The sequence below is a fragment of the Maribacter luteocoastalis genome (assembly GCF_048890225.1).
GTDB classification, from domain to species: Bacteria; Bacteroidota; Bacteroidia; order Flavobacteriales; family Flavobacteriaceae; genus Maribacter; species Maribacter luteocoastalis.
The window spans coordinates 1-57,671 of record NZ_JBMFZG010000001.1 but is presented as its reverse complement, the minus strand read 5'-3'; the positions used below and the strand labels follow the sequence as shown (position 1 = coordinate 57,671).

General features: G+C 35.6%; 49 protein-coding genes and 1 tRNA gene (1 of these 50 running past the window's edge). 33 read left to right on the top strand and 17 right to left on the bottom strand.

All coding sequences use genetic code 11. The annotated features are described in order from the left end of the window. A protein-coding gene (gene rho / locus ACOCEA_RS00250) for a transcription termination factor Rho (protein ID WP_420754190.1) crosses the window boundary here: on the bottom strand, positions 1 to 601 show its 5' portion. Its footprint begins 989 nt before the window's first position; the window shows 601 of its 1,590 coding nt (coding positions 1-601); its start codon is at positions 599 to 601; its stop codon lies off the left edge, out of view. A gap of 195 nt (positions 602 to 796) precedes the next feature. On the opposite strand from rho, the gene ACOCEA_RS00245 reads away from it, so the two are divergent. Then, positions 797 to 1,207 carry a DUF4293 domain-containing protein gene (locus ACOCEA_RS00245; protein ID WP_420754189.1) on the top strand — a complete coding sequence of 137 codons (411 nt, stop codon included), beginning with the start codon at positions 797 to 799 and terminating at the stop codon, positions 1,205 to 1,207. A gap of 60 nt (positions 1,208 to 1,267) precedes the next feature. Here the strand turns inward: ACOCEA_RS00245 and ACOCEA_RS00240 are convergent, their stop codons facing one another. Beyond that, positions 1,268 to 1,762, bottom strand: coding sequence for a metallophosphoesterase family protein (locus ACOCEA_RS00240; protein WP_420754188.1), 495 nt, complete (start codon positions 1,760 to 1,762; stop codon positions 1,268 to 1,270). Positions 1,763 to 1,846: 84 nt separating this feature from the next. On the opposite strand from ACOCEA_RS00240, the gene truA reads away from it, so the two are divergent. Both truA and ACOCEA_RS00230 read left to right on the top strand, forming a co-directional pair. After that, a complete protein-coding gene (gene truA, locus ACOCEA_RS00235; RefSeq protein WP_420754187.1) occupies positions 1,847 to 2,596 on the top strand; it encodes a tRNA pseudouridine(38-40) synthase TruA in 750 nt (249 codons plus the stop codon). After that, positions 2,589 to 4,355, top strand: a complete 1,767-nt coding sequence (locus ACOCEA_RS00230) for an ABC transporter ATP-binding protein (RefSeq protein WP_420754186.1) — start codon at positions 2,589 to 2,591, stop codon at positions 4,353 to 4,355. The genes truA and ACOCEA_RS00230 overlap by 8 nt, the downstream gene beginning before the upstream one ends. Before the next feature lie 254 nt (positions 4,356 to 4,609). Here ACOCEA_RS00230 and cdaA read toward each other — a convergent pair whose 3' ends face one another. Together cdaA and folP are read right to left on the bottom strand one after the other, a co-directional pair. Next, positions 4,610 to 5,395, bottom strand: a complete 786-nt coding sequence (gene cdaA, locus ACOCEA_RS00225) for a diadenylate cyclase CdaA (protein WP_420754185.1) — start codon at positions 5,393 to 5,395, stop codon at positions 4,610 to 4,612. A 54-nt stretch (positions 5,396 to 5,449) separates the two neighbouring features. Continuing rightward, positions 5,450 to 6,274 (bottom strand): dihydropteroate synthase, encoded by an 825-nt coding sequence (gene folP, locus ACOCEA_RS00220; RefSeq protein WP_420754184.1) that lies wholly within the window; start codon positions 6,272 to 6,274, stop codon positions 5,450 to 5,452. 94 nt (positions 6,275 to 6,368) lie between these two features. On the opposite strand from folP, the gene ACOCEA_RS00215 reads away from it, so the two are divergent. From ACOCEA_RS00215 to ACOCEA_RS00195, 5 genes are all read left to right on the top strand, one after another. Continuing rightward, positions 6,369 to 6,908: a DUF1599 domain-containing protein gene (locus tag ACOCEA_RS00215; protein ID WP_420754183.1), complete on the top strand. Its 540-nt coding sequence runs from the start codon at positions 6,369 to 6,371 to the stop codon at positions 6,906 to 6,908. Between the two features lie 15 nt (positions 6,909 to 6,923). Next, the gene (locus ACOCEA_RS00210; RefSeq protein WP_420754182.1) at positions 6,924 to 8,021 is read left to right on the top strand and encodes a BT_3928 family protein; all 1,098 of its coding nucleotides are present in this window, start codon (positions 6,924 to 6,926) and stop codon (positions 8,019 to 8,021) included. Positions 8,022 to 8,066: 45 nt separating this feature from the next. Next, the gene (tpiA, locus tag ACOCEA_RS00205) at positions 8,067 to 8,816 is read left to right on the top strand and encodes a triose-phosphate isomerase (protein ID WP_420754181.1); all 750 of its coding nucleotides are present in this window, start codon (positions 8,067 to 8,069) and stop codon (positions 8,814 to 8,816) included. Positions 8,817 to 8,889: 73 nt separating this feature from the next. Continuing rightward, complete coding sequence (prmA, locus tag ACOCEA_RS00200) at positions 8,890 to 9,726, top strand: 50S ribosomal protein L11 methyltransferase (RefSeq protein ID WP_420754180.1); 837 nt, start codon at positions 8,890 to 8,892, stop codon at positions 9,724 to 9,726. A gap of 20 nt (positions 9,727 to 9,746) precedes the next feature. Continuing rightward, on the top strand, positions 9,747 to 10,022 hold the full coding sequence (locus ACOCEA_RS00195; RefSeq protein ID WP_420754179.1) for an ATP-dependent Clp protease adaptor ClpS: 276 nt from the start codon (positions 9,747 to 9,749) through the stop codon (positions 10,020 to 10,022). A gap of 451 nt (positions 10,023 to 10,473) precedes the next feature. Here the strand turns inward: ACOCEA_RS00195 and ACOCEA_RS00190 are convergent, their stop codons facing one another. After that, positions 10,474 to 10,695 carry a hypothetical protein gene (locus ACOCEA_RS00190; RefSeq protein WP_420754178.1) on the bottom strand — a complete coding sequence of 74 codons (222 nt, stop codon included), beginning with the start codon at positions 10,693 to 10,695 and terminating at the stop codon, positions 10,474 to 10,476. 208 nt (positions 10,696 to 10,903) lie between these two features. Then, complete coding sequence (locus tag ACOCEA_RS00185; protein ID WP_420754177.1) at positions 10,904 to 11,596, bottom strand: NUDIX hydrolase; 693 nt, start codon at positions 11,594 to 11,596, stop codon at positions 10,904 to 10,906. Between the two features lie 188 nt (positions 11,597 to 11,784). Between ACOCEA_RS00185 and ACOCEA_RS00180 the strand changes: the two genes are divergently transcribed. Genes ACOCEA_RS00180 through ACOCEA_RS00155 form a run of 6 tightly spaced genes read left to right on the top strand, consistent with a single transcriptional unit; the run spans position 11,785 to position 20,120 of the window. Then, positions 11,785 to 13,341 (top strand): alpha-N-arabinofuranosidase, encoded by a 1,557-nt coding sequence (locus ACOCEA_RS00180; protein WP_420754176.1) that lies wholly within the window; start codon positions 11,785 to 11,787, stop codon positions 13,339 to 13,341. Between the two features lie 57 nt (positions 13,342 to 13,398). Next, positions 13,399 to 15,075: a ribulokinase gene (locus ACOCEA_RS00175; RefSeq protein WP_420754175.1), complete on the top strand. Its 1,677-nt coding sequence runs from the start codon at positions 13,399 to 13,401 to the stop codon at positions 15,073 to 15,075. A 4-nt stretch (positions 15,076 to 15,079) separates the two neighbouring features. Then, a complete protein-coding gene (locus ACOCEA_RS00170) occupies positions 15,080 to 15,781 on the top strand; it encodes an L-ribulose-5-phosphate 4-epimerase (protein ID WP_420754174.1) in 702 nt (233 codons plus the stop codon). Between the two features lie 28 nt (positions 15,782 to 15,809). Then, positions 15,810 to 17,309 carry an L-arabinose isomerase gene (gene araA, locus ACOCEA_RS00165; protein ID WP_420754173.1) on the top strand — a complete coding sequence of 500 codons (1,500 nt, stop codon included), beginning with the start codon at positions 15,810 to 15,812 and terminating at the stop codon, positions 17,307 to 17,309. Between the two features lie 12 nt (positions 17,310 to 17,321). Beyond that, complete coding sequence (locus ACOCEA_RS00160) at positions 17,322 to 18,491, top strand: aldose epimerase family protein (RefSeq protein WP_420754172.1); 1,170 nt, start codon at positions 17,322 to 17,324, stop codon at positions 18,489 to 18,491. Positions 18,492 to 18,500: 9 nt separating this feature from the next. Next, positions 18,501 to 20,120 (top strand): sodium:solute symporter, encoded by a 1,620-nt coding sequence (locus ACOCEA_RS00155; RefSeq protein WP_420754171.1) that lies wholly within the window; start codon positions 18,501 to 18,503, stop codon positions 20,118 to 20,120. 230 nt (positions 20,121 to 20,350) lie between these two features. Here the strand turns inward: ACOCEA_RS00155 and ACOCEA_RS00150 are convergent, their stop codons facing one another. Beyond that, positions 20,351 to 21,271 (bottom strand): ThuA domain-containing protein, encoded by a 921-nt coding sequence (locus ACOCEA_RS00150; RefSeq protein WP_420754170.1) that lies wholly within the window; start codon positions 21,269 to 21,271, stop codon positions 20,351 to 20,353. Between the two features lie 299 nt (positions 21,272 to 21,570). On the opposite strand from ACOCEA_RS00150, the gene ACOCEA_RS00145 reads away from it, so the two are divergent. From ACOCEA_RS00145 to ACOCEA_RS00120, 6 genes are all read left to right on the top strand, one after another. Further along, a complete protein-coding gene (locus ACOCEA_RS00145) occupies positions 21,571 to 22,788 on the top strand; it encodes a DUF6807 domain-containing protein (protein ID WP_420754169.1) in 1,218 nt (405 codons plus the stop codon). A gap of 13 nt (positions 22,789 to 22,801) precedes the next feature. Further along, positions 22,802 to 24,178 carry a Gfo/Idh/MocA family oxidoreductase gene (locus ACOCEA_RS00140; protein WP_420754168.1) on the top strand — a complete coding sequence of 459 codons (1,377 nt, stop codon included), beginning with the start codon at positions 22,802 to 22,804 and terminating at the stop codon, positions 24,176 to 24,178. Positions 24,179 to 24,313: 135 nt separating this feature from the next. Beyond that, a complete protein-coding gene (locus tag ACOCEA_RS00135; RefSeq protein WP_420754167.1) occupies positions 24,314 to 25,696 on the top strand; it encodes a putative oxidoreductase C-terminal domain-containing protein in 1,383 nt (460 codons plus the stop codon). 58 nt (positions 25,697 to 25,754) lie between these two features. Beyond that, complete coding sequence (locus ACOCEA_RS00130; protein ID WP_420754166.1) at positions 25,755 to 27,992, top strand: DUF7133 domain-containing protein; 2,238 nt, start codon at positions 25,755 to 25,757, stop codon at positions 27,990 to 27,992. A 191-nt stretch (positions 27,993 to 28,183) separates the two neighbouring features. After that, a complete protein-coding gene (locus ACOCEA_RS00125; RefSeq protein WP_420754165.1) occupies positions 28,184 to 28,624 on the top strand; it encodes a DsrE family protein in 441 nt (146 codons plus the stop codon). A 201-nt stretch (positions 28,625 to 28,825) separates the two neighbouring features. Next, complete coding sequence (locus ACOCEA_RS00120) at positions 28,826 to 30,481, top strand: sulfatase family protein (RefSeq protein ID WP_420754164.1); 1,656 nt, start codon at positions 28,826 to 28,828, stop codon at positions 30,479 to 30,481. A 199-nt stretch (positions 30,482 to 30,680) separates the two neighbouring features. Here ACOCEA_RS00120 and ACOCEA_RS00115 read toward each other — a convergent pair. Next, positions 30,681 to 30,754: transfer RNA gene (locus ACOCEA_RS00115), tRNA-Arg, on the bottom strand. Between the two features lie 78 nt (positions 30,755 to 30,832). Here ACOCEA_RS00115 and ACOCEA_RS00110 point away from each other — a divergent pair. Beyond that, a complete protein-coding gene (locus tag ACOCEA_RS00110; RefSeq protein WP_420754163.1) occupies positions 30,833 to 31,345 on the top strand; it encodes an adenine phosphoribosyltransferase in 513 nt (170 codons plus the stop codon). On the opposite strand, the gene ACOCEA_RS00105 is transcribed toward ACOCEA_RS00110, so the two are convergent. Beyond that, positions 31,342 to 31,494, bottom strand: coding sequence for an SsrA-binding protein (locus ACOCEA_RS00105; protein ID WP_420754162.1), 153 nt, complete (start codon positions 31,492 to 31,494; stop codon positions 31,342 to 31,344). The two genes, ACOCEA_RS00110 and ACOCEA_RS00105, sit on opposite strands and share 4 nt — an antisense overlap. Before the next feature lie 818 nt (positions 31,495 to 32,312). Here ACOCEA_RS00105 and ACOCEA_RS00100 point away from each other — a divergent pair. The 5 genes from ACOCEA_RS00100 (at position 32,313) to ACOCEA_RS00080 (ending at position 38,085) form a co-directional block, all read left to right on the top strand. Next, positions 32,313 to 33,251: a calcium/sodium antiporter gene (locus ACOCEA_RS00100; protein WP_420754161.1), complete on the top strand. Its 939-nt coding sequence runs from the start codon at positions 32,313 to 32,315 to the stop codon at positions 33,249 to 33,251. 15 nt (positions 33,252 to 33,266) lie between these two features. Continuing rightward, positions 33,267 to 34,865, top strand: coding sequence for a carboxypeptidase-like regulatory domain-containing protein (locus tag ACOCEA_RS00095; RefSeq protein WP_420754160.1), 1,599 nt, complete (start codon positions 33,267 to 33,269; stop codon positions 34,863 to 34,865). A 2-nt stretch (positions 34,866 to 34,867) separates the two neighbouring features. Then, positions 34,868 to 35,593, top strand: coding sequence for a carboxypeptidase-like regulatory domain-containing protein (locus tag ACOCEA_RS00090; RefSeq protein WP_420754159.1), 726 nt, complete (start codon positions 34,868 to 34,870; stop codon positions 35,591 to 35,593). 208 nt (positions 35,594 to 35,801) lie between these two features. Then, the gene (locus ACOCEA_RS00085; RefSeq protein ID WP_420754158.1) at positions 35,802 to 36,467 is read left to right on the top strand and encodes a hypothetical protein; all 666 of its coding nucleotides are present in this window, start codon (positions 35,802 to 35,804) and stop codon (positions 36,465 to 36,467) included. Positions 36,468 to 36,477: 10 nt separating this feature from the next. After that, positions 36,478 to 38,085 carry a carboxypeptidase-like regulatory domain-containing protein gene (locus tag ACOCEA_RS00080; RefSeq protein WP_420754157.1) on the top strand — a complete coding sequence of 536 codons (1,608 nt, stop codon included), beginning with the start codon at positions 36,478 to 36,480 and terminating at the stop codon, positions 38,083 to 38,085. Between the two features lie 51 nt (positions 38,086 to 38,136). Here the strand turns inward: ACOCEA_RS00080 and ACOCEA_RS00075 are convergent, their stop codons facing one another. Then, entirely contained in the window at positions 38,137 to 39,153 is a 1,017-nt protein-coding gene (locus tag ACOCEA_RS00075; protein WP_420754156.1) for a glutamine synthetase beta-grasp domain-containing protein, read from the bottom strand. A gap of 191 nt (positions 39,154 to 39,344) precedes the next feature. Here ACOCEA_RS00075 and ACOCEA_RS00070 point away from each other — a divergent pair, with 191 nt between their 5' ends. The 6 genes from ACOCEA_RS00070 to pyrF all read left to right on the top strand — a co-directional run bounded on the left by ACOCEA_RS00070 (position 39,345) and on the right by pyrF (position 46,556). After that, entirely contained in the window at positions 39,345 to 41,531 is a 2,187-nt protein-coding gene (locus ACOCEA_RS00070) for a glutamine synthetase III family protein (protein ID WP_420754155.1), read from the top strand. Between the two features lie 72 nt (positions 41,532 to 41,603). Beyond that, complete coding sequence (locus ACOCEA_RS00065; protein ID WP_420754154.1) at positions 41,604 to 42,782, top strand: AIR synthase related protein; 1,179 nt, start codon at positions 41,604 to 41,606, stop codon at positions 42,780 to 42,782. A 49-nt stretch (positions 42,783 to 42,831) separates the two neighbouring features. Continuing rightward, entirely contained in the window at positions 42,832 to 43,275 is a 444-nt protein-coding gene (locus ACOCEA_RS00060; RefSeq protein ID WP_420754153.1) for a QcrA and Rieske domain-containing protein, read from the top strand. Positions 43,276 to 43,417: 142 nt separating this feature from the next. Beyond that, a complete protein-coding gene (locus ACOCEA_RS00055; protein ID WP_420754152.1) occupies positions 43,418 to 44,410 on the top strand; it encodes an FAD:protein FMN transferase in 993 nt (330 codons plus the stop codon). A gap of 136 nt (positions 44,411 to 44,546) precedes the next feature. Then, the gene (prfA, locus tag ACOCEA_RS00050; protein WP_420754151.1) at positions 44,547 to 45,623 is read left to right on the top strand and encodes a peptide chain release factor 1; all 1,077 of its coding nucleotides are present in this window, start codon (positions 44,547 to 44,549) and stop codon (positions 45,621 to 45,623) included. 99 nt (positions 45,624 to 45,722) lie between these two features. Next, on the top strand, positions 45,723 to 46,556 hold the full coding sequence (gene pyrF / locus ACOCEA_RS00045; protein ID WP_420754150.1) for an orotidine-5'-phosphate decarboxylase: 834 nt from the start codon (positions 45,723 to 45,725) through the stop codon (positions 46,554 to 46,556). Here pyrF and ACOCEA_RS00040 read toward each other — a convergent pair. Further along, a complete protein-coding gene (locus tag ACOCEA_RS00040) occupies positions 46,548 to 46,742 on the bottom strand; it encodes a hypothetical protein (protein ID WP_420754149.1) in 195 nt (64 codons plus the stop codon). The two genes, pyrF and ACOCEA_RS00040, sit on opposite strands and share 9 nt — an antisense overlap. 225 nt (positions 46,743 to 46,967) lie before the next feature. Here ACOCEA_RS00040 and ACOCEA_RS00035 point away from each other — a divergent pair, with 225 nt between their 5' ends. Then, positions 46,968 to 47,819 (top strand): alpha/beta fold hydrolase, encoded by an 852-nt coding sequence (locus tag ACOCEA_RS00035; RefSeq protein WP_420754148.1) that lies wholly within the window; start codon positions 46,968 to 46,970, stop codon positions 47,817 to 47,819. Positions 47,820 to 48,221: 402 nt separating this feature from the next. Here the strand turns inward: ACOCEA_RS00035 and ACOCEA_RS00030 are convergent, their stop codons facing one another. From ACOCEA_RS00030 to ACOCEA_RS00005, 6 genes are all read right to left on the bottom strand, one after another. Further along, on the bottom strand, positions 48,222 to 49,022 hold the full coding sequence (locus ACOCEA_RS00030) for a hypothetical protein (protein ID WP_420754147.1): 801 nt from the start codon (positions 49,020 to 49,022) through the stop codon (positions 48,222 to 48,224). Between the two features lie 24 nt (positions 49,023 to 49,046). Continuing rightward, positions 49,047 to 50,768 carry a SusD/RagB family nutrient-binding outer membrane lipoprotein gene (locus tag ACOCEA_RS00025; protein ID WP_420754146.1) on the bottom strand — a complete coding sequence of 574 codons (1,722 nt, stop codon included), beginning with the start codon at positions 50,766 to 50,768 and terminating at the stop codon, positions 49,047 to 49,049. 26 nt (positions 50,769 to 50,794) lie between these two features. Beyond that, a complete protein-coding gene (locus ACOCEA_RS00020; RefSeq protein WP_420754145.1) occupies positions 50,795 to 54,034 on the bottom strand; it encodes a SusC/RagA family TonB-linked outer membrane protein in 3,240 nt (1,079 codons plus the stop codon). A 595-nt stretch (positions 54,035 to 54,629) separates the two neighbouring features. After that, a complete protein-coding gene (locus ACOCEA_RS00015; protein WP_420754144.1) occupies positions 54,630 to 56,153 on the bottom strand; it encodes a helix-turn-helix domain-containing protein in 1,524 nt (507 codons plus the stop codon). A 328-nt stretch (positions 56,154 to 56,481) separates the two neighbouring features. After that, positions 56,482 to 57,183: a DUF4197 domain-containing protein gene (locus ACOCEA_RS00010; RefSeq protein WP_420754143.1), complete on the bottom strand. Its 702-nt coding sequence runs from the start codon at positions 57,181 to 57,183 to the stop codon at positions 56,482 to 56,484. Positions 57,184 to 57,477: 294 nt separating this feature from the next. Further along, a partial coding sequence (locus ACOCEA_RS00005) for an integrase core domain-containing protein (protein WP_420754142.1) occupies positions 57,478 to 57,671 on the bottom strand: 194 nt, incomplete at its 5' end.

Sequence of the window (57,671 nt, the reverse complement as noted above, 5' to 3'; positions counted from 1 at the left end):
GTATTTGTGATTGCGACACATAAATATCATCAGGTGAGGACAGATAGTTGTAATCAGATGAACGCAAGAAACCATAGCCATCTTGCATAATGTCCAACACACCTTCGCTGGCAATAATACTGTCAAATTCGTATTCTGGTTCCTTATATCTGTTTTTAAGGTCCTTGTCAAAATTACTTTTATCGTGACTAGGTCTTGTTTGGTTTTTATTTCTATTCTGGTTTTTGTTCTGAGGCGCGTTTTTTTGAAAATCTTTTTTAGTGTCAGAATCTACTGGCCTTGGTCTTGGTCTAGGTTTTCTTGCCTCTTTTGTCTCCGTTTTAGTAGCCTCCGTTTCAACTGCAGGTACTTCTTTGGTAATATCTTCCTGTTTGGTCTCAACTTTTTGCGCTACCCTAGGTTTTGGTTTGCGTGTTGGCTCCTTATTTTCAGGCGCAACCGCTACTGCTGCTGCAGCTTTAGGATTGGCAGCTTGGAGGTCTAAAATTTGGTAGACCAAATCTAATTTTTTCAGGGTTTTGTATTTTGGAACATTTAGTCCATTAGCAATTTCCTGAAGCTCAGGAAGCTTTTTTGATTTTAAATCGGAAATCTCAAACATTAATTATAGAATAAATTATACGTGTTTTGTATTGAAAGAAGTATGTAATGTCAATTTTGGATATGCTTCGGGAAAGATTTGCCCGTGGTAAGTATTAACAGTGTTAATAGGACAATATTACAAATTATTTTCAATATTTAACCTATAATTTTTAAAAAGACCTGTATTTTTGTTGTTCAAAAGTGGAAAAATAAGATGATTCAAAGAATACAAACAATATATTTAGTTGTTGTTGCCATAATTGCAGGTATACTTCCATTTTTTGTTAACCTATGGTATGATCAAAAGGGAATTGAAATTTATGCAGCCAATGAAGTTCTGGTTTCTATTGTGTTTTACGTAATAGGTGCCTTGGCACTTTGGACTATCTTTTTATATAAGAATAGAAAAAACCAGTTTGTTGTGAACAGGTTAAATATGATATTAAATCTTTTTTTACTAGGACTTTTCGTTTATCGATCTCTAAATTTATCCGGAGAAACTAACGTTTCTGAGAAGGGTATTGGGATGTTGATTCCTGTATTTTCTATCGTTTTTTTAGCACTTGCCAATAGGGCTATAAAAAAGGATGAAGATCTTGTAAAATCTGTTGATCGTTTGCGTTAAACCTAACATCTTAGTAGTATTAGTGCGTAAAACCCAGGGTAGTTCCTGGGTTTTTTACATTTATCGCTTTCCTAACTCTATTATTTCCAGGTCTTTTATTTCTTGACCTTCAATAACAAAACGTAACATGGTCCTTACCTGATGAAAACCATGTTTGCCGCAAGCACCTGGGTTCATATGCAAAATACCCATTTTTTTGTCCCACATTACTTTTAGGATATGGGAATGTCCTGCAATAAATAATTTTGGTGGATTTATTTTTATCCCTTCTCGGGTTCTTACATTGTATTTAGGTGGATATCCCCCAATATGGGTAATCCATACATCCACACCTTCACACATAAATCTATTATCCAAAGGAAATTCCTTTTGGATTATATGGTCATCTATATTACCATGAACACCTTTAATAGGTTTAAGTTTTGCTAAGGCATCGGTTACTTTTAAGGAACCAATATCGCCAGCATGCCATATTTCGTCTACTTGTTTGGCATATTTTAAAATGGCATCATCTATATGTGAATGGGTATCTGAAAGTAAAAGTATTCTGGTCATGCCGTAATTGTGAAATAGTAGTATTGCCTATACTTCTATAGTATCTTTTAATATCTTTGTGCTCCACAAAATTAACGTATCCCATTGAGATATTTCATTCGGTTTTCTTACTTCGGCAAATCTTATCATGGTTGGCAAAACCAGCCAAATGCAATTACGGTACAAGAAGTTTTGGAAGATGCTGTTTCAAAATTGCTTAGACAAAAAATAGATTTGGTTGGTGCGGGTAGAACTGATGCCGGTGTACATGCCAAGGAAATGTATGCACATTTTGATTTTGGGTCAATACTGGATAGTGTTGATTTTATTTATCGCCTAAATGCATTTCTACCCGAAGATATAGCCGTACAGGATGTCTCACCAACCCGTTTAGAGTCACATGCTCGGTTTGATGCTTTAGAGCGTACCTATGAATATTGGATAAGCACTGAAAAGAATCCATTTCTAATGGATGCTGCACATTATGTAAAATATCCATTGGATATTGAGGCGATGAATGAAGCTGCTTCCTTTCTAATTGGTAAAAAAGATTTTGAGTGTTTTTCTAAATCTAAAACAGATGTAAAAACTTATATCTGTGATGTGAAATATGCCCATTGGACCAATGATGGGGATAAATTAATATTCAAAATCACTGCAGACCGGTTTTTAAGAAATATGGTTCGAGCAGTTGTGGGAACCCTTTTAAATGTTGGATTTGGCAAAAGTTCACCAGACTATGTTAAGGAGGTCTTAAAAAGTAAGGATCGCTCCCAAGCTGGTGTTTCTGTACCTGCAAAAGGATTATATTTGATCTCTATTAGCTACCCCAAAACAATTTTTATAAATGAATAAAGATTCCGGTAAGGCATTTGATACCAGACTTTTTAAAAGATTAATGGCACACACGCAGCCATATAAAGTTACATTCTATGGTGTTGCCTTGGCTGCGATATTGTTATCTGCCTTTGCTGTACTCACCCCAATTATACTTAAGCAGATTGTTGATGATGCTATTAAGGGTAGTGATGCACAAAAATTATTGTATTTGACCATTGCTATGCTAGCGGTCCTTATAGGGCAGGTAATTAGCCAATTAGGATTTAATTATTATGCTAACTGGCTTGGGGAATCTGTTATACGCGATGTACGAATAAATCTTTTTGAAAAAATGCTGGGCTTTAGAATGAAGTATTTTGATAATTCTTCATTAGGGGTTTTGGTTACTAGGGCAGTAGCGGACATGCAGCGTATTGGAGAAATTTTTAGTCAAGGTTTTTTTGTAATCGTGGCGGATTTGTTAAAGATGCTGGTTGCTGCTGGAGTTATGGTTTATATAAATTGGAAATTGGCGTTGATCGTTTTCGCTGTATTGCCAATTATACTGTATGCTACCCGTTTATTCCAAAAGGCAATGAAAATTGCATTTACCGAGGTTCGGGCAGAGGTATCCAATCTTAATTCTTTTGTTCAAGAGCGTATCACTGGAATGAAAATTGTACAGCTTTTTACGCGTGAAAAAATAGAAAGCGAAAATTTTAGGGAGATTAACGAAAAGCACAAGAATGCTTGGTTAAAAACCGTGTGGTACAACTCCATATTCTTTCCTATTGCAGAAATTGTATCTTCAATAACTGTTGGTTTGGTTGTATGGTATGGGGGTTTGCAGAATGTAGCCAATATATCAAATGATGTGGCTGGGACTGTTTTTGCTTTTATTATGTTGATCGATTTGCTTTTTAGGCCTTTACGTCAAATAGCGGATAAGTTCAATACCTTACAAATGGGTATGGTGGCGGCCAATAGGGTTTTCAAGATTCTGGATACAGATAGTGCTATTGAAGATGTAGGTTCTATAGATAAGAAGAAGGTAAAGGGTAACATTGAATTTAAGGAAGTACGATTTGGGTATCTCGAAGATGAGGAAGTCTTACATGGAATTTCTTTTGATGTAGAAGCAGGGGAGACCGTTGCCATTGTAGGTGCAACTGGAGCAGGGAAATCGACCATTATTAATCTCTTAAATCGTTTTTACGAGATAAATTCAGGAACTATTTGTATTGATGGTGTGGATATTAAAGATTATAAATTAGCATGCTTACGATCACATATTGCCATTGTTTTGCAGGATGTTTTTCTTTTTGCTGATACCATATCCAATAATATCTCTCTTAAAAATCCAAATATAACAGTTGCCGAAATTGAGAAAGCTGCCAAGGCTATTGGTGTAGATGAATTTATAGCTAGTCTTCCTGGTAGTTATGGCTATAATGTAAAGGAAAGAGGCACAATGCTTTCTAGTGGACAACGGCAATTGATAGCCTTCTTGCGTGCCTATGTTAGCAATCCTAGCATATTGGTATTGGATGAGGCTACATCATCGGTAGATACCTATTCCGAAAAACTCATTCAAAAAGCAACTGAAAAAATAACGGAAGGTAGAACATCCATCATAATTGCCCATCGTTTGGCAACTATTAAAAAAGCCGATAAAATTATTGTTATGGATGCCGGTAAAATTGTTGAAATGGGCACTCACAAACAACTTTTAAAACGAGGTGGCTATTATAGTAATTTATATGAGGCACAGTTTATGGCCGAGAAAGTTGCTTAATTAATCTGAAGTAAAAACGCTGATTTCCACTAATATAATCATGATACCTGTAATCGATATCCTTTATAGGTTTGCTGAAGTAGTGGATAAATGTTTTTAGAAATCTTATGTCCAGATTATAATAGCGCGCTATAATATGGTAAGTTAGATTTATAAAGGTGAGTCCATTTCGAATCACGAATCACATTAGCCCCGAAATCAGGCCAAAAACTATACTATATACGGTAGGTTGTTACTGCTGTTTTTACACTCCATTAGACAAGGTCACGTTTTATCATAGCACTTAATTGTGGGAGCGAATCATAAAGCACAAACTCACCATTTTTTATATAGGAAATTAATCCAGTTTCTTCACTCACAACTATGCTAAGGGCATCCGTTTTTTCGGTAATACCTACAGCCGCCCTGTGGCGCAAACCAAAACGTAAAGGAATGTTCCGTTCGTTAGAAACAGGTAAGATTACACGTGTTGCCACAATAAAATTGTCCACAATAACAGCAGCGCCATCGTGCAGTGGGCTGTTCTTATAAAAGATACTTTCTATAATAGGTTGTGTAATTTCTATGTTCATTCGGTCTCCGGTATTTTTAATAAAATCCAAAGAGTTGCCCCTTTCAATTACCAATATGGCACCAGTCTTGGTACTTGCCATTTTTTCACATGCCTTAATAATGGCATCCACATCTATTTTGGTGCCATCACCTTCCTGTTGCAAGAATTTAAAATGTTTTATAAAGTTTCTTTTGTTAGCAAAATTGGTAGAGCCTATCATCAAAAGAAACTTTCGTATTTCTTGTTGAAACACAATAATCAAAGCAATTAAACCAACTTGCATAAAGGCCCCTACCATACTGCTTATCATTTCCATGCCAAGAAGTTCGGTAAGTTTCCAAAACGCCCAAACAATTACAATTCCTATAAAAATGTTGATTGCCACTGAGCCACGCACCAACTTATATACATAATAAAGAAGAACCGCCACTAAAATGATATCAAGGATATCTGTAATCTTAAAATCGATAAAATCTAAAAAATCCAAGTAGTGCGTTTTTGTAAAATTAACAAAATTTAATCAACAAAAATCGCATAAATTCTAGCTTATAAGTTGATTGTGAATTTTGATGCATTCCATTGCTTCTTTTACATCGTGTACGCGTAAGATATTGGCGCCTTTGTATAATCCGAGCATATGTAAGGCAGAGGTTCCATTTAAGGCGTATTCTGCTGTAGTATCTAAAAGTTTATAAATCATAGATTTTCTACTTATCCCCAATAATATTGGAAGTTCTATTGTTTTTAACTGTTCAATCTTACTAAACAACACATAATTTTGCTCTAAGTTTTTTGCAAACCCAAAACCAGGATCAATAATTATATCTCTAATGCCCTTACTTTGGGCTATTCCAACCTTTTCTGAAAAAAAATGCAATAGATTTTGGACGATGTCATCATATTCTGTTTTGGATAGCATAGTTTTTGGGGTGCCCCGCATATGCATAAGAATGTACGGGACATTAAGTCTAGCAATGGTATCCATCATTTTATCATCTAATTGTCCTGAACTTATGTCATTTATGATAGCGGCACCTTCTTGAACACAAGCTGATGCTACTTCACTTCTAAAAGTATCTATGGAGAGTATGGTTTCGGGAAATTTATTTATAATTAATTTTACAATCGGAAGAATTCGCAGAAGTTCCATGTTTTCCGTTACTTCAGATGCGCCAGGTCTAGAACTGTAGGCACCAACATCAATAAATGTAGCACCATCAACTAGGCATTTTTCAACGTGGTCTAAAATATTTTTTTCATTTGAATATTTACCACCATCAAAAAATGAGTCTGGAGTAACATTTAAAATGGCCATTATTTTAGGTTTGCTCAAATCTATAAGTTGACCTTTACAGTTTATAGTCATTGTGGGCTTATGTGTAGGATTATCCAAGTTTAAACCATCTATTTTGATGGTTACAAAATTTTAAGCGAAATTTACACAAATTAGAAAGAAGTACATGCAAGAGACATCGAAGCAGTATGATGCTGTCATAAAAATTTGTCAGGATCTGTTCGAAAAAAAGATGCAAGATTACGGCTGTGCTTGGCGCATTTTAAGATTGCCATCCCTTACAGACCAAATATTCATAAAGGCCCAACGAATAAGGGGATTGCAAGAAAATGATGTTAGAAAGGTTGATGAGGATGAAATTCCGGAATTTATTGGCATTATAAATTACGCGATAATGGCTTTGATACAATTGGAGTTGGGCATAGCTGACCAGCCAGATTTACAACCAGAAAAGGCCAAGGAATTGTACGAAAAGCATATCGCCATTACTAAAAACTTGATGATGGATAAAAATCATGACTATGGTGAGGCCTGGAGAGACATGCGTGTTAGTTCTTTGACCGATTTGATTCTGCAAAAACTACTCCGTGTAAAACAAATTGAAGATAATAAAGGCAAAACTTTGGTTAGTGAAGGTATTGATGCCAATTATCAAGACATGATCAATTATGCCGTCTTTGCATTAATACATCTTAAATTAGGATAAAATCATAAATCAAATATGAGATACATTATAGGGATAGTTAGAATATTTGTTGGCATCCTCTTTATAATCAGTGGATTTATTAAGCTTAATGATCCAGTAGGGTTTTCTTTTAAATTAGAGGAATATTTTAGTCAAGGTGTGTTAGACTTACCTGTTCTAATACCATATGCATTGGCTATTTCCATTGTTGTGGTAATATTGGAGGTACTTTTAGGAGTAATGCTAATTATAGGCTTTAAGGTGAAATTAACACTTTGGAGCTTGTTGGGAATGATTATTTTTTTCACGTTCCTAACCTTTTATTCGGCATATTATAATAAAGTGACAGATTGTGGTTGTTTTGGTGATGCCGTCAAATTAACACCATGGGAGTCCTTTACTAAAGATGTAGTTCTATTAGTTCTTATTGTTTTGCTAGTCTATGGTAGAAAATACATCACCCCATTCTTCAGGTCATTTATGACCAAAGCGATTATGCTAATATCATTTTTTGCATGTGGACTATATACCTATCAAGTGTTAAATCATTTACCAGTCATAGATTTTAGACCTTATGAAATTGGTAAGAATATAGAAGAGGGAATGGGTATTCCAGAAAATGCCCCAAAGGCGATTTTTGAATATGCTTGGAAATTTAATGTAAATGGGCAGGAGCAAATAATAGTGACTAATGGGGACTATCCATCTGTTGATGGTGAGTTTGTAGGCGTGGAGACTGACGAGATACAAAAAGGATATGAACCACCAGTTCATGATTTTACGATAGAACAGAAAGGAGAGGATTTTGCAATGTCACTATTACAGGAACCAAAACTACTAATGGTTATTGCCTATGATCTTAGAAAATCTAATCTTGAAATTTTTTCTAAAATAGGGGAACTAGCTAACAATGGAAAAGAAAAAGGTTACAAGGTTATAGGAATGTCTGCATCTGGACCGGAGCAAACCGAAAGCTTAATCAAGGATTATGGTTTAAATTTTGAGTTTTATTTTACAGATGAAACTACCCTGAAAACTATTGTGAGGTCTAACCCTGGGGTATTGATCCTTGAAAAGGGGACCATAAAGGATAAAGTTCACTATAATGATATTGAAGATTTGAGATTGAACTAAATGTAATTAAGAAACTTATATAACTCGCGTAAAAACCAATAAATAATGAGAAGTAAAATAGTAGCAGGAAACTGGAAAATGAATAATAATTTGGAGCAAACAGAAGCATTGTTGAGCGAATTGTCCGCAAAACTACCTGATACGGATGCTGAGGTTATGGTGGCTCCAACATATGTTAATTTAGCTGGGGCTGTTGCAAGTTTGCAAGGTTCTAAAATTGAGGTTATTGCACAAAACATGCATTTTGCTGAAAACGGTGCCTATACTGGTGAAATTTCAGGAGACATGCTTTTGAATATAGGTGTAGACACATGTATCATAGGTCACTCAGAAAGAAGGGCTTATTTTGGGGAAACAGATGAAATTTTGGCTAAAAAAGTGGCATCCGCATTAGATCAAGGCATAAGGGTTATGTTTTGTTTTGGTGAAGAATTGGAAGATCGTAAATCGGATAATCACTTTAAAGTCGTAGAGCGTCAATTAAAAAATGCTTTATTTTCTTTAGATGCATCTGTATGGAGTAAGATTATATTGGCATATGAGCCTGTTTGGGCTATTGGTACAGGAGAAACTGCATCCCCAGAACAGGCACAGGAAATGCACGCATTTATTCGTAACACTATTGCAGAGGCCTATAATAGCTCTATTGCTGACAAAGTTTCAATTTTATATGGTGGTAGTGTTAAACCTGGCAATGCAAAAGAAATATTTTCAAAACCAGATGTAGACGGTGGACTTATTGGAGGTGCTTCTTTAGTAGCAGATGATTTTGTTGATATTATTAAGGCTATTTAAATTTCCAGTAGTTTAATCTATTTTAGATACGATAAAAGGGTATTTTTTAATACCCTTTTTTAATTTTAGAAATATGGGGAATATAATTTATGTTGAATATAGCTTTAAGGTGCAACCCTTACAGCCTGCGTCAGATATCTTAATTGCGGAATTAGGTGCTGTAGGTTTTGAAAGTTTTGTTGAAGAGGAAGATGGTGTCTTGGCCTATATTCAAAAAGAGGAATGGAACAATAAAATCTTGGAAGAAATTTCTATACTTAAAAACACAAAATTTAAAATAGATTATAAAAGTAAGGAAATAGAACAAGAAAATTGGAATGCTACTTGGGAAGCAAATTTCACGCCAATACTAGTAGATGATGTTTGTATGATAAGGGCACCATTTCACGAGAAAAAGGATGTGGAGTACGATATTATTATAGAGCCAAAGATGAGTTTTGGAACAGGGCATCATGAAACCACGCACATGATGCTCCAACATTTACTTGCCCTAGATGTGAAGGATAAAGTAGTTTTGGATATGGGAAGTGGTACTGGTGTTTTGGCAATTTTAGCAGCCATGAGGGGGGCATCAATAATAGATGCCATTGATATTGACAATTGGTGTTATCTAAATGCCCTTGAAAATATTGAACGTAATAAGGTGACACACATAAACGTATACGAGGGAGATGCATCATTGTTAAAAAATAAAATGTATGACCTGATTATAGCTAATATAAATCGTAATATTCTGCTGAATGACATACCTAAATATGTGAATTGTTTAGCCAATAATGGGGTATTGTTGTTAAGTGGTTTTTATAATGATGATTTGGGTTTACTAAACGAAGCATGCCAAAAAGCTGGACTTAAATTTGAAAAAAACCTTGAAAAAAATAATTGGGTTGCAGCAAAATATGTAATTTAGAGTATACTAATATGATTATGATGGGCACTAAAGAAAAGATTTCCGAAGAGCTCCTCTTAGAGGAAGAAACGGTAAAGCAGAATGAAATAGTCCTTTTTAATGATGATGTGAATACATTTGACCATGTCATTGAAACACTCATGGATATTTGTGATCACACCCCTGAACAAGCGGAACAATGTTCGCTTATTGTCCATTACAAGGGTAAATGCACGGTAAAGACTGGAGAATATAAAGATTTAGTGCCGCGTTGTTCTGGGTTGTTGAATGCTGGATTAAGCGCGGAAATAGTTTGATTTTAAAAATCTAAGTTAACATTAAAGTACTTTGGAAGTAACTGTCATGATTTACCTTACCCATTATATTTAGGTGGTAGCTAACTTTTTATCAAAGCACGTAGAGGTACATTATAATAAATGCCATTGCAAAACAAAAGAAGACAAAAAGGATAGGAAGTATTTCGCAAGAAAATTATATAGCCAATTAATTTTGGCTAAAATCTTTTCGGTAGGTTTTATGGTATTCTTCACTTTTAGTAAAATTTGGAATTCAAAGATCTATTTTTATTCCAACTAAAAGTAAATTAATGGTTCAATTGAAAGTTTTTGTGGTTGTTATACAGTTGTTTAAGGTGATTATCGATTAAAGTTTTGTTTAGTAGGACAAAAAATCCCCTTATTCAATAAGGGGATTATCTTTTAAAATAAATACGTTAAGACTTAGATTAACTTAAAGAAATTAAATTTGTTATACCAAAGGTACCCCATTTAAGCGTTTTTCAATTTTCTTCTTTTTTTCGGTAAGACGCTTCATAACGTCCATTAATTCCGGATCTTTTGTCTCTTTATAAACCTCATTAATACTTAATATAAGTGCTTTTGCTTCTCTGGAAGCCTCCACTCTATCACTAGTGGACATATTGCTCATCTTTCTGTTTTCAAATTCCTGAGCCTTTTCGAGTAACTCCATTGATGTTTTTTTTCAAAGTTAACATAAAATTCAAATTACGCAATTCTTTCTTAATTGTAAGTACTTATAGCTCTATCGTAATAACATATTTGTGATTAATTTAACTTATAGTATAGCGAACCAGTTGTGTTTTGAAAATTCCAAAGGTGTGATTTAGAAGATTTATTAAACCAAGAAGTTACTTTGTGGGAGTAAAAAGGAAGTAAAGTTAAATTTTAAAATTAAAACCTTCCTCAACTTTTCTTTTGTATTTGTTTTCATCAAACTTGAATAAAAATGCACCTTTTTTGGAGGAAGTCATATCTTTTTCTTCTAGCTTAATCAAAATATCTAATGAATTAAATTTATTGATGAAGTTGCGCTTGTCCAGTTTCTTGTCCATTATTACTTCATACAATTTTTGAAGTTGGCGCATGGTGAATTTTTCTGGTAATAGTTCAAAGCCTATAGGTTTGCTTAAAGCCCTACGTCTAAGTCTCGCAATTGCTTTTTCTACCATTTTATCGTGGTCAAAAATAAGCTTAGGAGTGTTTTTTAAGTTAAACCATTGACAGGAGTCTGGTTTTATAATTTCTTGATCGTGATTTGCAATATCAATTAATGCATAATATGCAGTGGATAAGGTTCTTTCTGCAGGATCTCTATCTACCTTACTAAAGGTATATAATTGCTCCATATAAATATTATGTAACCCTGTTAAGTGATGCAAAATTCTAATAGCAGCTTCATCAAGGTTTTCTTCCTTTTTGAGGAAACCACCTATAAGTGACCATTTTCCTTTTTCGGGTTCAAAATCTCTTTTAATCAGCAAAATTTTTAAGTCTTCCTTATCAAAACCAAATATGATACAATCTACAGCAAGTAATACTTTGTCTTCATTGGTGTAAGTGCTTAATGTCATTCTTTATCAAAATAAATAAGGATAACAATCTACACATATTATGGTAAATTTTATACTTTGAATGGAATAATTCTTTTTAAGTGTCGAATAAACACTTTTTTTATTTATACTTGCTTGTCAATTATTTCTTTGATGATTTAATGTTACTTTACCAAACATATTTTCACCAACTATAAACACATTTTATTATGTACAAACGTATTTTTTTCAATTTTCTAATGCTAATTGTAGCAGTTAGCACACAAACAGGTCTTGGTCAGACTGTAACCAATGTCAATATTTCTGCATCAGAAGATGCACCTATTATTAGCAAGCATATTTATGGTCATTTTGCCGAACACTTAGGTAGATGCATCTATGAAGGATTTTACGTTGGGGAAAATAGTACTATCCCAAATTCTGAAGGTGTGAGACTGGATATTATAAATGCTTTGAAAGAATTACAAATCCCCAATCTTAGATGGCCTGGTGGTTGTTTTGCAGACACTTACCATTGGATGGATGGAATTGGTGATTTGAATAAAAGGCCCACTATCGTAAATACTTGGTGGGGTGGGATAACAGAAGATAATAGTTTTGGAACCCATAATTTCTTGAATTTATGCAAGGAGCTCGGTGCAGAACCATATTTATCAGGTAATGTTGGTAGCGGGGGTGTTCAGGAATTGGCAGATTGGGTACAGTACACTAATTTCAAAGGTAAAAGTCCCATGTCGGACTTACGACGTGAAAATGGTAAAGAAGAACCATGGGGAGTGAAATATTGGGGAATAGGTAACGAAGCTTGGGGTTGTGGCGGAAATATGCGTCCAGAGTACTATGTGGATATTTATAAAAAATATGTTACGTTTATGTCCGATGCCGATGTAGAAGGAGGTATCTACAAAATTGCTTCTGGTGCAAGTAATGATGATTATAATTGGACAGAGGTTTTAATGAAAAACATACCAAAGAATATGTTGCAGGGGGTTGCACTTCACCATTATTCTGTAATTGATTGGGATGCTAAAGGTTCTGATGTTGATTTTGATGAAGAAGCCTATTTTAAGTCTATGAAAGAATCTTGGCTAATGGAAGAACTTATTGTTAAACATACAGCCATAATGGATAAGTACGATGAAGATAAGAAGGTTGATTTGATAGTTGATGAATGGGGTGGATGGTATGAAGTATCAGAAGGTACAAATCCCGGATTTCTTTACCAGCAAAATACGATGCGAGATGCTATGATTGCTGGTATGAACCTTAATATTTTCAATAATCATGCTGACCGTGTCAAGATGGCCAATTTGGCGCAAGCTGTGAACGTATTACAGGCTGTGATTTTAACGGATAAGGAAAAAATGATACTTACGCCTACTTATCATGTCATGAACATGTATAAAGTGCATCAAGATGCCACCTTGATTCCAGTAGACTTTGAGTCTCCTAAATATACTTTCAAAGAAGAGTCATTACCGGCATTAACAGTATCTGCTTCTAAAGATGATAAACAAAAAGTGCATATTTCATTTACGAACATAGATGCCAACTATAATAATAAAGTATCCATAGATTTAAATAAACTTGGATTAAAAAAGATAAATGGCTCTATTTTAAACACAGGTAATTTGCAGGATCATAACACTTTCGAGGACCCAAACAAAATAGCGCCTAAAAATTTTAAGGATTTCGAATTTAAGAAGGGGATTTTAGAAGTGACTATACCACCTTTCTCGGTCATAGTTATTGAAGGGTCTAAGTAAACTAAAGGGTAAAGTATTTTTTATTCAGGATAAAAGAAATTAAAGCTATTTAAAGTTTTGAAAAATGAATATGTAATTGGTTTGGATTATGGTTCGGATTCTGTAAGAGCCGTCCTAGTAAATTCAGAAAGTGGGGGTGAGGTTGCTTCAGAAGTACATTGGTATAAAAGATGGATGGAAAAGAAATATTGTAATCCTTCCATAAATCAGTTTAGGCAGCATCCTTTAGACCATATTGAGGGTTTAGAGTTTACCATAAAAGCTGTTATGGAAAAGAGCAATGTACGGCCTGAAGATGTAAAAGGTATTTGCATAGATACAACAGGGTCTTCCCCTGTTCCTGTTGCCAAAGATGGAACCCCTTTAGCTTTGGTAGACGGATTTATGGAAAACCCGAACGCTATGATGGTATTATGGAAAGACCACACTGCCATAAAAGAGGCCGAACAAATAAATGAATTGGGAGCCACTTGGGGTGGGGAGAATTTTACCAAGTATGTTGGAGGTATCTATTCTTCAGAGTGGTTTTGGGCAAAAATAGCCCATGTAGTAAAGGAGGATGAAAAGGTAATGAACAATGCTTTCACATGGATGGAGCACTGCGACTTAATGACCTATCTACTTATAGAGGATAAGGACTTGAGAACTTTTAAACGAAGTAGATGTGCTGCTGGTCATAAAGCGATGTGGCACGAAAGCTGGGGTGGCTTGCCACCAAAGGAATTTTTAAAAAAATTACATCCCTACTTGGCAGATTTACGTGAAAACCTATACGAGGAGACATTTACCTCTAATGAAATTGCAGGTAAGCTAAGTAAAATTTGGGCAGATAAACTTGGTCTAACAACAGATACCGTTATTGCAGTAGGAACGTTTGATGCACATTCCGGTGCCGTAGGGGCCAAAATTGATGAGCATGCCTTAGTAAGGGTAATGGGTACCTCAACCTGTGATATAATGGTGGCTGCCAATAAAGAAATAGAAGGAAAGACCATAAAAGGAATCTGCGGACAAGTAGATGGTTCTGTAATTCCTGGATTGATAGGTTTAGAAGCCGGGCAATCGGCTTTTGGTGATTTGTTGGCATGGTTCAAAGATGTACTCTCATGGCCTATAGATAATCTGGTTCTTAAAAGTGATATTTTATCCGAACAACAAAAAATAGATTTAAGGAAAGAAATTGAAGACAATTTCATCAAAGAACTTTCTGAAGCTGCAGAGTCGATTCCCTTATCGGAAAGTATTCCAACAGCTTTGGATTGGATAAATGGTAGAAGAACGCCAGATGCGGATCAAAACTTAAAAAGTGCTATCTCAAGCCTTTCCTTGGGGACCAAGGCACCGCATATTTTCAAGGCACTGGTCAATGCCATTTGTTTTGGTTCCAAAAAAATAGCGGACCGTTTTCAAGAAGAGGGAGTGCAAATTAATTCCGTTATTGGAATCGGCGGCGTTGCCAGAAAATCGCCTTTTATCATGCAGACCTTAGCCAACGTTATGAATATGCCCATAAAAGTAGCCGCGTCAGATCAAGCGCCGGCATTGGGTGCGGCTATTTATGCTGCGGTGGCTTCAGGAATTTATTCCAATGTGGTAGAGGCTAGTCAGTATATGGGAAGTGAGTTTGAAGCAGAATATCATCCCCAACATGAAGCCGTTTCGGTTTACCAACAATTGATGGAATCCTATAGTGAACTAGGGGGTTTTATAGAAAATTCGATAAAAAATAAATAGAAGAATGAGTTCTAAATACAAAGCACTTAAACAGGAATGTTTTGAGGCAAACATTGAACTAAACAATTTAGGCCTGGTTATTTATACTTTTGGCAACGTTAGCGCTGTTGATAGGCTAAATGGTGTGTTTGCAATAAAGCCAAGTGGTGTTCCGTATGAGAAGCTTAAACCAGAGGATATCGTAATCTTGGACTATGATAATACAATTGTGGAAGGTACCATGAGACCCTCATCGGACACCAAAACACATGCATTTTTATATAAAAACTGGGCGCATATTGGTGGTATTGCACATACCCACGCTACATATTCTGTTGCTTGGGCCCAGGCGCAAAAAGATATTCCCGTTTTTGGAACTACCCATGCAGATCATTTGACCGCTGATATTCCTTGTGCAGCACCTATGAGGGACGACCTTATTGAAGGAAATTATGAGCACAATACCGGAATTCAGATTGTTGATTGTTTTAATGAGCGCGGCCTGTCTTCTGAAGAAGTAGAAATGGTCTTGCTAGGTAATCATGGTCCTTTCGCTTGGGGTAAAACAGCTGCTAAAGCGGTATATAATAGTAAAGTCCTGGAAACGGTAGCACAAATGGCTTATTTGACACTTCAAATTAATCCGGCAGCACCAAGGCTAAAAGAGGCGCTTATAAAAAAGCATTACGAACGTAAGCATGGTAAAAATGCGTATTACGGTCAATAATAAATAGAATAATTTAATCATTAAAAATATGGCAGATAAGGAAATATGGTTTGTAACTGGCAGCCAACATTTATATGGACCTGAAACTCTTAAACAGGTAGCGGATAATTCTCAGGAGATAGTTAGAGGGCTTAATGCCTCTAAGCATATACCAGTAAATATCGTATATAAACCTACGGTAAAGACACCCAACGAAATTACCGACGTTTGTCTCCAGGCGAGTTCCAATAAAAATTGTATTGGTATTATTACTTGGATGCATACTTTTTCTCCTGCAAAAATGTGGATCAAAGGATTAAGTGTTTTGAACAAGCCTTTATGCCATCTTCATACACAGTTCAACGCAGAAGTTCCATGGGAAACCATTGATATGGATTTTATGAATTTGAATCAATCGGCGCATGGCGATAGGGAATTTGGTCACATGATGACCAGAATGAGGAAAAATAGAAAGATTGTTGTAGGACATTGGCAGACCGACAGCGTGCAGCAAAAATTGGGAAACTGGTCGCGTGTTGCAATGGGATGGGACGAGTTCCAAAATCTTAAGGTTGCACGTATCGGTGATAACATGAGGGAAGTAGCCGTTACTTGCGGTGATAAGGTTGAAGCTCAATTGCGCTTTGGTTTTTCTGTGAACGGATATGATTCTTCCGATGTTGTTGCCCATATGGAAAAGTTAAGCCAGAAAGATATTGATGCCTTAGTGGCAGAATATGAAGATTCTTATGAATTAAGTGATAAACTTAAAGTAGGAGGGGAGAAGCGACAGTCTTTGTTAGATGCTGCCAAAATTGAATTGGGTCTTCGTGCATTTTTGGAGGAAGGAGATTTCAAGGCTTTTACAGATACCTTTGAAAATCTTGGTGAACTTAAACAGTTGCCCGGTATTGCTAGCCAAAGATTAATGGCAGATGGTTATGGATTTGGTGGTGAGGGAGATTGGAAAACATCGGCTCTATTAAGAGCGTTAAAAGTTATGGCTACCGGTCTAGAAGGTGGAACATCTTTTATGGAAGATTATACCTATCATTTTACACCGGAAAGATCTTATGTAATGGGATCCCATATGCTTGAAATCTGTCCGTCCATTGCCGATGGTAAACCATCTTGTGAGGTACATCCTTTGGGAATTGGAGGTAAGGAAGATCCAGTTCGTTTGGTTTTTAACTCACCCGCGGGTCCCGCTCTTAATGTTTCGTTGGTAGATTTAGGAAATCGGTTTCGATTAATTGTAAATGAGGTTGATGCTGTAAAACCTATGGGGGAATTACCTAAATTACCTGTAGCTAGGGTACTATGGGATGCAAAACCTAATTTAGAGGTAGCGGCTACAGCGTGGATATTGGCTGGTGGTGCTCATCATACTGTATATACGCAAGCATTGACGACTGAATTTATTGAAGATTTTGCAGAAATGGCCGGTATTGAACTTGTCGTAATTGATAAAAACACTAATATTAGAAGTTTCAAGGACCAACTCAACGCCAATGAAGCGTACTTTCATCTGTTTAAAAATAATTTGTAACACACTATAATTATGAAACAACTGACCAACTTAAGCTATTCATTAACCTTATTGATCACATTGGTTTTAAATGTGAACTGCAAGGAAAAAACAGAGAAAAAAATGAAAGAAGAACCCATTAAAACTGCGACTATAGAAAGGAGTGAATATGGTACTACAACTGATGGTAAAAAAGTAGCATTGTTTACACTGAAGAATAAAGGTGGTATTGAAGTGGAAATCATTACCTACGGTGGTCGTATTACATCATTAAAGTCTCCTGATAAAGAAGGGAATCTAAAAAATGTGGTGTTGGGGTTTGATAACCTTGCTCAATATGAGGAAGATAACCCATATTTTGGAGCACTCATTGGTAGGTACGGGAATAGAATAGCTAAAGGGAAGTTTACAATTGGTGATAAGGAATATCAATTAGCTCAAAATAATGGTGATAATAACCTTCATGGCGGGTTAAAAGGTTTTGATAAGCAAGTTTGGGATGCGGAAATATCGGAAGGAGAGACATCAGTATCTCTGATTTTATCCTATACAAGTCAGGATATGGAAGAAGGTTTCCCGGGTACTTTAGAAACTAAAGTAACCTATACCCTAAATGATCATGATTCCTTGGATGTGCTGTACGAAGCAACTACTGACAAAGCTACTGTTGTAAACCTTACCCAACATGCTTACTTTAATTTATCTGGAGATTTTTCTAAACCCATATTAGACCATATTGTAGAAATTGATGCAGATCACTATTTGCCGGTTGATTCAGGTTTAATACCCACAGGAGAATTGGCTTCAGTGGAAGGGACACCTTTTGATTTTAGACAACCTAAAATGGTTGGACAAGATATATCTGTAGAAAACGAGCAGTTGAAATTGGGAGGAGGATTTGATCACTGCTGGGTCTTGAACAATCAAAGTAAAGGCTACCGAGAGGTGGCTAGTGCCTATGAACCAGCGTCAGGAAGATACTTGGAAGTTTTTACAGATGAGCCGGGGATACAATTTTATACCGGCAATTTTTTGGATGGTACATTACCCGCACCAACTGGAAACTATGAACAACGTAGCGGTTTATGTTTGGAAACACAACATTATCCAGATTCGCCAAACCAATCAGATTTCCCTTCGGTACTATTGGAACCTGGAGAAAAATATATGACAAAAACAAGCTTTAAGCTATCAACCAAATAACCAACTTTTATGCAACAATTAGACAATTTTGACTGGATCAGTATATCCTTATATTTTCTGTTATTAATAGGAGTAGCGATTTGGGTTATCCGAAAAAAAGAAAACAACACAGAAGATTATTTTTTAGCAGGTAGGAATGTAGGTTGGTTCGTGGTAGGTGCTTCTATTTTTGCGTCCAACATTGGTTCAGAACACGTGGTTGGTTTGGCCGGTACAGGAGCAAGTAATAAGTTGCCCTTGCTAATATATGAAATCCACGCTTGGGTCGTTTTAATGTTAGGTTGGGTGTTCTTACCTTTTTATGCACGTAGTGGTGTATTCACGATGCCGGAATTTTTGGAGAAACGTTTTGATGCTAGATCTAGGTGGGTTTTGTCTATTTTTTCTATAGTAGCTTATGTACTTACAAAGATATCGGTTACCATTTATGCCGGTGGTGTTGTTGTTTCTGCATTATTAGGAATAGATTTCTGGACAGGAGCCATTGCAACAGTGGTGTTGACAGGTATATATACAGTACTTGGTGGAATGCGTGCGGTGGTATATACTGAGACCTTACAGGCAATTCTATTGGTTGTTGGTGCCGCAGTTTTAACCTTTATAGGTTTGGATAAAGTTGGTGGATGGGGTAGTATGGTAGATACTTTGGGTCCGGAATATTTTAATATGTGGCGACCGGCGACCGATCCAGATTTTCCATGGCCATCCTTATTTATAACAAGTACTATAGTAGGTATTTGGTATTGGTGTACCGATCAATATATTGTACAAAGAACATTAACAGCAAAAAACATAAAAGAGGGTAGGAGAGGTACCATTTTCGGAGCCCTATTAAAATTGTTGCCTGTTTTTCTGTTTTTGATACCTGGGGTTATAGCTCTTACTTTAAAGATGAGAGGCGAGTTAGAATGGGAAAGTGCAGATGAAGCATTTCCTGTGTTAATGAGTAACCTATTGCCCTCCGGATTAAGAGGATTGGTAGCAGCTGGTTTGTTAGCGGCATTAATGAGTTCTTTGGCATCCGTATTTAATTCTTGCTCAACATTATTTACGGTGGATGTTTATAAGAAGTTAAAACCAAATGCGCCAGAGAAAAAATTAGTCCGTACAGGTCAAATAGCGACGGTTTTTGTAGTAATCATTGGAATTATATGGATCCCTATCATGGCAAATATTTCTGGAGTATTGTATGAATACTTACAGAGTGTACAGTCATACATTGCTCCTCCTATAACAGCTGTATTTTTATTGGGAATTTTTTATAAACGAATAAATGCCACAGGTGCTTTTGCAACTCTGGTTATGGGTATTATAGTGGCGTTTTTACGAATAGCACTAGAGTTGGTGAAAGACATTTTGGACTCAGATAGTATTTTATATTATTTAGGTGATATGAATTTTTTAACCTTTGGTGCTTGGTTCTTTTTATTCTGTTTAATCTTTATGGTGGTAGTAAGCTTAATGACAAAAGAACCAGACGAAGAAAAAGTGCTTAATTTAACTTTTGGAACTATTACTGACGAAGAAAAGAAGAAGAATAAAAGTAGCTATAATTGGGTAGATATAGCGGTGTCAGTATTTATAGTATTAATTGTAATTGGTATAATGATATTTTTTAATGGAAAATAAATAATAATATTTGAGTTAGTTGTGCCCTATTTGGGCTATTTAAGCCAGGTTCGTAGCCTGGCTTTCTATTAATGTATCCTCTGCGTATTGTCTTAGAATAAGGGCTGAATTCTTTCTGTTTTTATACTTGGACCAATATAGAAAATGATGAAAAACATTTTAGAAGTATTGTACTCTTTACGGTGATTTTCACTATTTGTACCAATATATAGTATACAGCCAAACCATAGTTATGGCTTTTTTATGGGGCTATCGTCAACCTTTAGATCGTTTGTTACGTACTGCAATCCGTCCATTAAAAATTGTAGTAATTCAGGCTTGTATAAACTTTGTGCATTATGTGAAGGCGAGCTATAGAACACCCTTCCTTTACCATGTTTTTTTATCCAAGCAACATAATTTATATCGTTTTTAGCCTCGTGTTTCAGACCTTCTATTTCATGAACGTTAAAATATAACAGGGGTCTAAAATTATAATTGAAATAAGCATTTTTAAAGAAGTAGGGTTCATCTATATGGGTAAATCCTTTTCCATTAAATGCCTGTATTAAAGGGTGGTTTTTATCTACTTCCTTAATATGAATTTCTTGTTGTTTGGGGTGATAGTCAAAACTACCACCTGTCATCTCACTAAATCGCTGTGAATTATTTTGAACGACAATTGCACCATGTAAAATCATAAGTCCGCCACCTTTTTCAACATAATCCATTAAATTGGTTTCATAGGTAGCAGCTTGATCAATGATCTCTTGTTCAGAAAGTGAACTGTAGTTTTTTAAAAGATCATAAAACAAATTTCGTTTAGGTCCTATAGGATTTGAATTATTTAATACTACTGCATCATATTTCCTTAGATTTTTCTTGCTAAAATTCGCAATGTCAAACCCTACATGTATTTCAAAAGCATTTGTTTTTTTTCCAAAGCTTTTTAGAATTTCAATATTGTGTGGTATAGTCCAATGATCGAAACCAGTTGCTTTAGAGAAGACCAGTATTTTTCTTTTTACAGAGGATTTTACCCTAGGCTCACTAGGAATTAGTTGTTCCATTTTGGCTACCCATTCGTCTGTAATGGGTATAGCTTCTAGGTTTTGGGCATGTAGATTGAATAATGATAACAATAGAAGGCCAAGCACTAGGCTAATTTTCATTTTATTTCTATACATAAGTTAGCACTAAGATTAATGTGTAAAAACGATTTATATAAAGTGTTCTATTTAAAACCTAAATTTCTTTGATTCTCAATTACAAGTCGTAGCTAAATTAAAACTATCCCTTAATTGGTTATTTAATTTTAACAATCAATGACCTTGAATTTGATATACTGTTTGCAAATAATATTAAAATATTATGAATAAATTTATTTTTTAACAATATGATTGCGTAATCTATTGTTTAGTTCAATCTTTATAAATAGATTTGTCCATCTTATGAATACGCCCATACCTTAATGAAAAATCTAATTGCAGTAGTAATTTTAATGATTTTAATTTCTTGTAATGAGAAAAAAGAAACTTTTATATATCAACTAAAAGAGGGTAGTGGTTTTTTGATGAACGGACCTGTTTCTATGGATTTAGGTGAATTTAAAGGGGATGAGGCCACATTAATGAACGGTGATGAAATTGTTCCATTTGAAATGGATACAACGGCTAATAAAATTTGGTTTGTGCATAGTGCTGAACGCAAAGCGGATTATAGTTTAACTATAAAAACGGAATCTAATAATCAGACTAACATAGTATCTGCTATTAAAAAGGATGGTGATTTACTGTTGGGTAAAAACAATACATCGTTGGTAGGCTATCGTTATGAAATGCACTATCCACCAAAGGGTGCTGATTCTATTTTTAAAAAATCAGGATACATTCATCCTATCATAACTCCAAAAGGAGATACGCTTACAAGAATTAATCCACCTGATCATTGGCATCATTATGGAGTTTGGGGGCCTTGGACCCATACACGAATCGACACGACGCGGGTCGATTTTTGGAATTTAGTAGAAGGGCAAGGTACCGTTCTATTTAAAGATTTTAATAGTATTGAAAGTGGAACTGTTTCTGCCAGTTTTAGTGCTGCCCAAGAACATATAGCTTTCAAAATACAACCACAACCGCTCGTGGCCCTGAACGAAAATCTTCAGGTTAAGTTGTGGGGCTTAAACAGGGATGACCGTTATATGTTAGATTACACATCCAGTTTTAATACACCATTGCAAAACGGTATTCTATTTGAAGCTTACCGATATGGTGGCGGATTGGGAATGCGTTTTACCGAGCGTTGGCATAAAGACAATTGTCATGTGCTTACATCAGAAGGTGAGGATCGTTTAACAGCTGATGGCACCAATGCAAAGTGGGCCATTGTAAGTGGTGTATCTGCAGACGGTACTGGAACCAACGGAATCCTATTTTTGAGTTATCCAGAGAACAGAATGCATCCAGAGCCCATGCGTGTTTGGCCAATAGATGGTAATGATGGACGTGGAGATATGTTTTTTGAGTTTTGTCCTATCCGTCATGAAGAATGGCAAATTGAACCTAATAAAAATTACGAATTAAGATATAGAATGGTGGTGTTTGAAGGTGAGTTGACCAAAGAAGAAGCGGAGGGCTATTGGCAGTCATTCGCGAATCCGCCTCAATTAGAGCAAATTGCAAATTAAACCATAGATTCAGATGCAGAGAAGAAATTTTATTAAAAAATCATCGCTTGGGACCGCAGCGGCAGTAGCTTTTCCAACAATTGTACCATCAAGTGTTTTTGGTAAGAATGCACCTAGTAATAAAATAAATATTGGCCAGATAGGATGTGGACGTATTGCTCGTGGCCATGATATACGTGATACAATCCGTTTTGATACTGCAAGATATGTGGCTGTCTGTGATTTGGATACTAAGAGAATGAACGATGCGAAGGTTTTAGTTGATGCATATTACAAAGAAAAAACTGGCAAGTCCAATTACATGGATACTAAAATGTATGGGGATTATCGTGAAATGTTATTGAACAAGGATATTGATGCCGTTGTGATAAGTACACCAGACCATTGGCATTCCCAGCCTGCTATGGAAGCGGCAATTGCAGGTAAGGATATCTACCTACAGAAGCCTACATCACTAACTATAAAAGAAGGGCAGCAATTGCGTAAGGCTGTTCAAGACCACAATGTGATTTTACAAGTGGGTACCCAACAACGCGCAATGCCTCAATTTAGAATTGCAGCTGAACTGGTCAGAAACGGCAGAATTGGGAAATTACATACAGTGAAAATTGGATTGCCAGGAGACCCTGCAGGTCCAGAAGCACCAGAAATGCCAGTTCCGCCTAACTTGAATTTTGATATGTGGTTGGGTTCTACGCCAGAGGTTCCGTATACTGAAATTGGTGTACATCCACAAAATGATTACAGCAGACCGGGCTGGCTAAGAATTCGTGATTATGGGGCAGGTATGATTACCGGTTGGGGACAACACCATTATGATTCCGCGGCATGGGGAATGAATACAGAATTAACAGGACCAATATCTGTAGAGGCTTTAGCAGAATTTCCAAAATCTGGATTGTGGAACGTACATGGAGATTTCTTGGTAAAACATGAATATGAAAATGGGATTACTGCTTATACCAGTGGGGGGTATACTAACGGAATCCGGTATATAGGTGATGACGGTTGGATATTTGTTTCTAGGGGCGATTATATGGCTTCAGCATCGGATCCGGTGAATAAGGAAAAAAGTTCAAAAGCTTTAAATGCCTCAGATCCTAAACTATTGGAATCGGTAATTGGTGAAAATGAAATCCATTTGGAAAAAATTGATGATCAACATGGTAATTGGTTAGCATGTGTTAAGAGTAGAAAAGCACCAATTTCACCAATTGAGAAAGGCCATAAGGCATGCACAGTTTGTTTGATCAGTGATATTGCGATGCAGTTCTCCCGTAAATTGAACTGGGATCCAGAAAATGAATGGTTTATTAATGATCCAGAAGCAAATGCCATGTTGGAACGTGCACAACGAAAACCATATGGGACCAATTATGTAAAAGTATAAATCCAAATAAAAAGCACTTTCTTTTAGAAATGATGAAGGTGTTATACTTAAAGACTTATCGATTCAAGAATTACTTTGTAAATAAAAAAATATGGCCACTACTTGAGGTCATATTTTTTTAGTAAAATCAAGAAAATGAAAATCACATTTAGTTATATCAAATTAATGATGCCAATTCTATTGCTAATGGTTTCTTGCGGCCAAGAAAAGGGAAAGGAGCATATGGAAAAGGAAAAAGTGAAGTTAATGACTTTGGATCCAGGTCATTTTCACGCGGCATTAGTACAAAAAACGATGTATCCACAAGTGGATTCCACTATTCATGTGTTTGCTCCCGAAGGACCAGAAGTACAGGATTTTCTAAGCAAAATAGAGCAGTACAACGCTAGACCCGATAACCCTACCGCATGGGAGGTCAAAACATATTTCGGTGATGATTACCTCAGTAAAATGATTTCGCAAAAACCGGGTAACGTGATGGTTGTTGCCGGTAAAAACTCTAAAAAAATAGATTATATTTTAGAGGCTGTAAAGGCTGGTTTGAATGTATATGCAGATAAACCTTTGGTAATCAATCCTGAAGGGTTCGAGAAATTAAAGAAAGCTTTTAAAATTGCTAATGAAAATGATGTCCTGATCTATGATATCATGACCGAGCGTTTTGAGTCCACTACTATGATGCAAAAACAATTTTCTTTGTTAACCAATGTATTTGGGGAATTAGTAGTTGGGACAGCTGACAAACCAGCCATAAGTAAAGAGAGTGTTCATCACTTTTTTAAATATGTTTCTGGTAAACCATTAGTAAGGCCATCTTGGTTTTTTGATGTTAACGAGGAAGGGGAAGGGATTGTGGATGTGACGACCCATTTGGTAGATTTGGTTCAGTGGGAGGCTTTTCCAGGGCAAGTAATAGACTCGTCTCAAGTAGAAATGATAGCTGCGCGTAGATGGCCAACAGAACTTAATTTAGAAGAATTTCAAAAAGTAACCGGCATGGAAAGTTATCCTGAATATCTTCGAAATAATGTTACAGACCAAAAATTAAATATCTATTGCAATGGTGAAATGACTTATAAGATCAAAGGTAAACATGCGAAGGTTTCCGTAATCTGGAATTATGTCGCGCCAGAGGGCACAGGAGATACACATTATAGCATAATGCGAGGCACCAAAGCAGATTTGATCATAAGGCAGGGAGCCGCTGAAAATTATAAGCCTATGTTGTATATCGAATCTGCATTAGGTGAAGATTTTGAGAAAACTCTAAACTTGGCTGTCCAAAATGAAATAGCAGCACAATTTCCCGGTACTTCAATAGTAAAAGTTGATGAAGGAAAATGGAGAATTGAAATTCCGCAAGAATTCAAAATAGGGCATGAGGCACATTTTGGCCAAGTCACAGAAAATTATTTGAAATATTTGGAGTTGGGGGAATTGCCATCTTGGGAAGTTCCCAATATGATAACCAAATATTATACAACTATCGAGGCATACAAAATGGCGAAAGCGGAATAATGGCCTAATGCAGCAGTAGTTCAATGTTCTTATATTTGCCTCAAACTGATTTTATTTTATGCATATTAGGTTAGTTCCCATTTCTATTTTACTTTGTTTATTTTATTCTTGCCAGACTTCTTTTGAAGAAACTACCGTCTCATTGGACCCTTATACAATAGAGGAAGGGTTTGAAATTCAAGTATTGGCCGCAGAGCCCCTTCTAAAAGCTCCTGTAGCGATAGATTTTGATGCTAAAGGTAGAGTTTGGGTCGCGCAAATGCCTGGCTATATGAACGATATTAGGGGTACTGGTGAGGAAGACCCAACTGGTAGTATTGTTATTCTAGAGGATCTGGATATGGACGGTGTCGCCGATCATTCAAAAGTTTTTTTAGATAGTCTAGTTATGCCAAGAGCTTTGGCTCATGTGTATGGCGGTCTGCTTTATGCCGAACCCCCAAATTTATGGTTTGTAGAAATTGAAGATGATAAGCCTGTCAACAAAATTTTGGTAGATTCTATTTATGCGGTGGAAGGTAACCCAGAACACCAACCTAACGGATTGGAAATGAATATCGATAACTGGATATACAATGCAAAATCTAATTATAGGTATAGGAGAGTTAATGGGGTTTGGCAAAAAGAACCTACCACATTTAGAGGGCAATGGGGCATTACGCACGATAACTTCGGAAGGTTATATTACAATGACAATTCAAGAATTTTACTGGGGGATTATGTATTGCCCAATACTCTGATAGAAAATAAATTTTTCACCCCAAGAGCCAGTGTGGATAAACTGCTAACGAACGACCAACGTGTATATCCACTGCATGCCACAACGGTTAATAGGGGGTATGCCAAGGGTGTGCTAGATGCGGATAGTATTTTGGTAAATGCAACCGCTGCTTGTAGTCCTTTGGTATATCGAGGGGGGTCATTTTCGACCGCATATGAGGAAAATGTATTTGTTTGCTTGCCAGAGGGCAATTTGGTAAAACGAACATTGCTAACTTTTACCGGAGATTCTACCAAGGCAAAACAGGCTTGGGAGGGGAAAGAGTTTTTAGCTTCTACCGATGAAGGATTTCGCCCGGTAAGTTTAAAAAACGGTCCCGATGGGAGTATGTTTATCGTTGATATGCATAGGGGAATGATAGGGCATTATGCCTATTTAAGCCCTTACTTAAAGGAAAAAACGGAAATTACTAGGTTGGATACACTTGTGAATTTTGGACGTGTTTTGAAAGTGAAACATATTGATGGGGAAGCTGATTTTGCTCCTGATTTTGATGCCTTGAATGGCGCCGAGCTGGTGTCATTATTATCTAATAAAAACGGTTGGGTGCGCGATCGTGCTCAACACTATTTGATTTTCAAGGAATATACTGAAGTTATCGATGATGTAAAAGACCTGACACTCAATTCAACCAATGATTGGAGCCAAATTCAAGGGCTTTATGTATTAGAGGGATGGAATGCTCTTACATTTGATCTTTTAACAGACTTGATGAAAAAGGGGAAACCTAATTTGGCAGCCCATGCACTGGTACTTTCAAAACGGTTTACATCTGAAGAAAATAAAGAAAAAGCTTTTAATGTTTTTAACGATATTCTAGATAGAAATGAGCTTGGTCTTGATGTTTATCTTGGAAATATTTTAGGTGGTTGGATGTTGATTGACGAACAAAAATTCACGCCATTGTTTGGTAAAGTTCTTATTAGAAATAAAAAAAATAGTACGGTTATCGAAGCAGTATTAAGTGGATTGGCAGGTGGTGAATCAAGAATTGCCAAGAATAAAATCATTATGGAATCGCTTATGGAATCCGAGTTTGAAGATAAATTGGTTAGGACCATAAGCAATATAAAGGAAGACAAATTAAATACGATTTTTACTAGAAAATCTATTAATGAGGATAATAGAACTAGCGGAGCGAAAATGTTCTATCAAATTTGTGCTTCTTGCCATGGCGCTAATGGAGAAGGTATTGATGGACTTGCGCCTCCATTAAAAAACTCCGAACATGTGAACAATACAGAACGATTGGGGTTAATAATTCTTCACGGTCTTGAAGGGCCAGTTCATGTAAATGGAGTAAAATATAACATCAATTTGGCCATGCCCGGTTTAATTAGGAATGAATCTATTTCAGATAAGGATATAGCCGATATTATATCTTACGTAACAAACGCATTTTCTGATGAACCTAAAACCCTAAAAAGGGAGCGAATTAACGAATTGAGAAGTGTGAAATCTTCATCTGGAGCGGAATATAACGAGGAAGAGCTGTTATCCCTGAAAACCAATTAAAATAGAGGGTTTATTAATATGCTATAAGTTGAGATAGATGCAATTTCCCTGAGATTGTTGGCTTATTACGCTACAAAAGACATTAGAATTTTCTATACAAGCAGTATCAAGACATATAGGTTTTGATTTAGTTATATTTGTTTTTCAAATGATGCATCCAGGTTGAACCGTTAATTTAATTCTATACAGATATGAAATTTTCTTTGCAAGCAATTTTGTTTCTTCTGCTCTTAACAGGGACAGTTAATACCGTAACGGGACAAAAGAAGTTAGATGGGCAAACAGTTGCGGATCTACAAAAAACACCTAAATATGCATTTGTATTAACTACCGAACGTCATTTTAAGGGAGTCTTAAGTATGTATGACTTGCTAATAAGTAATGGAGTTGAAGTCCAGGACTTTGAAATAGTGGTAAAAGGAAAAGTGGTCACCCAACTAACCAAAGGATCAGAACTAGATAAATTTTTTGAAAAATACAAAGATAAGGTACGTGTTAGTGTTTGTAGTGTGGCTATGGAAAAATTAGGTGTTGCCGAAGAACAATTGTTTCTAGGATTGGACGTAACCCCAACAGCATCGGTTCGTATGCTGCAATTACAAGCCTTGGGATATAATACGCTGACTTATTAATATAGATATTTAATTAAGATTGTCTTTGAACTAATATAGAATAGGAGAAACTGTTTACATTTCAAGATTATAAATTGAAATTGAGAGGAGGGTTTGTGAAATAATATTAATTCGTCTTTCAAAAATAAAAGTATGGCTGCTAATGGCTATTATTAGTATAGCAAGAAACAAGTAATACATAATTCAAATTATATGATCATTATGAAGAAGTTGATTTATACTTTTTTTGGGTTTATTCTGTTAATCTCTTGTGGAGGGAAAAAGGATAAAATAGAAGAAAGTTCAGAGCCAAAAAAAAGGCCCAATATAGTCTTCATCATCAGTGATGACCATGCCTATCAGGCAATTAGTGCTTATGGGGGCAGGCTAGAGGAGATAGCACCTACTCCTAATATAGATCGTATTGCGGATGAAGGTATGTTGTTTAATAGATGCCTTGTAACAAATTCAATTTGTGGACCTTCTAGAGCCGCAATCCTGAGCGGAAAATACAGCCATCAAAACGGTTTTATAGATAACACAATAGGTTCCAAATTCGATTTCGACCAGCAGACTTTCGGGGAACTCTTGCAGCAGGCAGGATATAAGACAGGGGTTCTGGGGAAATTACATTTAGGACAAACACCTACTAAAGGTTTTGACTATATTGACATTCTTCCGGGTCAGGGTTCTTATTATAACCCCACATTTGTCAATCAAGAGGGGCAATACCAATTGGAAGGTTATACGACCGATATCATCACCGAAAAGGCTATTGATTGGATAGATTTTGTAAAGACCAAAGAACAGCCTTTTATGTTGTTTTTGGGCCATAAGTCCCCACATAGACAATGGCAGCCAGGACCGGACGAACTTGGTATGTATGAAGGGGTTGAAATTCCTGAACCTAAAACCTTGTTCGATGATTACTCTGGGAACAGAGAGGTAGCAGGGATGAATTATATGTCCATTTCCGATGCCATGAAAATGGCGCAGGATTTAAAGATTACGGATGGCCCCCAAGCTGGTTTTACCGAGGAACAGCAAAGGAAATGGGATTCCATCTACAAGCCTATCAACGAGGAATTTAAAAAAGCCAATCTAAAAGGTGACGACCTTACCAGATTTAAATACCAGCGTTATATGCGAGATTACCTTGCATGTGTTGCCGGTGTAGATAAAGGGGTAGGTAATGTGTTGGATTATTTAAAGGAAGCTGGACTTGATGCGAACACCATTGTAATTTATACTTCCGACCAAGGATTTTACTTGGGAGAGCACGGTTGGTTCGATAAAAGATGGATGTACAAGGAGTCCTTACGTACGCCTTTATTAGTTAAATGGCAAGGAGAAGTAAAACCGGGTACGGTCAATAACGATTTGGTTTCTAACCTAGATTTTGCCGAAACCTTTTTAGATATTGCCCAAACCGATATTCCAGATGATATGCAGGGTAAAAGTTTGGTGCCAATATTAAAAGGAAATACGCCAAAGGATTGGAGAAAGGCACACTATTATCATTATTATGAACATCCCTCGGAACATGATGTTAGAAGACACTATGGGATAACCACGGATAAATACAAACTCATCCACTTTTATTATGACCTGGATAAATGGGAATTGTATGATTTGGAGAAGGATCCTAGTGAAATGAACAATATCTATGGAAATCCAGAGTATGCTCAAATTCAGGAAAAATTGCACAAGGAGTTAGAGGAATTACGGATTAAATATGGGGATAACGATTCACTGAACCAGCAGTTCATTGAGGATTATAATGAGCGCGTCAAGGAAAATCCGATTATCGAGTATTGGAAGCTATCTCCCGATGAGATGAGAAAGTTATATCAAGATTATCAAAAAAGTCAGAAATAGATTGATTATATAATTGACCTCGTCAGGATTACCTTCGGTTTTCCTTTAAGCTCAAAGTTGCAATTAAGAAACTTATGTGCTGCTGAAACGCAGCCCAAGTTTTGTATTTTCCATATACTTACAAAAGCCAAGTCGCTTTTGACACTTTTAGAAAACACAAAACCATGCTCTAAAAAGAGCATGGTTTCTTGAGTGTTTGTGACCTCGACAGGATTCAAACCTGTAACCTTCTGAGCCGTAATCAGATGCGCTATTCAGTTGCGCCACGAGGCCATTTCGTTAATTTTCCCCTCAAGGGGCTGCAAATATATTTCTTTTTACATTTACCACAAAATTAAGCCCCCTATAAATATGGATTTTAAAAGCTTTATTAGAGATGTACCCAATTTCCCTAAGGAAGGAATTGTTTTTAAGGATATTTCACCATTATTACAAAACCCTAAAGTCCTTAAAAGCGCGGTTCTAGAATTGACCAATTTTTTGGGGAAGCAAAAAATAGATAAAGTGGTAGGTATGGAGAGTAGAGGCTTTTTGTTTGGACCCATGTTGGCGGAAAGATTAAATGCCGGCTTTGTTCCTATTAGAAAACCGGGAAAACTACCTTATCGTACATTGAGTGAGTCTTACGAATTGGAATATGGTACCGATATGTTGGAAATTCATATAGACGGTATTGTAAAAGGGGATAGGGTGCTTATCCATGATGATGTTCTGGCAACCGGTGGCACGGCAAATGCAGCCTGTAACTTGGTAGAACAATTAGGGGGCACTATTATTCAATGTAATTTTTTAATAGAACTTTCTTTTTTAGGCGGTAGGGCGAAAATAAACCCACATGAAGTAAAAGCATTAATGTCCTATTAGTCCAAAGCTTTTGTGGTTACAAAATAACGCCAACCAATAATGGCTAATTGCAATTTACTTGCTTTGGATAAATCTAGTTGTTTTTTGGAAAAGGAGGGAAGGAGTGCTTTATTGACCCTTGCCAGAAACTTATAGAACGATTTTTTCAAAATGAGGATTTTTTCAAAAATACAAAATGAGTACGGTTTGCACTATGTACATTTTTGAAATAAGAAAATCAATATATTTTTTTACCATTAATCATTTCTTTTATAGATTTTAATTATACTATGGGCTAGCGAATGTTTTTATCAAAGTATAAACTTTAAAATATCGATTAAAAAATACACCCAAACCCAAATACGTAATATCATATCTTGTATGTCAAGGTTGATACTTATCCTCGCAAGTAACATGGATTGTTTTAGTGGAGGTTTGTCCAAAAAACTTAAAGGTTAACTAGCAAAATTAGACTTCAGTTAGAGAATATAATATGGCTATTTTACACTAAAGAAAATATAGTACAAAAGTGATGAAGAAATATAATATTGTTTTAATAAGGGTTATCATTTTAATATAGTTATTGGTTATACAAATACTGTTTATAATCGAATATTCAAAGAAGATATATGATGTTCAACATCATTTCCAAAGAATTTTAGTTAATTCAATATAATTGAATACAGTATTGTAAGTAAAAAAATACTTTATGTTTAGTATTTTTTTTTGTTGTCTAGGTTTAAATTTAAATATGTTATTTAAAAATAGAATTATTGTTTAAATATGTAATAATTGTAGGACCATTTTTGCAAGTGTATCTGTTTTGTAGAGGTGATTTGAAGCTTTTTATTCGTTTTTTTTGAATTTCATTTTTTTTGAAAAATAAAAATGTTGAATTTTTTTGTTTCTACTTGGTATATCAAGTGCCATAATGAAATGTGCTTTAAACAGATAATGTTCCTTTATATTTGCTGTTAAATACTATTGGATGTTAAACTTGTTATTTGTTTTGGCTGGACTCCTTTTGTTGATTGCTGGAGGAAATTGGCTTTTAAAGTCTGCCGTGGATCTATCATTAAAATTGAGTATACCCAAAATAGTAATTGGTATGACAGTGGTTTCTTTTGCTACTTCAGCACCTGAATTAATTGTGAGTATTAATGCCGCTTTGGATGGTTTTCCTGATTTGGCTTTGGGTAATGTGGTAGGTTCCAATATTGCAAATCTTGGCCTTGTACTAGCCATAACCGTTTTGTTGAGTAGTATAGATGTAAGACGTAGTTTTTATACAACAGATTGGCCTGTAATGATGCTGGCTTCCATTCTTTTCTTTGTGTTTATTTATTATGATGGTGTATTGGAACAATGGGAGGGTATTGTTATGGTTGTATGTCTTTTTTTGTTTCTAATATATTTACTTCGTTTTCAAAAACAGGCAGTTGTAGAAGAGGTTGATGAAAAAACTGTGATGTTGCCACTTTATAAGACCACCTTGTTTCTAGGTTTGGGAGGTGTTGCCTTATGGGGAGGCTCTGAGTTATTGATAGAAGGTGCTGTTGGTTTGGCAAATGCCTTTGGTGTAAGTGAACGTGTGATTGCAATAACTGTTGTATCGGTTGGGACAAGTATTCCAGAGTTGGCGGCTTCGGTCATTGCTATAATGAAAAAAGAGAAAGCGATATCCTTAGGTAACCTATTGGGTTCCAATATATTTAATTTATTGGCCGTATTGGGAATTACATCCATAATCACTCCCATACAAGTTGTAGATCAGGGATTGTTAAACAATGATATTTTTTGGATGCTGGGAATCTCATTTATTGTCCTTCCTTTGGTCTTTATTCCTAAAGGGTTGCGATTAGGATGGCGAGATGGCATGATTCTTGTAGGAATTTACGCAGCCTTTGTATATGTTACCATTGGCTAAACCAACTGGTGCCGTATGCGTAAAATAACCTTTTGTATTACCATATTACTTTTTTCTTGCCATTTATTAACTTCTCTTTATGGACAAGAAAGTAATTTTCTAAGAGGTAAGGTCTTAGATCAAAAAACAGCGGAGCCCGTGGTTTTTGCCACCGTGCGTATCAAAGGTATGGCCAAAGGTGTCATTACCAATATGGACGGTAGTTTTCGTCTTCCGTTGCAATTTAGGGAGGATGGGAAGTCTATAGTGGTTTCCTCAATGGGGTATGAAAAAAAAGAGTATGCATTACAAAGGTTATCCCCTAAAGATATCAATGTCATCTACTTGGTACCGAGTACGATTAGTTTAACTGAAGCAATTGTGAGTGCAAAAAAGAAAAGAGATCCCTCTGCACGTCAAATTATAAAAAGGGCCATTGAAAATATCCCCAATAATTATCCAAATACGAATTATACTTTAAAGGGGTATTATAGAGATTATCAATTAGATACACTTGGTTACGTAAACCTAAACGAAGCACTTTTAGCTGTTTTTGATAAAGGTTTCGATGAAATTGATACAGCTACGACCCGAACCCAGATGTATGAATATCGTCAAAACTTTAATTTTAGAAGGGATACTTTGGCAGATGATGCCTATGATTACAGGAAATGGCGAAAGATTATAGACAATGCTTACCTATCCGCCCATGGTGGTAATGAGTTTCAGATACTTCGAGTTCATGATGCCATTAGGAATTACAGGATTGGAAGCTATGATTTTGTAGGAACCTTAAATCAAGATCTTATTAAAAATCATTCATTCAAAAGACTTTCAGATACAAATTTAGATAACGAACAGTTCTACACAATTCAAATAAAAAAGGTGTTTCCGGATTTTGAGGCCAGGGGCAAAATATTTATATCTAAAGATGATTATGCCATAAACAAACTAGCGTATGCCGTATTTGACGACAATAAACGCAATAATGATTCGATTTTACGAAATAAAGGAATTAAGGGTGAACCAATTTTTGAGGTGACTACTGAATATCAAAGGGCATTGGATGATAAATTGTATTTAAACTATATTTCCTTACACAATACCTTTCAACTGGCCAAACCACCAAAATTTATAGTATCATATCTTATGGTCTTCGCAGAAGAAGGAACATTCAATATTCACTTTAATAATAGATTGGCCCTGGGCCAAGATGTGAAAAATAGCAAAAGGTATAGTTTTCAGTATAAGGGTGAGAAGATTAGATTTAAGAACATAACAAAAGAAAATGACACGCTTATAAAACTTTATCCCGATATGAAGCAAGAAGCACTGGACAATATGATGCGTGAAATTGATGTCATGAACAGAAAGAACATCAATTTGACCGGTGTTTTGGAATTTTCAGTTAATGGGTTAATTGATGTAGAAGGTAATTTGTTAAACACTTGGACTTACAAAAATTATAATCAATTTAGGGAGTTCTTTGTACAGGAACATGATAAGCGCAACATAAAGGCATTAGATAGCCTGTTTATGGATAAGCGAAAACCTATATTCGATAATCAACCCATAGTTAAACCGGATAATGTTAATGAGTATTGGATGAATACGCCGTTAAAAAAAGTCAACTAAATATGAGTACAGTAAACCACAAGAGAATCATTTTAGTTTTGATCTTCTTTATGTCTTTTGGACTTTATGCCCAGCAACAGGACTATATAGTAGGGAAATTATTAGATGCTAATACCAACGAACCTGTGGTTTTTGCCAATATCCGGATTAAGGACAGGGCGGTAGGTATTATTACCAATGTTGATGGTGGCTTTAGAATACCGGTGAAATATAAAGAATATGGTGACATTATAGAAATATCATCGATGGGGTATGAAACCAAAGAACTGCCCATTTCTAGTTTTGAGTTAGAAGAACTTAATATACTGTCCATAAACCCTGGTGCTCTTGCACTACAAGAAGCGGTGGTAAAAGGGAAAGGAAAACGTAACCGAAATTTAAATGCCAAACAAATTGTACAAAAAGCTTTGGATGCAATTCCTTATAATTTTCCTTCAACTTCCTTTTCTACTATTGGATATTACAGAGATTATCAGCTAAAGGATGGGCAGTATCTCAATCTGAATGAGGCTATTCTTGAAGTTTTCGACCAAGGTTTTGATCAGTTAGATGATAGAACTTCCGAAACACTTTTGTATCAGTATGGAAAGAACAAAGATTTTGAACAAGACTCTTTAGCGCGAGAAGCATATGATTATCATTCATTAAGGAAAATCATTAAAAAAGCTTATTTGGACGCATATGGAGGGAATGAATTTAGAATTCTAAGAATCCATGATGCCGTATGAAATTACAACGTAAGTACATACGATTTCATAGGCACCATGAAAACCGATTTGATCAAGAATTATTTTTTTCATAAGGGGTAGCGATACCAGCATTGATAACGAAGAATTATATTCGATAAAGTTTTGGGTATTTTTTCCTAACTATCGAGCAAACGGAACCATCTATATTTCCAAGTTTAATTTTGCCATACATAAATTGGAGTACACCATGTATGATGAAAAAAAGCGTAACGATACTGGTCAAAAAAATAAGCATGGACATAGGCAAAGGGTGATTTTTGATATTTCTACGGACTATAGAAAAGTAAATAATAAAATGTATTTAAATTATATATCCTTTCATAACAGTTTTACATTGAATATTCCGCCAGTATTTAATGTGGAATATATTACCGTTAATACGGATAGAAGATGTTTTGTAGTAGAGTACAATAATATCCCTGAATCAAAGCCCGCTATGCACTTGCCTAACTACAAGGTTGAGTTTAAAAAGAAACGGGTGAAATTAAAAACGGCGCAAAGGTTAAAAAACAAAATATTCTTATACCCTGAAATGGAAGATGAAAAAATTGATCAAGTGATGAAAACAATTGCAACTGCGCAAAGAGCAGGTGAAGATTTACATAATTTAATAGAGGTTCAAGTTTCTAATGTACGGGATACTATAGGTAATTTAGTTAATCAGTGGTCACAAATGGAGTACAATCAATTCAGGGAGTTCTTTACTCAACGGGTCAAACCTGATACTAAATCGCCGTTTGAAGGTGTTTTCATGGATATGCAAAAACCAATATTCCATGATCAGCCGGTGTCCCGCCCTAAAAATTATGACGACTACTGGATGAACACTCCGTTACAAAATAAAATAGATTAACTAAAAAGGTATGAGGAATAGGTTTGTCTTTTTGCTGTTTTTATTGGTTACTTTAATTTGTGTTTCACAAGAAGAGGACTATATTTTTGGTCAATTGGTAGATGGCTCTAAAAATGAACCCGTAGTCTTTGCAAGTATTAGGCTCAAGGGAGCAGCATTAGGTGTAATTTCTAATATTGATGGAACGTTTAGGATACCTATGTACTATAAATCCATAGGCGAGGTTTTAGAAATTTCCTGCATAGGATATGGTACAAAATTAGTTGCGGTTAATGATTTAAAGGATACAGAGGCCAATATTATTATACTTCAACCTTCGGCCTTTGAACTAAATGAAGCTGTGGTATCAGCAAACATTAAAAAGCTAAGTGCTAAACAAATTATAAAAATTGCGGTAAATAGCATAAGTCAAAACTATCCACTCAAAGAATTTGGACTAATTGGGTATTATCGTGACTACCAAGTTAAGAATGGAAATTATGCAAACTTGGGTGAGGCAATAATAGGGGTTGAAGATACCGGTTTTAAAGAGAAAAATATTTTAAATAATAAATATTTACTCTATTCATATAATATAAATCAAGATTTTGAAATAGATGAATTTGCTAGGCAACCTTATGATTATGAAGGGTATAACAAAGTGGTTCCCAATGCAAAATTAAAAAATGAAGGCGGTAATGAATTCATTACCTTGAGAATGCATGACGCCATTAGAAATTATGGTTTAGAATCTTTTTCTTTTGTCGATGATATCTCAACGGATTTCATAGAGAATCATAAGTTTAGTCTTAAAGGAAAAACCAACTTTAATAAAGAGTCTGTTTATGAGATTGATATGGTTTTTAGGGATGATACGTTTTCCGCAAACGGGACGATTTATGTAAACACTAAAGACTTTGCTATCCATAAATTAGAATACGCAGTTTACAAGCGCAAAAAACCAAAGGATATTAGTAAGGCTATAAATGATAAGGAACGTTTTTCAAATGGTTTTATAAAATTGAACCGAGAAATGCTGTACCACATTCAAACGGAATACGCACGTGGTGCCAACAAAAAAATGTTCTTGAACTATATTTCTTTCTACAATAAAGTTTTGGTTCAAAGGCCTGCACCGTTTAAGTCTAGGTTCAGTATTTATTTGGAAGATAAATCATTTCGGATTCGGGTAAATAAAAAACCAGGTAATTTAGAAAAGATAAAAAATAGGGATTTTATGATTACCTATAGGAACGATTTTGTACCAATAAGGGAATTCTGGTTTCAAGAAGATGAACTTGCCTTTGTGGTTTGTCCACATTTAAAGTATAAGAAGGCTGAAGATATTTTTGATGTTTTGTTCACTGAAAAAGAAGATTTAGAGGTTGCTGATGTAAAATATACTTATGGTAATATTAAGGATAGCTTAGGCAATAAACTAGATGAAAGAAAATGGGAATACTTGCACCAATACCGAGAATTTTTTGTTCAGGAAATCATTTTAGATAATAATGTAAAAAATAGTAATCGTTTAATGAGGAAAGATTTGTCATTGGACAGCGACTTGCAACTAAAGCATTCAGTAGATATTAAAAAAGAGTATTGGAAAAACACCCCATTACCAACTATAAAAAAATAAAACGCCCTGAAATTATTCAAGGCGTTTTAAAAGTCAATAATAAATTTCTTATTATATTTTTGCAGACTTAACCGTTTTTACGATTCTACCTGCAATCTTGTATGGATCACCATTAGAAGCTGGTCTACGATCTTCCAACCATCCTTTCCAACCACTTTCCACAGTTGCGATAGGAATACGTATAGAAGCACCACGATCAGAAATACCGTAAGAGAAGTCATTTATAGAAGCAGTCTCGTGAAGACCTGTTAAACGTTGATCATTAAATTCACCATAAACAGCAATATGCTCTTTAACCACTGGTCTAAATGCTTCACAGATTTTCTCATATGTAGCACGGTCACCACAAGTTCTAAGCGTTGTATTAGAGAAGTTGGCATGCATACCAGAACCGTTCCAGTCCATATCTTTTCCTAATGGTTTTGGGTGGTATTCGATGTAGTAACCATAGGACTCAGTAAGTCTATCTAACAAATATCTAGCTACCCAAATTTCATCACCTGCTTTTTTGGCACCTTTTGCGAACAATTGAAATTCCCATTGTCCAGAAGCCACCTCTTGATTGATGCCTTCAAAATTGATTCCGGCAGCAATACATAAATCGGCATGTTCTTCAACAATATCCCTACCATGAGTATTTTTACCACCTACAGAACAGTAGTACATTCCTTGTGGTGCAGGATATCCACCAATTGGGAAACCTAATGGCAATTGTGTAGCCGTATCCATGATGAAATATTCCTGCTCAAAACCGAACCAGAAATCATTATCATCATCATCAATTGTTGCCCTACCATTAGATACGTGTGGAGTACCATCTGCATTTAAAACCTCGGTCATTACCAAATAGGCATCTTTTCTGGCTGGATCTGGAAAAATTGCAATAGGTTTTAATAAACAATCAGAAGAACCACCTTCTGCTTGTCTCGTGGAACTACCATCAAAAGACCACATAGGGCAATCTTCAAGTTTACCACTAAATTCGTTTACTACTTTGGTTTTACTACGCATATTTTGCGTTGGGAAATATCCATCTAACCAAATGTATTCTAATTTTGTTTTACTCATAATAATTGGTCGTTATGTTACTGATTTAAAAGACATCCAAAAATAGATTATTTATAGGATTCTATGAATTTTTTAGGGGGTAATTCTTGTAATTTTCAACTAATTGTAAGATGCCCCTGTTTTTTAATGGGTATTTTGTTAAATATCTATTTTTAGGGTGTAATTTTGTGGAATTAATAAAATGTAATAGTATGTCATCATCTAGATTTCTGGCAATAGCGGAGAGCCGTAGTAGAAATAGAATAGCAATTGAGGAAAAAGGTAGGCGTTCAGATCTTTTTGGGTGTAATGTTTTTAATGAACATAAAATGTTACAATTTTTGACAAAAGAGGCATTGGAAAGCGTAAAGGGCGCTATTGTTTCGGGTTCAAAAATTGATCGAAGAATTGCGGATCAGGTTGCGGAAGCCATTAAGGGATGGGCCATATCCATGGGAGCTACGCATTATACCCATTGGTTTCAACCCTTAACAGGGGCAACAGCCGAAAAGCATGACGCCTTTTTTGATCTTTTATCAGATGGTACTGCTTTAGAAAAGTTTGGTGGAAGTCAATTAGTACAACAAGAGCCAGATGCTTCCAGTTTTCCAAGTGGAGGTATTAGAAATACTTTTGAGGCTCGCGGTTATACCGCTTGGGATCCAACATCTCCTGCATTTATTTATGGTACAACGTTATGTATCCCCACAATTTTTGTTAGTTATACTGGAGAGGCATTGGATAATAAAGCACCATTATTAAGGGCTTTAGGTGCTATTGATGACGCTGCTACCGGTGTAGCAAAGTATTTTGACAAAAATGTATCTAAAGTGAATGCGACACTTGGTTGGGAACAAGAATATTTTTTGATTGATAAAGCATTGGCACATTCAAGAATAGATTTAATGCTTACGGGAAGAACGCTTGTTGGCAATGTAGCCGCTAAGGGCCAGCAGCTTGATGATCATTATTTTGGTGTTATACCCAATAGGGCCTTGAGTTTTATGAGCGACTTGGAACAGGAGTGCATCAAATTAGGTATACCAGTTAAAACAAGGCATAATGAAGTGGCACCTAACCAATTTGAACTGGCACCTGTTTTTGAAGAGGCGAATTTGGCAGTGGACCATAACCTATTGTTGATGGATGTTATGGATAAAATTGCTGACAGGCATAATTTTAAGGTCTTGTTTCATGAAAAGCCATTTTTAGGTATAAATGGTTCAGGAAAGCATAATAATTGGTCATTGGCAACAGATACAGGGGTTAACCTATTGAGCCCTGGTTCAACGCCAATGAAGAATCTTCAATTCCTCACATTTTTTATCAATACCATAAAAGCTGTGGATAATTACGAAGAGTTGTTAAGATCCTCTATAGCCTCTGCAAGTAATGACCATAGATTGGGAGCAAACGAGGCACCACCTGCAATTTTTTCAATATTTATCGGTACACAGCTTAGTAGTGTTTTAGATGAGCTGGAAGGTGTTTCAAAAGGAAAGTTATCACCTGAAGAAAAAACAGAGCTTAAATTAAACGTTGTCGGTAAAATACCTGAAATATTACTGGACAATACAGATCGTAACCGAACTTCACCCTTCGCATTTACCGGAAATAAGTTTGAAATGCGTGGTGTTGGTGCAAAAACTAATTGTGCCAAACCAATGACCATTCTAAATACCATTGTGGCCAAACAGTTAAAAGACTTTAAAAAAGAAGTTGATGCCTTAATCGATAAAAAGAATTTAAAGAAAGATGAGGCCATTTTTAATGTGTTGCGTGAGTATATTAAAACTTCTAAAAAAATCCGATTTGATGGTGATGGGTATAGTAAGGAATGGGAAAATGAGGCAAAAAAACGAAAACTAAGTAATAATAAGAATACGCCAGAGGCACTGGATATCTTATCAACCAAAGAAACCTTAGACTTATTTAAGTCAATGAAGGTTATGAGCGAGGTAGAAATTGGCGCCCGCAAAGAAGTAGAGTTGGATTCTTATATAATGCATTTGCAAATTGAAGGTAGGGTGTATTCAGAATTGGTTTATAACCATATAATACCTGCAGCCATTGCGTATCAAAATACTTTAATTAAAAATGTGACCGGTTTAAAGGAAATTTATGGTGCCGCCCATAAAGGCTTTTCAGAAGGGCAGTTGGCCATGATTGAGGAAATGGGGGAGCATTTAACCAAAATTAAAAAAATGGCAGATGCCATGAACGATGCTATGCTCAAAGCAAATTTAGAAAAAAACTCCCATAAAAAGGCGTTAAGTTATTGTAATGGAATAAAGCCTTATTTTGATGGGATACGCGAACATGCCGATGAACTAGAGAAATTAATTGATGATAATTTATGGCCAATGACAAAATATAGGGAGTTGTTGTTTATTAAGTAAAATTCTGTTCCAGTACGGATAATTATCTTGGAATATTAATCAATTCATCTATTTTTGCCGCAAACAAATATTATGTCCTCATCCAATAGTGAAAGATACAATCAGAGAGGGGTTTCTGCCTCTAAGGAAGATGTACACAATGCTATAAAAAATATAGATAAAGGTCTTTTTCCCAAGGCATTCTGTAAAATTGTACCCGATTATCTGACGGGGGATAAAGATTATTGTTTGATTATGCATGCAGATGGGGCCGGAACAAAGTCTTCGCTTGCTTATATGTATTGGAAAGAAACTGGTGACCTATCAGTTTGGAAGGGAATAGCACAAGATGCATTGATCATGAATATTGATGATCTTATTTGTGTAGGTGCAACAGATAATATTATGTTGTCATCAACCATTGGACGGAATAAAAATAAGATTCCGGCAGATGTACTTTCAGCTATAATAAATGGTACCGAGGAATTGATCACTGATTTATTCAAGCATGGTATTACCATTCATTCTACAGGAGGTGAAACTGCAGATGTTGGCGATTTGGTGCGTACAATTATAGTAGATTCTACCGTAACTGCTAGGTTAAAAAGAGAGGATGTAATTGATAATGCCAATATTAAAGAAGGAGATGTTATTGTAGGTCTTGAGTCTTTTGGTAAGGCGACCTACGAGAATGAGTATAATGGAGGCATGGGCAGTAATGGGCTCACTTCTGCCAGGCACGATGTTTTTGGAAAATATCTAGCAGAAAAATACCCAGAAAGCTTTGATCCAGAAGTGCCTTCAGAGTTAGTTTATTCAGGCAATACAAAACTTACCGATAAAGTGCCCTATGCTCCTTTGGATGCTGGTAAATTGGTGCTTTCCCCTACAAGGACCTATGCGCCAATCGTAAAAAAGATTTTGTCCAAATACAATAGCAATGACATTCATGGGATGGTGCATTGTAGTGGTGGTGCACAAACTAAAATTCTTCATTTTGTGGATGACCTTCATATTGTTAAGGATAATCTCTTTGAAGTTCCGCCTCTTTTTAAATTAATTCAAGAACAATCTGGTACGGATTGGAAAGAGATGTATCAGGTCTTTAATTGTGGACATCGATTGGAGATATATACAAACCAAGAGACTGCGGAAGATATAATTGCGATTTCTAAAAGTTTTAATGTCGATGCTAAAATTATTGGTAGGGTAGAGGCATCCCCCAGTAAAAAACTCACTATAAAAAGTGCTTACGGAACCTATATGTATTAGGGCATACGATTAGTCTTTTTACTACGTTATTTATTGTAAAGATGTAGTTATGAAGAGAAAGGAATTCCTAAGAAGCATAGGTGTAGGAGCCGCGTTTGCCATTACCTTTCCATGTTTGGGAGGGTGTTCTAAAGATGGCGGCATAGATGGCAACGTTGTTGAAGTTCCTACGGGTGTCGATTTTACGGTGGATTTAAACTCGGAAGAAGGCGCTAAATTGGCCAATAATGGAGGCTATATTTTAAAGAATTTAGTTGTAGTTGTAAGAAATCTGGAAGGAAATTTTGTTGCGGCGAGCCAAGTTTGCAGTCATCAAAGTTATGACGAAGTACGTTTTGTTAATCAAGAGGGCGGAATCTTCCATTGTGATGTGCACGGTTCTAAATTTGCCCAAGATGGTTCTCCTTTAAATACCATTCCTAATAGTGTTGCCAAGCCTTTGAAAATTTTTAATACTGAACTTAACGGAAGTAATTTGCGTGTTTTTGAATAAAACACAGAGGTCCTTATCTTATTATTTTGAAAATAAAGCTCCCTGTACTCACCCAAATAGTGGTTTATTCTAATCGGTATGGTGTTATTTTTTATGTATACGCTTGTTTTACCTTAATCTATATATCCTAATTTAAATTAAGATGCGGGTATATTTATCAATCATATTCTCTTTGTTAATGTTGATGGTGTATGGTCAGGATAAGAAATATGTGACCGTAAAGAAATCGTTAACCTTAATGGGAGAGCGTTTTGATTTTACAGTAGTATCTGTAAATGAGGAGTTGGCTTATATTAATATTCAAGAAGCCGTTGGAGAAATTAGAAGAATAGAAAAATTAATTTCTTCCTGGGACCCAGAATCAGAAACATCGTTGATAAATCAAAATGCAGGGATTAAACCAGTAAAAGTTAGCATAGAACTATTCAAACTCATAGATAGATCTAAACAAATTTCTGAAATTACCAATGGTGCTTTTGATATTACTTTTGCTTCGATGGATAAAGTATGGAAGTTTGATGGTTCAATGACGGATATTCCTTCAAAACAAGAAATAGAAAATGGTATCGGTAAAATAGGTCACCAAAGTATAATTCTAGATAATTCGGAAAAGACTGTTTTTTTGAAAAAACCAGGTATGAAAATTTCTTTTGGTGCTATTGGCAAAGGTTATGCTGCAGATAGGGCAAAGGAATTGTTAGTATCTAAAAAGGTTGTTGCTGGTGTAATTAATGCATCTGGTGATATTACCACTTGGGGAACCAAAGCTACAGGTGAAAAATGGTTGATTGGAATTGCGAACCCATCTAATCAGAAAAAAGTAGTGTCTTGGTTACCAATATTAGAGTCCTCTGTGGCTATAGCAGGAAGCTCAAAAAAATATATTCTTTTTAATGGAAAGAAATATTCAAATATTATAAACCCGTTTACCGGAATACCAACTTCTGGGGAGGTACAAGTAACCGTTTTTGCCAAAAGTGCCGAACTTTGTGATGCGCTGGCAACTGCAATTCTCGTAATGGGTAAAGATGCGGGCTTATCACTGGTGAATCAGCTTGGTGGTACAGAGGCCATAATCAAGGAAAATGAAACTATTTATAAAAGTAGTGGGATTATCTTAGATCAAGAGCCCTAAATTTAATTTTCAAAGGTTAATTCTAAGACGTATTTTAAATTCAAGATCTTTATGTTTTTAGTAAAGTGTTAGCAACACTTCGCGCTACTTAATGTGTAAATTTATCGTAAATTCGCAGCACAAGTGAAGTAAGCAAATGATAGATAAGTTAAATATTGTAAAACAACGTTTTGATGAGGTTTCAGACCTTATTATCCAGCCAGATATTATAGCTGATCAAAAGCGTTATGTGCAGTTGACCAAGGAGTATAGCGACCTAAAAGCTTTGGTTGGAAAGCGGGATGAGTATTTGGAATATACCAATAATATAGCCGAGGCCGAGGAAATTATTGCTGATGGTAGTGATATGGAGATGTTGGATATGGCAAAAATGCAGTTGGAAGAAGCAAAATCTAAGCTGCCCGCGTTAGAGGAGGAAATTAAACTTATGTTGATTCCAAAAGATCCAGAGGATGCCAAAGATGTAGTTATGGAAATTCGTGCTGGAACTGGTGGTGATGAGGCCAGTATATTTGCGGGTGATCTCTTTAGAATGTATACCAAATATTGTGAAAGCAAAGGTTGGAAAACCAATGTTATTGATTTGAGTGAAGGAACAAGTGGTGGTTATAAGGAAATTCAGTTTGAAGTTTCTGGTGTTGATGTCTATGGTACGTTAAAGTTTGAAGCTGGTGTGCATAGGGTGCAGCGTGTCCCACAAACCGAGACCCAAGGTAGAGTGCATACCAGTGCCGCTACCGTTATGGTACTTCCGGAAGCTGAAGATTTTGATGTGCAAATAGACCCAAAGGATGTGCGTATAGATTTTTTCTGTTCTTCAGGACCTGGTGGGCAGTCTGTAAATACAACATATTCAGCGGTTCGGTTAACTCATATCCCAACTGGTTTGGTAGCTCAATGTCAAGACCAAAAATCACAACATAAAAACAAGGATAAAGCTTTTCGTGTATTGCGGTCAAGATTGTACGATATGGAATTGGCCAAGAAACAGGAGGAGGATGCGGCTAAAAGAAATTCACAAGTAAGTAGTGGAGACAGATCGGCTAAAATTAGGACCTATAACTATCCACAAGGTAGGGTAACGGACCATAGGATTGGTTTAACTTTATATGACTTGTCCAACATCATTGATGGTGATATTCAAAGGATTATAGATGAATTAAGTTTAGTTGAAAACACAGAAAAACTTAAAGAAGCATCTGAAATATTCTAAATATAAAATTACCATATTTAAATGGTGTTTTTTTTTTCGCTATTTGCCTATTAAGAAGACAGCAGCTGTTAAAAGATTGTATTAGCATTTATTTAACCTATGACCACCCAATATTTAGTTACTCAAATACATAAAAAACAATCCTTTCTATGTGTTGGATTGGATACTGATTTAGATAAGATACCAAAGCACTTATTGGAATTGGAAGATCCGATTTTTGAATTCAATAAATCTATAATTGATGCCACCCAGAAGTTTTGTGTAGCATATAAACCTAATGTTGCGTTTTATGAAGCTTATGGTGTAAAAGGTTGGATGGCGTTACAAAAGACGGTTAATTATATTAATGAAAATTATCCTGATATTTTTACTATTGCCGATGCTAAGCGTGGTGATATTGGAAATACTTCAACGCGATATGCCAAGGCATTTTTTGAGGATTTGAATTTTGATTCTATTACCATTGCCCCTTATATGGGCAAAGATTCAGTTGAGCCTTTTCTAGCTTTTGAAAATAAACATACTATTTTATTGGCATTGACTTCAAATGAAGGTGCTTTTGATTTTCAAACCAAAAGTATTGATGGCCTTGAATTATATAAACAGGTAATTAAAACTTCCCAACACTATCTAGGCTCAGAAAATTTAATGTACGTTGTTGGGGCCACTAAAGCGGAATATCTTAAAGATATCAGGGAAATAGCGCCAGATAGCTTTTTGTTAGTTCCAGGAGTTGGCGCTCAAGGAGGTAGCCTAAAAGAGGTTTGTAACTATGGAATGAATAATCAAGTGGGCTTGTTGGTAAATTCATCTAGGGGTATTATCTATGCGTCAAATAGAGAAGATTTTGCTGAGGCCTCTAAAAACAAGGCAGAAGAACTTCAATTGCAAATGAAGGAAGAACTTCAGAAATATAAGAAATCCCTAGATTAAGTTTTCCAGAGACTTTTTTATTTTTATTGCTTTCTGCTCAAAAAATTCACCCAATTTTGTGTTGGAATATTGCATATTCGATGCTTTGTCCAAAAAATTCTGGTATTGATATTCTAACATAGTAATAGCGTCTGCTTTTGCTGCAATTGGCGTTACTGTTCCTACTTTACAATATTGCTTTTCCATAATACTTTTTTGTTCTAACAAATATACGTGCCAATTAAATTTTTGGACGCTGATTCATACGTTCTAGGACTAATATTCAGGTAATTTGTCTTTTTTTTAACAAAACCCATGAGTAATTAATGATGATAACCATTAATTACTAGTTTTAAGAAGTAAAACATTATCATTTAAAAAAGTTTATCTACATTGTGCAATTGTCCTATAAAAAAGGTGCTGAGGTAAACATTGTTACACTATATTACATACAAACACAAAACTTCCCATACGTGGGTAACATTTGTCCATGGGGCTGGTGGGAGTTCATCAATATGGTACAAACAGATCAGGGAGTTTAAAAAGGTCTACAATATATTGTTATTGGATTTAAGGGGTCATGGTGAATCTAAACCTAAAATGACTAGTGTTTTAGATGAGAAGTACACATTTGATGCAATTACCGATGATATTATTGAAGTAGTAAATCATGAAAAAATTTCAAGTTCTCATTTTGTGGGTATATCCTTGGGCACTATTTTAATAAGAAACCTCGCAGAAAATTATCCAGATAGGGTGGATAGTTTGATTATGGGGGGTGCCATAATGAAACTGGATTTTCGTTCCCAAATGTTAATGAAATTGGGAAATATGTTTAAGTCCATTTTGCCTTATTTATGGTTATATAAGTTTTTTGCCTTTGTAATTATGCCTAATAAGAACCATAAGGAATCAAGAAGTTTATTTGTTCGTGAGGCCAAAAAACTTTATCAAGAAGAGTTTTTAAGATGGTTTACATTAACTACTGAGATAAATCCTTTATTACATTTGTTTAGATTTTCAGACAACAGTATACCTACATTGTATGTTATGGGGGAGGAAGATTATTTATTTTTACCCACCATTAGAAAATTAACATCAAGACAAATAGATACAAATCTTTTTATCATCAAAAATTGTGGACATGTAGTTAATGTTGAGGAACCAAAATTATTTAATAGAATGGTAATTGGTTATTTGGTAGGTATGGAAAGTTTTAAAAAGGAAAAAGCGGGTGAAAGTGATCAATCAATTATAGATCAGAATTATAATGTTCATGCGTGATGGTTTATATGCTTTAGAAAATAAATACAGCCCTGAGGGTATTGATAGCTAATTCAAATAACCACTCTAAAAAATAAAACAGAAGTTCTTTATTTAAGGATGCCCAGGGCTGATTTAAATTTATAGTTAGATTACAAGGTCTAAATAAATGTATTTTACATATATAACGGGTAAGACCTATAAACATTTCCCTTTCCGATGCATTTTTACCTAACCTTTACTAAAAAGACACCATTAAGTTGTCATTTTAGTAGTATTGCCTTTGGTTTGTTATAGACTTATTTCGGTTTATGCAATAATTTATTTTTGGTATTCACTTTGATCTTAGATAGAGGTTAAAAAACCACCCTATTTGATTGATGAATAAATAAGATGGTCTTTTGTTATAGGGAAATATCAATACTAATTAATGCAAGGGGAGGGGTTTGGTCCAAATGGCCCTCTAACCTCACCATTAGGTGTTGTTATAGTATATACATGCTCTTCTTCAAAGGCGCCACTAGTATATGAAATAACCAGACTACCTGCGTTTTCTGGGACATTTACGGTGAAACTGGCCTCCGAACCTGCACTAAAAGTGTAATTGGTTGAAACCCCATCAATTTCAAATGTCACAAATGCACCATCCCAGCCATCGCCATACAGATCATCCATATCAATTGTCCAAGTTCCTGCAATTGGGGTATCACCAATTGGTGAACATTTAATCAATACAATAAAATTGTAAGCTTGTCTTTGCTCTTGCTGACCAGTAATACTTCCTGTAAAGTTTTCAAAAGTAAAAACAGCACCATCCGTCCCAGTAGATTTACCAAGAAAACGTATAAAATCGCCCCCTGAAATATCATCTATGGAAATACCTAAGCTACTTGCAATATCCGTATACGGAATGGATATGGTGCTTGGAAAACTAGTAATGGTTGTCAGTGGAATAGTATCACTGGCAACACCACCAGATTCTCTGCTTACACTTAATTCCCACGACTGAACGTTACCGTCTAGGGCATTTACTTCCCCACTAAAACTACTGTTGGCAATATCACCGGCTGCAACAATATTTTCATCAACCACAATACGAACATAGGGTGATTTTGAATTTTCTGGATCTAAAAGGCTTAAAGGGTTTTTCTCCTTTTCTTCACAACTTATCAATGCCACGCTTAAGAGCATTAAGCCAATAATTGGTTTTATTATTTTTTTCATCGTTTACTTTTTTGAGTTATTAAATCAGTCTACAAAACCTTCTGAATTGGTATCCCAGAAAACCGGTGTGTCCGGAGCCGATTTTTGAGTTAAATTGGTATTGTTGTCGGCTGCCGTTTGTGAATACCAATTAGATCTTAGAAATGTTCCTGAATCTGCTAAAAAGAAACCTGGTGTAAGGTTGTCTGGTTGCCCTGTTCTTCTGTAGGTATTATATGCCTCTATACCATTGCCCCAAAGTGCTATAAAATATTGCTCTACAATGATTCTAAGTTTGTCTGTTTCATTACCGGCATCATAAGCATTCAATATGTCTAAGATGTGGTCATCTATTTCGGTTTGAGTAGGTACCACACCAGAATTGGTAGCAAGGCTAGAACCAAATGAAATAACTTTTGAGATGGATTGTCTAATGCCATTTTCCATGTAGGTTCTGGCATCCCCAGTTGTTCCCAAGGTCAAAGATGCTTCTGCCAGCATAAAATAGGTGTAGGATGACATTAACATTGGTGAAATACCAGCACCGGCCAATCCTTCATTAACTGCAGCAGACCCGGAAACATTTCTGAAAGAATTATCATCAAAAGGACCTCCTACAGGGTATACTCCAAATAAAGTCCTGAATTGCTGATCTGGTGGTATACCATCGTTATCCAAATGGTTTCTTCCCCAAAGGCCATCAAATCCGTTAATATTGGGTACTACGCAATAAGGCTCATTTGATGCCCACCAAGAAGGTGTAGAAACTTCAGTGAAGCACTCTTTGGTAACAACATCAGCACCAGAAAAGTCACCCACTTGTCTATAAAAATAATATCTGATCCTTGGATCGGCATCACCATATTGGTTTGCCAATAGGTTCATGTAGTAATTGCATAGGTAGAAGTCTGAACTAGGCCCTTGACCGTCAAAGTTGGCTGTAAAATAAGGGTGTCTGCTATCTGGGGCAGCATTGCTTGTTGCCCATTGAAATTGAAAGTCCTCGGATGAATCCAATATAAGCTGATTTGAAGAAATTAAGCTATTGATTACGGAAGTGGACGTTGATGGGCCAAAACCTTCCTCATTTGCCAATCTTGTTTGCAAATACAACTTTAAACGCATGGTATTTGCTGCTTTTTTCCATTTGCTTTCATCACCGTTATAGTACAGGTCATTTGTTGGTAATGTAAGTTCATCTTTATTTAGATTAGTAATGGCGTCCATAAGTAATTGGTCCAATGCCAGATAAATAGAGGCACCAGAATCAACAATAGGGTTTAAGATACCCTCACCACCTTTCACAGCTTCAGAATAAGGAACGTCACCAAAAAAATCTACCATGGACATCATGATATAGGCTTCAAGTATTTGACCAATAGCAATATGGGTGTATTGGCCAGCTCCTTCTGCCAAGGGGTTCATGGTTCTAATGTCTATTAATGCCCTTGCATATACATTATCCCATACTCGGTCAAAATCTGTAGGGTCATTAAGTTCTCTATATGTTGGACCGCCCCCGTTTAACATACGCACAGGTTGCATTCCAAACTGGCTTAGTCCATTTTCGTTTCGGTCTTCCTCACCAGAATGGATTTCTGCTACTTGTTGTTGTATTTGATTTAAAAAGAAATCTACACTTGCCTGCTCTGGATTCAGGGCATTTGGACTCGGAACAACTGCAAGTTCTGTTGTATCACAGCCAACCAGCAAGGCTACCAAAAGGCAGATGAGCATTGTTCCTGATTTTTCTATTATTTTTTTCATAATATTTTGTTTAATAGTCTTATAAATTAAAATGATGCCCTTACTGTAAATCCATACCTTCTTGTAGACGGACCAGTGATAAAGTCAATTCCTTGTCCGTTGCCTACTCCTGTACTGGATGAGTTGGTATCATAGTTTATGTTGTCTGGAAAATTAACAGCCTTAAACCAAAGGTTAGAACCCGATAATGTGAAGGACAAGCTACCAAATGGTGTTTTTTTCAGTAATTCTTTTGGTAAAGAATATCCAAGTGATGCTTCTTGAACCCTAATGGTAGTTCCATCAAATACACTTAACTCATTAATGTCTCCACCAAAAAAGGTGTTAAAACCAAATTCTGTAGAACTTATCGCTATATTGTTTGGTGTGCCATCTTGCTGAACACCGGGCAGCACGTAGTTGGACTCTCTGTTTATTGGAGTGTCCGCATCTACTGTACCACGACCAATAAGAGCTGCTGAGGTAACTGAATAAATATCACCTCCATGTCTGTATTGCAAATTGGCCGACAGGGTAAAACCTTTGTATGTAAATGTAGGTATCAGTGCTGTTGTCCAATCTGGATTTGGATCACCAATTTCAGAAATGTTATTGTCAACCAGATATAGACCATTACCACCAACGATTCTGTTACCATTATCATCCTTTAAAAAAGTGGTTCCTAAAAACACACCAAAAGGCCTTCCTTCTACCGCATAATTTGCCGCTTCACCAGCAATGGCCTGCGTCAATAAAATATTATTGGTTCCTTCTGCAAGATCGGTAACAATAGTTTCATTGGCCGTGAAATTTCCTGCTATATTGAATCCAAATTTGTCACCTCCACGTCTTAATATGTCTAAATCATAGTCGATCTCCACACCTTGCGACTGTATTTCTCCAATATTTACAAAAGTACTAAGGAACCCGGTAGAGCTATCCAAAGTTCTATTGGTAATAAGATCTGTTGTAACCTTATCATATAAACTAATATTAAAGTTTAGGCGATTGAATAACCTCATATCTGCCCCAATTTCAAACTCTTCAACCCGCTCTGGTCTTAGATCTCTGTTACCTAGTGTATTGGAAACCGTATTGCCAGAAATCACGTTTCCATTTATGTCAATTAGATTTCTAGCACCTAGGGTAAGCACATCTCTAGTGTTGAATGGTGTTGGAAAACCTGCTGATGACCCGTATCCTAAACGTAGCTTTAAATAATTGAGTCCATCTCCTTGAAGTCCTTCAATAGCTTCTGTCGGTACAAAAGAAACACTTGCTCCAGGATAGAACAAGGAATTGTTTTCTGTTTCTAGAGTTGATGACCAATCATTCCTACCTACAACATTTAAATACAGATAATCTTTGTAGGAGAATGTTGCATCCAAATATATACCTACTAAATTTTCCTCAAAATCTTGATTGATATTGGTTGAGGAGAATGAGTTAATAGATGATGGGGTGGTGAAATTATAATGTTCCAAAACACCAAACACTAATTGTCCGGTACTTTCAAGACCATCTTGTGAATAAACATCCCTTCTGCTATTTGCACCAAGTGTGGCCTGTATATTTAAATTTTCTGTTATCTCTTTATTGGCACTAAGTACAAAGTCGTGGTTCCATATGGAGTTTCTTACGGCCAAAGTTCTTAATATACCCAGTGTTGGACCATCTACGCCTCCTTTGTTTTGACCATAGGAATTAAACTCTGTATAGGTATCCAAGCCCATTTTATAGGACAAGTCAAGCCAATCATTTATACCATAGCTTAACGTAATGTTACCAAGAAAACGATCGGTATTTTGTGAGGTTTTAGAATTGGCAATGGTCCAATATGGATTCTGTATATCATTACCAGATCTGTAGTATACACTTCTACCATCTGCTGCTTGGAATGGCAAGTTGGTTAAATCTACGCTTCTTGGTGTATAAAGAACATCTCCAAAAACAGCAGAACCTTGGAAAGCGGCCCCGCTTCCCGTACTTACGGCATTTGGAGGTGATTTATAACCGGTTCTGATAAAGTTGAATACACCGGATGCTACCAACTTATTACTTAATTGGGCATTACCACCAATACTGAAATTGTTTCTTAACAAGGTATTTCCTGGTGTAACGCCAACATCATGAGTACGACCATAGTTTGCATTAAAATTTATTTTTTCTGAACCACCTCTAATGTTAACTGAGGTACTGGATACAAACCCAGTCTTAAAGAAGTCTTCTACACCATTGTAGGGTTTATACAAATAGGCATCATCCAATAGGTCTTCATTGCCTGCAACTAATGTTTGATCTGCTATATAATTTAATGGATGTCTAAGAATGGCAAAGTTACCTCCATTATTATCTAGGAATTGGCCTGCATTTGCAATGCCATCATCGTCTGTCCTATCAAATCTAGGTCCCCAATTACTAAAGAAAAATCCAAACCCTTGGTGAAAACCACCACCATAATTGTTTTGATAATCTGGTAATATAGCCTTGGAAGCAAATACAGATTGAGTAATACTTACCTCATTCTTGTTCTGTGTTTCACCTGACGAGGTATTCTTTGTTGTAATTAAAATAACACCGTTCCTACCTCGGTTACCATATAATACCGTTGCACTCAATCCTTTTAAAACACTTACACTTTCTATGGTATTTGGGTCAATATCCAAAAACCTACTAGATTCTGTGTTACCATCTAAAAAGTTGGATTGTGTATTGGTGCCAGAGTCAAATGGTATGCCATCAACAATAAATAGAGGTTGGTTTGATTGTGTTGCGGAAGAGTAGCCCCTAATAATAATATTTGTACCAGATCCTGAAAGACCATTGTTTGAAGTAATATTTACACCGGCAACTTTACCGCTTAGTACCCTGCCGATATCCGCTTCTGGTCTAGCTTCCACTTTTTCGGATTCTACTGTGGTTACAGAATATCCTAAAGAACGTTTTTCCCTTACAATACCTTGTGCCGTTACCACGACCTCTTGTAGTGATTGTGCATCTTCCACCATGGTGACATTGATAGTGTTTTCTTGACCTACAACACGTTCTTCTGTACGCTGTCCAATATAGGAAAAAACCAAAACCTGTCCGCTTGCTACTTGGATGCTGTAGTTTCCATCAAAATCTGTTTGGATACCTGTTGTCGTATTTTTAACAAGTATGTTAACACCTGGCAACGGTACGCCACCCTCATCCGTAACATTACCTGTTACCGTTTTTTGTTGTGTATATGCCCAAGTCATCCCAGTTAGAAAAAGCATAAACAACCAAATACATTTTTTTTTCATACGTTAAAATTTAAATGAGTTAGTTATGAATAACTTAAGTGCAAAATGGAGTTTTAAACAGTTAGGTTATCACGTGAGTGAAGTACTTTTTTTTTGAAAAGTGTATTGGAACTGTTTTAATTGATAATTGTTTCCGAGCTGTTTTGCATTAGTCATTCAAGCCAAAGTAAAAGGGACTTTGTTGAAAAGTGGGAAACACTTATAAACGTTTACGTTACCGATGAAAGTTTACGCTTGTTTTACCTTTTATAACAATTTTAAGCGATCTAGTTAAATTTGTAAATCGTTAACTATTTTATTTATTTTTTACGGTATTATAAAAATCTAAATACATTTTTGTTGAAATTTAACTTAATGTGACTTTAACGATTATTTAAAATTGGTAGGATTATCTTCTTCAAGTAAATCGCAGCCCTGAAAAGGTTTGATGACTAATTCAAACAAAACTCCTAATAGCAGAAAAAATTTCCTCTTTGAAGTAGTTGCTCAGAGCTGCTTTATACTTAATGGGTAGACTATAAAATAAATAGCTCTTTTTGTTTTTATGGGAAATACTTATAAACGTTTACGTAGCCGATAATTAATTACGTAGTCTTTACACCTGGGATTGCAAGTACAATTTTTGATACTCACTTGGAGTTAGTTGGGTGTCTTTTTTAAATGCCTTGTTAAATGTTACTTTATTGTTATAACCAACTTCATAGGCAATATCAATGATGTTTAAATTTCTTTGATGGTCATTGTCAAATATTTGTTTGGCCTCATTTATTCTGTATGTATTTACCAACTCGTGAAAATTCATATTAAAATGCTCATTAATTACTTGTGAAGCATTATGGCGAGTAGTGTTTAATTTAGTTGCCAGCTTTTCTAGATTGATGTCATTTTCTTTATAAATTCTTTCATTATCAAATAGGGCGATTAGATTTTCTTTTAATTCATTTGACAAACTAGGGGTTAAACCAGATTTTTCATATTTAAACAATAGTTTGTTCAACTTAAAATCACCATTAAAAACACTAGGTTGAACATTTGCACAGTACCCTATGTACATTACCATTAAAGCCATACAGATAACTTGGGAGTGGTACAGAAAACCAGACATAACATTGTTACTTATTAAAATACCGTAACCAGCATAGCAAATGACATAGGCAATATGTATCAGATAAATATTACGCTTCCAGATTCTATTATCGCCTGTACTTTCTTGATTTTTGATTTTAGAATCGAGATAAAGCTTTCTGATGAAGAAACCATATACAATAAGGGATATCAGTTTCAGTATTACTAAGATAATTAGGTCCGCAGAATCTCCTGGATTTAAACCTTCGTTGGTTCTACCTAACATCAATGCTAATTTATCTTCTGCGGAAAGAGAATAAATAGGGAATGCATATAGTAAAAAGAGAATAGTTGGAATTAGGTGTAAAAGGTCTGTTTTTTTAAATTGATAATTTTCTGTAATTCGTTTAAAATAAAAGTAGAGTAAGGGTCCGTATAAAAATGAAAAACATGTAGACATTAAATAGGAATGTGGAAACTGGTATTGGTAGTTAGTGATATTTAAGCAAATATGAAGGATGAAAAAGGAGTGGATAAAAATAAAACTACTGATTAAAATTTTGGCAATTTTTTCGACTTTCGAATTAAAGTGTAATATGGTACCGGTGTAGAATCCTATTAGTGCCACATAGAGGTACATGAAGGACCAGATACTGAATTTTGGCTCATATTTTTCTGAAATTTGGAAAAACTGCTCGGAATCTCTAATGTTGTCAAACCAAGAATCGTTTAAAACATCGGTATTAAAATCAGTAGTAAGATATTCTTCCAAATACGTAACACTTTCATCTACATTGTCCATAGCTGAGTAGCTTTGTGCAATCTTTTTGAATATAGGGGCAGTTCTAATGGAAGGATTGTTCAGTGCCTTTTGATAGGTTTCTATTGCTTCAGGATACTTATGCTCTTCGAATAAATAATTGGCCTTATCTATGTCCGACAGTAGTTCTTTTTGTGGCTTCTTAACAATCCCAATAATGGAGGGTTTTGTATTGCTTGAAAAACAATGGGAGGTAAAAAGTAAGAATGTGATTAAGATCCTTAAGTTTTGCATGTTGAATTGATTGATGAATTAGCTATGTCTTAAATTAATCATAAAAAAGGACTATAACCTTAAAAAAGTATTAAAATAGTAACTCCCGATAATAGTTTACCTTAGACACATACTGTGTTGATGCATTGAAAATTATTTATTTAGGAAAGAATAGTAGTTGTTATATATAAAAGGAAAAACCGATGCTCCCATCGGTTTTTAACTAACTAACTCAAAAAATACTAACTCAAAAATTTGAAAATGTATGTTGTTTACTTTTAAGAATCTGATTCTTAAAATTTTAACGTCAATAACTTTGAATTATTGTGAGGATTATGAAATAATATTCTTAATCCTGTAATGCAAAGACTTTACGCAGTAATTCAGTGTTTCTGGAGGAAATCTTTGTTCTAATCTCTTTTTCTTCCACAGCGATCATGGTAAATACTCCATCTAATGCTTCCGTGGTCACATAATCTGTAAGATCTGGGTTGACGTTTTTAGTTAAAGGAATTGCATTATAGCGATTTATAAGGGAACTCCACACTTTGTCGGCACCAACTTTAGTAAATGAGGATTTAATAACTGGGTTAAATTTTTGATATAATGTAGTAGTAGTTTTATTACTTAAAAAGGTTGTTGCTGCTTTATCATCACCAAGTAAAATCGTCTTTGCATCATTGAATGTCATATCCTTTATTGCACCCACAAATATTGGTGTAGCTTCTGATACCGCATCTTCTGCTGCACGGTTAAGGACTTTGAGACCTTCGTCTGCTAAGCTGGTAAGACCTATATCCCTTAAAGTTTTGTCCACTTTTTGCAATTCTTCTGGTAGTAGAATTTTAACCAAGTCATTTTTATAAAAACCATCTGTTTGGGTAAGTTTGCTCACTTGTTTGGTTATTCCTCTGTCTAACGCAGCTTTTAAACCATTTGCAATTTCTTCATTTCCAATAGTAGTAGACTGTGGTAGTTGGTTTACTACTTGTTGTAATTCATTACATGATACTATAAACAATACAGCTATAACCAGGCTTAGTTTTCTCATATTAAGATTTTTATTTGAGCATTTTTTATGCGTATAAAAGGGTTACGAGAAAATAACTGTTTTATTGTTGAATGTAGTCGTTTTGCTCTGTAACATTAATTTTTATAGTATTTTAGCTAGAGTGTGATGAGGCATTAGTTCGATATTAGTTCGAATTCAGATGAGAAATTGATATAAAGACTTTATTTTTATATGTCCACGATTATCTTATTACCCTCTGGCTAAAATACTTAAAAATTATACTTTCATCGATATTGTCTTGTCCTGAAATATGGCTACAGGTTAAAATTGAATTTACGCTGTTAATTTATATACCATATTCGGTGTTTTATATTCTAAAGATAAATGTAACCTAATTTCATTGTATAAATTAATTGCATTTTTTGTTGCTCTTTTAGCGTGTTGCAGGCTATCAAAGGTCTGGTCAAGATAAAATTCGTCTTTTAGAATACCATTTACCCTTTCTGCCACGGCATTTTCGTAACAAT

What these genes read in the sequence shown, in the direction of transcription:
- ACOCEA_RS00015 (WP_420754144.1), bottom strand. Translation starts at nt 56,153, where the DNA reads ATGCAAAACTTAAGGATCTTAATCACATTCTTACTTTTTACCTCCCAT.
- ACOCEA_RS00025 (WP_420754146.1), bottom strand. Translation starts at nt 50,768, where the DNA reads ATGAAAAAAATAATAGAAAAATCAGGAACAATGCTCATCTGCCTTTTG.
- ACOCEA_RS00240 (WP_420754188.1), bottom strand. Translation starts at nt 1,762, where the DNA reads ATGACCAGAATACTTTTACTTTCAGATACCCATTCACATATAGATGAT.
- tpiA (WP_420754181.1), top strand. Translation starts at nt 8,067, where the DNA reads ATGAGAAGTAAAATAGTAGCAGGAAACTGGAAAATGAATAATAATTTG.
- ACOCEA_RS00090 (WP_420754159.1), top strand. Translation starts at nt 34,868, where the DNA reads ATGAGTACAGTAAACCACAAGAGAATCATTTTAGTTTTGATCTTCTTT.
- ACOCEA_RS00170 (WP_420754174.1), top strand. Translation starts at nt 15,080, where the DNA reads ATGAGTTCTAAATACAAAGCACTTAAACAGGAATGTTTTGAGGCAAAC.
- ACOCEA_RS00195 (WP_420754179.1), top strand. Translation starts at nt 9,747, where the DNA reads ATGGGCACTAAAGAAAAGATTTCCGAAGAGCTCCTCTTAGAGGAAGAA.
- ACOCEA_RS00145 (WP_420754169.1), top strand. Translation starts at nt 21,571, where the DNA reads ATGAAAAATCTAATTGCAGTAGTAATTTTAATGATTTTAATTTCTTGT.
- ACOCEA_RS00040 (WP_420754149.1), bottom strand. Translation starts at nt 46,742, where the DNA reads ATGGAAAAGCAATATTGTAAAGTAGGAACAGTAACGCCAATTGCAGCA.
- ACOCEA_RS00210 (WP_420754182.1), top strand. Translation starts at nt 6,924, where the DNA reads ATGAGATACATTATAGGGATAGTTAGAATATTTGTTGGCATCCTCTTT.
- ACOCEA_RS00070 (WP_420754155.1), top strand. Translation starts at nt 39,345, where the DNA reads ATGTCATCATCTAGATTTCTGGCAATAGCGGAGAGCCGTAGTAGAAAT.
- ACOCEA_RS00060 (WP_420754153.1), top strand. Translation starts at nt 42,832, where the DNA reads ATGAAGAGAAAGGAATTCCTAAGAAGCATAGGTGTAGGAGCCGCGTTT.
- ACOCEA_RS00155 (WP_420754171.1), top strand. Translation starts at nt 18,501, where the DNA reads ATGCAACAATTAGACAATTTTGACTGGATCAGTATATCCTTATATTTT.
- pyrF (WP_420754150.1), top strand. Translation starts at nt 45,723, where the DNA reads ATGACCACCCAATATTTAGTTACTCAAATACATAAAAAACAATCCTTT.
- ACOCEA_RS00080 (WP_420754157.1), top strand. Translation starts at nt 36,478, where the DNA reads ATGAGGAATAGGTTTGTCTTTTTGCTGTTTTTATTGGTTACTTTAATT.
- ACOCEA_RS00140 (WP_420754168.1), top strand. Translation starts at nt 22,802, where the DNA reads ATGCAGAGAAGAAATTTTATTAAAAAATCATCGCTTGGGACCGCAGCG.
- ACOCEA_RS00130 (WP_420754166.1), top strand. Translation starts at nt 25,755, where the DNA reads ATGCATATTAGGTTAGTTCCCATTTCTATTTTACTTTGTTTATTTTAT.
- ACOCEA_RS00180 (WP_420754176.1), top strand. Translation starts at nt 11,785, where the DNA reads ATGTACAAACGTATTTTTTTCAATTTTCTAATGCTAATTGTAGCAGTT.
- ACOCEA_RS00185 (WP_420754177.1), bottom strand. Translation starts at nt 11,596, where the DNA reads ATGACATTAAGCACTTACACCAATGAAGACAAAGTATTACTTGCTGTA.
- ACOCEA_RS00135 (WP_420754167.1), top strand. Translation starts at nt 24,314, where the DNA reads ATGAAAATCACATTTAGTTATATCAAATTAATGATGCCAATTCTATTG.
- ACOCEA_RS00075 (WP_420754156.1), bottom strand. Translation starts at nt 39,153, where the DNA reads ATGAGTAAAACAAAATTAGAATACATTTGGTTAGATGGATATTTCCCA.
- ACOCEA_RS00055 (WP_420754152.1), top strand. Translation starts at nt 43,418, where the DNA reads ATGCGGGTATATTTATCAATCATATTCTCTTTGTTAATGTTGATGGTG.
- ACOCEA_RS00010 (WP_420754143.1), bottom strand. Translation starts at nt 57,183, where the DNA reads ATGAGAAAACTAAGCCTGGTTATAGCTGTATTGTTTATAGTATCATGT.
- ACOCEA_RS00230 (WP_420754186.1), top strand. Translation starts at nt 2,589, where the DNA reads ATGAATAAAGATTCCGGTAAGGCATTTGATACCAGACTTTTTAAAAGA.
- ACOCEA_RS00120 (WP_420754164.1), top strand. Translation starts at nt 28,826, where the DNA reads ATGAAGAAGTTGATTTATACTTTTTTTGGGTTTATTCTGTTAATCTCT.
- ACOCEA_RS00085 (WP_420754158.1), top strand. Translation starts at nt 35,802, where the DNA reads ATGTATGATGAAAAAAAGCGTAACGATACTGGTCAAAAAAATAAGCAT.
- ACOCEA_RS00125 (WP_420754165.1), top strand. Translation starts at nt 28,184, where the DNA reads ATGAAATTTTCTTTGCAAGCAATTTTGTTTCTTCTGCTCTTAACAGGG.
- prfA (WP_420754151.1), top strand. Translation starts at nt 44,547, where the DNA reads ATGATAGATAAGTTAAATATTGTAAAACAACGTTTTGATGAGGTTTCA.
- prmA (WP_420754180.1), top strand. Translation starts at nt 8,890, where the DNA reads ATGGGGAATATAATTTATGTTGAATATAGCTTTAAGGTGCAACCCTTA.
- ACOCEA_RS00160 (WP_420754172.1), top strand. Translation starts at nt 17,322, where the DNA reads ATGAAACAACTGACCAACTTAAGCTATTCATTAACCTTATTGATCACA.
- ACOCEA_RS00100 (WP_420754161.1), top strand. Translation starts at nt 32,313, where the DNA reads ATGTTAAACTTGTTATTTGTTTTGGCTGGACTCCTTTTGTTGATTGCT.
- ACOCEA_RS00030 (WP_420754147.1), bottom strand. Translation starts at nt 49,022, where the DNA reads ATGAAAAAAATAATAAAACCAATTATTGGCTTAATGCTCTTAAGCGTG.
- ACOCEA_RS00020 (WP_420754145.1), bottom strand. Translation starts at nt 54,034, where the DNA reads ATGAAAAAAAAATGTATTTGGTTGTTTATGCTTTTTCTAACTGGGATG.
- ACOCEA_RS00215 (WP_420754183.1), top strand. Translation starts at nt 6,369, where the DNA reads ATGCAAGAGACATCGAAGCAGTATGATGCTGTCATAAAAATTTGTCAG.
- folP (WP_420754184.1), bottom strand. Translation starts at nt 6,274, where the DNA reads ATGACTATAAACTGTAAAGGTCAACTTATAGATTTGAGCAAACCTAAA.
- ACOCEA_RS00095 (WP_420754160.1), top strand. Translation starts at nt 33,267, where the DNA reads ATGCGTAAAATAACCTTTTGTATTACCATATTACTTTTTTCTTGCCAT.
- ACOCEA_RS00190 (WP_420754178.1), bottom strand. Translation starts at nt 10,695, where the DNA reads ATGGAGTTACTCGAAAAGGCTCAGGAATTTGAAAACAGAAAGATGAGC.
- ACOCEA_RS00110 (WP_420754163.1), top strand. Translation starts at nt 30,833, where the DNA reads ATGGATTTTAAAAGCTTTATTAGAGATGTACCCAATTTCCCTAAGGAA.
- araA (WP_420754173.1), top strand. Translation starts at nt 15,810, where the DNA reads ATGGCAGATAAGGAAATATGGTTTGTAACTGGCAGCCAACATTTATAT.
- ACOCEA_RS00150 (WP_420754170.1), bottom strand. Translation starts at nt 21,271, where the DNA reads ATGAAAATTAGCCTAGTGCTTGGCCTTCTATTGTTATCATTATTCAAT.
- ACOCEA_RS00065 (WP_420754154.1), top strand. Translation starts at nt 41,604, where the DNA reads ATGTCCTCATCCAATAGTGAAAGATACAATCAGAGAGGGGTTTCTGCC.
- ACOCEA_RS00245 (WP_420754189.1), top strand. Translation starts at nt 797, where the DNA reads ATGATTCAAAGAATACAAACAATATATTTAGTTGTTGTTGCCATAATT.